This is a genomic window from Kaistella chaponensis (assembly GCF_900156725.1).
Lineage (GTDB): Bacteria > Bacteroidota > Bacteroidia > Flavobacteriales > Weeksellaceae > Kaistella > Kaistella chaponensis.
In genome coordinates this window covers 173,014-230,684 of sequence record NZ_FTOI01000005.1, presented here as the reverse complement: position 1 = coordinate 230,684, position 57,671 = coordinate 173,014, and the positions used below count along the sequence as shown (strand labels likewise).

The 57,671-nt window shown below is 36.3% G+C and carries 51 protein-coding genes (2 of these 51 only partly in view); 22 read left to right on the top strand and 29 right to left on the bottom strand.

Translation table 11 applies throughout. The features are described from left to right. From BW932_RS07395 to BW932_RS07375, 5 genes are all read right to left on the bottom strand, one after another. Positions 1 to 325 carry the beginning of a calcium:proton antiporter gene (locus BW932_RS07395; protein WP_076386839.1) on the bottom strand. The gene continues 752 nt to the left of window position 1, outside the view, so the window shows 325 of its 1,077 coding nt (coding positions 1–325); its start codon is at positions 323 to 325; its stop codon lies beyond the left edge, outside the window. A gap of 150 nt (positions 326 to 475) precedes the next feature. Then, positions 476 to 1,186 (bottom strand): DNA alkylation repair protein, encoded by a 711-nt coding sequence (locus BW932_RS07390; RefSeq protein ID WP_076386838.1) that lies wholly within the window; start codon positions 1,184 to 1,186, stop codon positions 476 to 478. A gap of 1 nt (position 1,187) precedes the next feature. After that, positions 1,188 to 2,108, bottom strand: coding sequence for a glutaminase (locus BW932_RS07385; RefSeq protein WP_076386837.1), 921 nt, complete (start codon positions 2,106 to 2,108; stop codon positions 1,188 to 1,190). 87 nt (positions 2,109 to 2,195) lie between these two features. Next, positions 2,196 to 3,428: a GTPase HflX gene (gene hflX, locus BW932_RS07380; protein ID WP_076386836.1), complete on the bottom strand. Its 1,233-nt coding sequence runs from the start codon at positions 3,426 to 3,428 to the stop codon at positions 2,196 to 2,198. A 101-nt stretch (positions 3,429 to 3,529) separates the two neighbouring features. Beyond that, positions 3,530 to 3,964: an META domain-containing protein gene (locus tag BW932_RS07375; RefSeq protein WP_076386835.1), complete on the bottom strand. Its 435-nt coding sequence runs from the start codon at positions 3,962 to 3,964 to the stop codon at positions 3,530 to 3,532. Positions 3,965 to 4,038: 74 nt separating this feature from the next. Between BW932_RS07375 and BW932_RS07370 the strand changes: the two genes are divergently transcribed. Then, complete coding sequence (locus BW932_RS07370) at positions 4,039 to 4,515, top strand: YdeI/OmpD-associated family protein (protein ID WP_076386834.1); 477 nt, start codon at positions 4,039 to 4,041, stop codon at positions 4,513 to 4,515. Continuing rightward, positions 4,515 to 5,030: a GNAT family N-acetyltransferase gene (locus tag BW932_RS07365; protein ID WP_076386833.1), complete on the top strand. Its 516-nt coding sequence runs from the start codon at positions 4,515 to 4,517 to the stop codon at positions 5,028 to 5,030. The genes BW932_RS07370 and BW932_RS07365 overlap by 1 nt, the downstream gene beginning before the upstream one ends. Positions 5,031 to 5,089: 59 nt before the next feature. On the opposite strand, the gene hemE is transcribed toward BW932_RS07365, so the two are convergent. From hemE to hemA, 4 genes are read right to left on the bottom strand one after another with little or no spacing between them, the layout of a single operon-like run. After that, positions 5,090 to 6,118 carry a uroporphyrinogen decarboxylase gene (gene hemE, locus BW932_RS07360; protein ID WP_076386869.1) on the bottom strand — a complete coding sequence of 343 codons (1,029 nt, stop codon included), beginning with the start codon at positions 6,116 to 6,118 and terminating at the stop codon, positions 5,090 to 5,092. Between the two features lie 25 nt (positions 6,119 to 6,143). After that, complete coding sequence (locus BW932_RS07355) at positions 6,144 to 6,818, bottom strand: uroporphyrinogen-III synthase (RefSeq protein WP_076386832.1); 675 nt, start codon at positions 6,816 to 6,818, stop codon at positions 6,144 to 6,146. Between the two features lie 33 nt (positions 6,819 to 6,851). Beyond that, positions 6,852 to 7,763, bottom strand: coding sequence for a hydroxymethylbilane synthase (gene hemC, locus BW932_RS07350; protein ID WP_076386868.1), 912 nt, complete (start codon positions 7,761 to 7,763; stop codon positions 6,852 to 6,854). Further along, on the bottom strand, positions 7,750 to 9,024 hold the full coding sequence (gene hemA / locus BW932_RS07345; RefSeq protein ID WP_076386831.1) for a glutamyl-tRNA reductase: 1,275 nt from the start codon (positions 9,022 to 9,024) through the stop codon (positions 7,750 to 7,752). Before hemA ends, hemC begins: the two co-directional genes overlap by 14 nt. Before the next feature lie 249 nt (positions 9,025 to 9,273). Here hemA and BW932_RS07340 point away from each other — a divergent pair, with 249 nt between their 5' ends. Genes BW932_RS07340 through rodA form a run of 5 tightly spaced genes read left to right on the top strand, consistent with a single transcriptional unit; the run spans position 9,274 to position 14,922 of the window. Beyond that, positions 9,274 to 10,299, top strand: coding sequence for a rod shape-determining protein (locus BW932_RS07340; protein WP_076386830.1), 1,026 nt, complete (start codon positions 9,274 to 9,276; stop codon positions 10,297 to 10,299). 27 nt (positions 10,300 to 10,326) lie between these two features. Further along, entirely contained in the window at positions 10,327 to 11,178 is an 852-nt protein-coding gene (gene mreC / locus BW932_RS07335) for a rod shape-determining protein MreC (protein WP_076386829.1), read from the top strand. Then, positions 11,175 to 11,681: a rod shape-determining protein MreD gene (locus tag BW932_RS07330; RefSeq protein WP_076386828.1), complete on the top strand. Its 507-nt coding sequence runs from the start codon at positions 11,175 to 11,177 to the stop codon at positions 11,679 to 11,681. The genes mreC and BW932_RS07330 overlap by 4 nt, the downstream gene beginning before the upstream one ends. Beyond that, the gene (locus BW932_RS07325; RefSeq protein ID WP_076386827.1) at positions 11,678 to 13,696 is read left to right on the top strand and encodes a penicillin-binding transpeptidase domain-containing protein; all 2,019 of its coding nucleotides are present in this window, start codon (positions 11,678 to 11,680) and stop codon (positions 13,694 to 13,696) included. Before BW932_RS07330 ends, BW932_RS07325 begins: the two co-directional genes overlap by 4 nt. Continuing rightward, entirely contained in the window at positions 13,693 to 14,922 is a 1,230-nt protein-coding gene (rodA, locus tag BW932_RS07320; RefSeq protein WP_076386826.1) for a rod shape-determining protein RodA, read from the top strand. Before BW932_RS07325 ends, rodA begins: the two co-directional genes overlap by 4 nt. A gap of 346 nt (positions 14,923 to 15,268) precedes the next feature. Here the strand turns inward: rodA and BW932_RS07310 are convergent, their stop codons facing one another. Both BW932_RS07310 and BW932_RS07305 read right to left on the bottom strand, forming a co-directional pair. Beyond that, positions 15,269 to 15,955 (bottom strand): C40 family peptidase, encoded by a 687-nt coding sequence (locus tag BW932_RS07310; RefSeq protein ID WP_076386824.1) that lies wholly within the window; start codon positions 15,953 to 15,955, stop codon positions 15,269 to 15,271. A gap of 406 nt (positions 15,956 to 16,361) precedes the next feature. Further along, positions 16,362 to 18,560, bottom strand: a complete 2,199-nt coding sequence (locus BW932_RS07305) for a glutamine synthetase III family protein (protein ID WP_076386823.1) — start codon at positions 18,558 to 18,560, stop codon at positions 16,362 to 16,364. 282 nt (positions 18,561 to 18,842) lie between these two features. Here BW932_RS07305 and BW932_RS07300 point away from each other — a divergent pair, with 282 nt between their 5' ends. From BW932_RS07300 to BW932_RS07290, 3 genes are all read left to right on the top strand, one after another. Then, complete coding sequence (locus tag BW932_RS07300) at positions 18,843 to 20,522, top strand: DUF6909 family protein (protein ID WP_076386822.1); 1,680 nt, start codon at positions 18,843 to 18,845, stop codon at positions 20,520 to 20,522. 96 nt (positions 20,523 to 20,618) lie between these two features. After that, positions 20,619 to 22,463, top strand: coding sequence for a M1 family metallopeptidase (locus tag BW932_RS07295; protein ID WP_076386867.1), 1,845 nt, complete (start codon positions 20,619 to 20,621; stop codon positions 22,461 to 22,463). 64 nt (positions 22,464 to 22,527) lie between these two features. Then, on the top strand, positions 22,528 to 23,289 hold the full coding sequence (locus BW932_RS07290; protein WP_076386821.1) for a type III pantothenate kinase: 762 nt from the start codon (positions 22,528 to 22,530) through the stop codon (positions 23,287 to 23,289). A gap of 73 nt (positions 23,290 to 23,362) precedes the next feature. Here the strand turns inward: BW932_RS07290 and BW932_RS07285 are convergent, their stop codons facing one another. The 6 genes from BW932_RS07285 to BW932_RS07260 form a co-directional block, all read right to left on the bottom strand. Beyond that, positions 23,363 to 23,794, bottom strand: coding sequence for a nucleoside deaminase (locus BW932_RS07285; protein ID WP_076386820.1), 432 nt, complete (start codon positions 23,792 to 23,794; stop codon positions 23,363 to 23,365). 68 nt (positions 23,795 to 23,862) lie between these two features. Continuing rightward, complete coding sequence (locus BW932_RS07280; protein ID WP_076386866.1) at positions 23,863 to 24,381, bottom strand: energy transducer TonB; 519 nt, start codon at positions 24,379 to 24,381, stop codon at positions 23,863 to 23,865. 378 nt (positions 24,382 to 24,759) lie between these two features. After that, positions 24,760 to 25,401, bottom strand: a complete 642-nt coding sequence (locus BW932_RS07275) for a 50S ribosomal protein L25/general stress protein Ctc (protein ID WP_076386819.1) — start codon at positions 25,399 to 25,401, stop codon at positions 24,760 to 24,762. A 134-nt stretch (positions 25,402 to 25,535) separates the two neighbouring features. Further along, positions 25,536 to 26,474, bottom strand: a complete 939-nt coding sequence (locus BW932_RS07270) for a ribose-phosphate pyrophosphokinase (protein ID WP_076386818.1) — start codon at positions 26,472 to 26,474, stop codon at positions 25,536 to 25,538. Positions 26,475 to 26,563: 89 nt separating this feature from the next. After that, positions 26,564 to 28,039, bottom strand: a complete 1,476-nt coding sequence (locus BW932_RS07265; protein ID WP_076386817.1) for an SGNH/GDSL hydrolase family protein — start codon at positions 28,037 to 28,039, stop codon at positions 26,564 to 26,566. 15 nt (positions 28,040 to 28,054) lie between these two features. After that, on the bottom strand, positions 28,055 to 29,293 hold the full coding sequence (locus tag BW932_RS07260) for an OmpP1/FadL family transporter (RefSeq protein WP_076386816.1): 1,239 nt from the start codon (positions 29,291 to 29,293) through the stop codon (positions 28,055 to 28,057). A 387-nt stretch (positions 29,294 to 29,680) separates the two neighbouring features. Between BW932_RS07260 and BW932_RS07255 the strand changes: the two genes are divergently transcribed. The 5 genes from BW932_RS07255 (at position 29,681) to BW932_RS07235 (ending at position 36,823) form a co-directional block, all read left to right on the top strand. After that, on the top strand, positions 29,681 to 31,054 hold the full coding sequence (locus tag BW932_RS07255; RefSeq protein ID WP_076386815.1) for a PSP1 domain-containing protein: 1,374 nt from the start codon (positions 29,681 to 29,683) through the stop codon (positions 31,052 to 31,054). Continuing rightward, positions 31,041 to 31,511 carry a gliding motility lipoprotein GldH gene (locus tag BW932_RS07250; RefSeq protein ID WP_076386814.1) on the top strand — a complete coding sequence of 157 codons (471 nt, stop codon included), beginning with the start codon at positions 31,041 to 31,043 and terminating at the stop codon, positions 31,509 to 31,511. The genes BW932_RS07255 and BW932_RS07250 overlap by 14 nt, the downstream gene beginning before the upstream one ends. An 8-nt stretch (positions 31,512 to 31,519) precedes the next feature. Continuing rightward, a complete protein-coding gene (locus tag BW932_RS07245; RefSeq protein WP_076386813.1) occupies positions 31,520 to 33,898 on the top strand; it encodes a penicillin-binding protein 1A in 2,379 nt (792 codons plus the stop codon). A 75-nt stretch (positions 33,899 to 33,973) separates the two neighbouring features. Next, on the top strand, positions 33,974 to 35,518 hold the full coding sequence (locus BW932_RS07240; RefSeq protein WP_076386812.1) for a protein adenylyltransferase SelO: 1,545 nt from the start codon (positions 33,974 to 33,976) through the stop codon (positions 35,516 to 35,518). Between the two features lie 12 nt (positions 35,519 to 35,530). Further along, complete coding sequence (locus BW932_RS07235) at positions 35,531 to 36,823, top strand: DUF6080 domain-containing protein (protein ID WP_245820681.1); 1,293 nt, start codon at positions 35,531 to 35,533, stop codon at positions 36,821 to 36,823. Between the two features lie 6 nt (positions 36,824 to 36,829). Here BW932_RS07235 and BW932_RS07230 read toward each other — a convergent pair whose 3' ends face one another. After that, positions 36,830 to 37,333, bottom strand: a complete 504-nt coding sequence (locus BW932_RS07230) for a superoxide dismutase family protein (protein WP_076386811.1) — start codon at positions 37,331 to 37,333, stop codon at positions 36,830 to 36,832. 151 nt (positions 37,334 to 37,484) lie between these two features. Between BW932_RS07230 and BW932_RS07225 the strand changes: the two genes are divergently transcribed. Both BW932_RS07225 and BW932_RS07220 read left to right on the top strand, forming a co-directional pair. Next, entirely contained in the window at positions 37,485 to 39,704 is a 2,220-nt protein-coding gene (locus BW932_RS07225; RefSeq protein ID WP_084566467.1) for a TonB-dependent receptor, read from the top strand. 111 nt (positions 39,705 to 39,815) lie between these two features. Further along, a complete protein-coding gene (locus tag BW932_RS07220) occupies positions 39,816 to 40,457 on the top strand; it encodes a type 2 periplasmic-binding domain-containing protein (RefSeq protein ID WP_076386810.1) in 642 nt (213 codons plus the stop codon). Positions 40,458 to 40,565: 108 nt separating this feature from the next. Here BW932_RS07220 and BW932_RS07215 read toward each other — a convergent pair whose 3' ends face one another. The 4 genes from BW932_RS07215 to BW932_RS07200 form a co-directional block, all read right to left on the bottom strand. Then, a complete protein-coding gene (locus BW932_RS07215; RefSeq protein ID WP_076386809.1) occupies positions 40,566 to 41,945 on the bottom strand; it encodes an MFS transporter in 1,380 nt (459 codons plus the stop codon). Between the two features lie 28 nt (positions 41,946 to 41,973). Continuing rightward, the gene (locus tag BW932_RS07210) at positions 41,974 to 42,615 is read right to left on the bottom strand and encodes a uridine kinase family protein (RefSeq protein WP_076386808.1); all 642 of its coding nucleotides are present in this window, start codon (positions 42,613 to 42,615) and stop codon (positions 41,974 to 41,976) included. Positions 42,616 to 42,622: 7 nt separating this feature from the next. Continuing rightward, positions 42,623 to 43,756 carry a glycoside hydrolase 100 family protein gene (locus BW932_RS07205; protein ID WP_076386807.1) on the bottom strand — a complete coding sequence of 378 codons (1,134 nt, stop codon included), beginning with the start codon at positions 43,754 to 43,756 and terminating at the stop codon, positions 42,623 to 42,625. A 74-nt stretch (positions 43,757 to 43,830) separates the two neighbouring features. After that, positions 43,831 to 46,248, bottom strand: a complete 2,418-nt coding sequence (locus tag BW932_RS07200; protein ID WP_076386806.1) for a TonB-dependent receptor — start codon at positions 46,246 to 46,248, stop codon at positions 43,831 to 43,833. A gap of 236 nt (positions 46,249 to 46,484) precedes the next feature. Between BW932_RS07200 and BW932_RS07195 the strand changes: the two genes are divergently transcribed. The 3 genes from BW932_RS07195 (at position 46,485) to BW932_RS07185 (ending at position 49,894) form a co-directional block, all read left to right on the top strand. Next, positions 46,485 to 47,447, top strand: coding sequence for a LacI family DNA-binding transcriptional regulator (locus tag BW932_RS07195; protein ID WP_076386805.1), 963 nt, complete (start codon positions 46,485 to 46,487; stop codon positions 47,445 to 47,447). 609 nt (positions 47,448 to 48,056) lie between these two features. Beyond that, positions 48,057 to 49,244 carry a tRNA 2-thiouridine(34) synthase MnmA gene (gene mnmA, locus BW932_RS07190; protein WP_076386804.1) on the top strand — a complete coding sequence of 396 codons (1,188 nt, stop codon included), beginning with the start codon at positions 48,057 to 48,059 and terminating at the stop codon, positions 49,242 to 49,244. A 104-nt stretch (positions 49,245 to 49,348) separates the two neighbouring features. Continuing rightward, positions 49,349 to 49,894: an RDD family protein gene (locus BW932_RS07185; RefSeq protein WP_076386803.1), complete on the top strand. Its 546-nt coding sequence runs from the start codon at positions 49,349 to 49,351 to the stop codon at positions 49,892 to 49,894. Between the two features lie 74 nt (positions 49,895 to 49,968). Here BW932_RS07185 and BW932_RS07180 read toward each other — a convergent pair whose 3' ends face one another. From BW932_RS07180 to BW932_RS07155, 6 genes are all read right to left on the bottom strand, one after another. Next, positions 49,969 to 50,712 (bottom strand): LytR/AlgR family response regulator transcription factor, encoded by a 744-nt coding sequence (locus BW932_RS07180; protein WP_084566466.1) that lies wholly within the window; start codon positions 50,710 to 50,712, stop codon positions 49,969 to 49,971. 182 nt (positions 50,713 to 50,894) lie between these two features. Next, the gene (locus BW932_RS07175; protein WP_084566465.1) at positions 50,895 to 51,185 is read right to left on the bottom strand and encodes a 2TM domain-containing protein; all 291 of its coding nucleotides are present in this window, start codon (positions 51,183 to 51,185) and stop codon (positions 50,895 to 50,897) included. Between the two features lie 4 nt (positions 51,186 to 51,189). Then, positions 51,190 to 51,471 carry a 2TM domain-containing protein gene (locus BW932_RS07170; RefSeq protein WP_076386801.1) on the bottom strand — a complete coding sequence of 94 codons (282 nt, stop codon included), beginning with the start codon at positions 51,469 to 51,471 and terminating at the stop codon, positions 51,190 to 51,192. Positions 51,472 to 51,478: 7 nt separating this feature from the next. Further along, a complete protein-coding gene (locus BW932_RS07165) occupies positions 51,479 to 52,804 on the bottom strand; it encodes a 2TM domain-containing protein (protein WP_143745519.1) in 1,326 nt (441 codons plus the stop codon). A 34-nt stretch (positions 52,805 to 52,838) separates the two neighbouring features. Continuing rightward, positions 52,839 to 53,129: a 2TM domain-containing protein gene (locus BW932_RS07160; protein ID WP_076386799.1), complete on the bottom strand. Its 291-nt coding sequence runs from the start codon at positions 53,127 to 53,129 to the stop codon at positions 52,839 to 52,841. Between the two features lie 168 nt (positions 53,130 to 53,297). After that, positions 53,298 to 55,418 carry a carboxy terminal-processing peptidase gene (locus BW932_RS07155; RefSeq protein WP_076386798.1) on the bottom strand — a complete coding sequence of 707 codons (2,121 nt, stop codon included), beginning with the start codon at positions 55,416 to 55,418 and terminating at the stop codon, positions 53,298 to 53,300. Positions 55,419 to 55,552: 134 nt separating this feature from the next. Here BW932_RS07155 and surE point away from each other — a divergent pair, with 134 nt between their 5' ends. Both surE and BW932_RS07145 read left to right on the top strand, forming a co-directional pair. Beyond that, positions 55,553 to 56,317 (top strand): 5'/3'-nucleotidase SurE, encoded by a 765-nt coding sequence (gene surE, locus BW932_RS07150; protein WP_076386797.1) that lies wholly within the window; start codon positions 55,553 to 55,555, stop codon positions 56,315 to 56,317. Between the two features lie 45 nt (positions 56,318 to 56,362). Then, the gene (locus BW932_RS07145; RefSeq protein ID WP_076386796.1) at positions 56,363 to 57,403 is read left to right on the top strand and encodes a GMP reductase; all 1,041 of its coding nucleotides are present in this window, start codon (positions 56,363 to 56,365) and stop codon (positions 57,401 to 57,403) included. A gap of 60 nt (positions 57,404 to 57,463) precedes the next feature. On the opposite strand, the gene BW932_RS07140 is transcribed toward BW932_RS07145, so the two are convergent. After that, a protein-coding gene (locus BW932_RS07140; protein ID WP_076386795.1) for a hypothetical protein crosses the window boundary here: on the bottom strand, positions 57,464 to 57,671 show its final stretch. Its footprint extends 1,115 nt past the window's final position; 208 of the gene's 1,323 nt are visible here — the last part of the coding sequence; the start codon falls outside the window, past its right edge; it ends in the stop codon at positions 57,464 to 57,466.

Genomic DNA, 57,671 nt, shown 5'->3' with positions numbered 1-57,671 from the left:
TTCCGTTGAGAATAATCATGACTGCAGCAAAAACCGTATCTCTTGCGTAGGTTTGTGCGCCTTCGCTGCCGGAAAGCATGAAGGAAACAATTAAGCCCACTTCTAAAACCGTGATGCAAATTGCTAAAATAATTGTTCCGTAGGGTTCACCAACTTTGTGAGCAATCACTTCTGCATGATGAACAGCTGCCAAAACGCTTGAAAACAACAACAAAGCCCCAATAATATTAGAAGCAGGTGTATTATTTAGAAACCCAAAAAGATAAAAGACAGCAGATGCAATGGGTACAATTACCGTCCAGTGAATAAGATTTTTTAATTTCATAGGGTGATTTGTCTCAATATAATGAAAAAAACGGAAAAATAAACAAGAAACCGGAAAAAATCTGAAGAATAGAACCCGTTTTTAGCGCCAAGAAATAGTAATCTGAGTCTAAAAATGTACTATTAAAGCTCATCTAAAAAATGAATCCATTTACATTCGGGACTTCAGATAATCTTGTCGAAGATCTTCATCTAATTTTTCGATGGCGTACCGAAGGGTTGTTCGCGGCATTTTTTGATAATGAAGATTGAGAAAATTCAGAAGTTCCTCTTCATCTTTCTTCCCCATTTCCCGAAGAAGCCAACCATTTGCTTTGTGCATTAAATCGTGTTCGTGATGAAGATTTTTTAGGACCAGTTCTTTCAATAAAGCAAAAGATCCTTTTTTCACATGAAACATCGTGGCGACAACAGCGATTCTCTTGCTCCACAAAATCTCTTCCTCCGAAAGGTCTTTTAAAATGCTATCATTTTGATTTTCATAACAATATCTTCCCAAAATCTTATAACAAGAAGTATCTACCAAATCCCAGTTGTTGATAAATTTCTTATTTCTCAAATAGAATTCTACGATTTCCTTTTTCTCTGTGGAATCTTTTGATTTTTCGAATTTTGAAACCAAAATCAATAATGCACAAAGCCGATATTCGTGAATTGGCGAGGATAATAGTTCCTCTAATTCCGCTAAAGAAACTTTGTTGCAAAACGCTTTCGCAATCTGTCTTTGATCGGGAACGGTGACGCCGATAAACTGATCGCCTTCTGCATATTCTCCTTTCCCCGCTTTGAAAAATTTGGGGAGAAATTCTTTCTTTTCTGAACTTGAAAGATCTTGTAGTGCAGCTTTTATTTCGTCAATCATTTTAAAAAATACTTTCGCCAGTTTGCGTTGTAAACTCTTCCAGAAATTTCATTCCGCGATAGGAATTACCTTTTTCATTGAGTTTCGGACTCCAAACTGTAATGCAATAATGTTGGGGATAAATGGCGACGATTCCGCCACCAACACCGCTTTTTCCAGGCAAACCTACCCGAAAAGAGAATTCTCCTGATTCATCATAAAATCCGCAAGTCAATAATATTGCATTAAGTCTTTTGGCTTTACTGGAAGATAAAATCTGCAAATCATTTGATGGCGTTTTACCTAAATTTGCCAAATATAAAAAACTCATGCTCAATTGTTTACAAGTCATCTCGATGGAACAAAGGTGACAATACAATTCAATTACCGCATCGGGTTGACTTTTAATATTACCAAAAGATTTCATGAAATTACACATCGCTGCATTTCTGAAACTATTCTCCAACTCACTCGCAGCGACTTTTTCATTGAAAAATATCTGCTGATCACCTGTTAAATCTCGAATAAATTGAATTAATTCCTGTTTCGGATTATTACATATTTCTAACAGGATATCACAAATAACCAAAGCTCCTGCGTTGATAAAAGGATTTCTGGGGATTCCACAATCGGCTTCTAATTGCACCAATGAATTAAACGCACTCCCTGAAGGTTCTACATCTACTCTTTTCCAAAGTTTTTCGTCTAGTTTTTCATAAACAAAAGACAAGGCAAAAACTTTCGAAATACTTTGTATGGAGAATTTTTCCTCAAAATCGCCAATTCCAAAACTGTTGTGTTTCAAATCGGTGAAGTTGATGCCAAATTTATTGTCATCGATACAGGCGAGTTCAGGAATATAGCTCGGAACTTTCCCAAAATTTTCTTTCGCAATAATATCGGTGTAAACCTTTGAAATAATATTTTGATAATCTAATTTCATTAAAAATGGGTGTGTTTAACAATCAGCTTTAAAAAAAATGCTTAAAAATTATTCAAGCATTTTTTCAAGTAGCTATCGCATTAGATCTTAATCTTCTGATTCTATTTCTTCCGCCTCATCATCATGATATTCAAACAGAAAATCGTTGTAAGGAAAACGGGCGGTATGAATTTTTAAAACCTCATCGTAGATCAATTTCTTCATCTCAGGGAAGTTTTCCTTCGTTAAAGCGGAAATGAAAACCGTTGGATATTTTGAATTCGACATCCAGGTTTTTTTCCACTCCTCCAGCGAAATATTTTTGCGCGTTTCGGGAGTGAGATCGTCTTCTTCTTTTTTCTCGTAGGCAAAAGCATCAATCTTGTTGAAAACCATAATCATCGGTTTTTGATGCGCATTGATTTCCATTAAAGTTTGATTCACAGAATTGATATGATCCTCAAAACTTTCGTGCGCAATATCCACAACATGAATCAGCAAATCTGCTTCCCGAACTTCATCTAAAGTTGATTTAAAACTTTCAACCAATTGTGTGGGTAATTTTCTAATAAATCCAACGGTATCGGTTAAGAGGAAAGGTAAATTTCCGATTACTACTTTTCGAACCGTTGTATCTAAGGTGGCAAATAATTTATTTTCTGCGAAAACATCTGATTTAGAAATCGCATTCATCAAAGTTGATTTCCCCACATTGGTATAGCCAACCAAAGCGACACGAACCATTTTTCCACGGTTTTGTCTTTGAGTTGCCATTTGCCTATCGATGGTTTTTAATTTTTCTTTGAGCAAAGTAATTCGGTCGCGAATAATCCTTCTATCGGTTTCAATTTCCGTTTCACCGGGACCACGCATTCCGATTCCTCCTTTTTGCTTATCAAGGTGAGACCACATTTTGCTCAATCGTGGTAATAAATACTGATACTGAGCAAGTTCTACTTGTGTTCTTGCATAAGAGGTTTGCGCTCTTTGGGCAAAAATATCAAGAATCAAATTTGTTCTATCCAAGATTTTAACATCCACCATTTCTTTTCCAAGATTCTTCAGTTGTGAAGGTGAAAGTTCATCATCGAAAATTACAGTTCCGATTCCATTTGATTTTACATAATCTCTTATTTCCTGTGCTTTTCCGCTTCCGATAAACGTCTTTGGATCGGGTTGCGTGAGTTTTTGAGTAAATCTTGTTTCAATTGTTGCTCCTGCTGTCAAAGCAAGAAACTCCAATTCATCCATGTATTCGATGAGTTTGGTTTCATCTTGATTTTGGGTAATTAAGCCTACTAAAACAGCTTTTTCGTATTGATGGTCTTTTTTTTCTAACATAAATTTCCTGTCGGCATTTGTACAAAGATAATAATTTGATTTTCACCATTAAAAAATCTCAGCCAAAATTATCTGAGATTTCAAATATATATGCTACATTCTTAGTCCCAATCTGCAGCTAAAAATTTCATTGCGTTTCCGTTGTTATCAGAAAGGATCAAATAGTGACCTTCCGTTTTATATTTTGTCATTGTTGGCAACGCTTTCCCGAATGCAGCTTCTAATTCCATCGCTTGGTCACAAAACATCATCGTACTGCCAACTTCTGAAAATTTCACGGTTCCGTTTTTACCAAAAATTGCAGTTCCAAACATATTATTGCAGCCCATTTTTGCAGAAAATTTGCTTGTACTTTTTACATGGGTCAAATTCATATTGGCTTTATTGGCAACCATCACCTCTTTGCTGAAATCATGAAATTCAACCAACATCCATTCTCTTTCAATCATTGTTGAAGTAGTAGTTTTTTGGGTGGAACAATTGGCAAGGATTAAAAGCGCGAATAAGGCTAGAAAGCCAGAAACTATTTTTTTCATTATATAAAATTTAACTTTCACAATCTATTTTTGTGCCACAGATTTTATTAAATTTGAATTCATAATTGTTAAAGATGACTCAAGATCACATTGCTTTCTGTGGCAAAATCGTACAGAACGGCAACATCAATGCAGCCTATATCGAATTTCCTTTTTCGACCGAGGAAGTTTATGGAAAAAAAGGGCAGGTCAAAATAAAAGTTTTGTTTGATAATCAAATTGAATATCGGGGAACTTTAGCGAAAATGAAAAGCAATTGCCATATTTTAGGAGTAACACAAGAGATTAGAACAAAACTCGGGAAATCTTTTGGTGATGAGGTTTGGGTAAAAATTTGGGAAGACAAAGAAGAACGAATTGTTGAAATACCGGAAGATGTTCAGATGGTTTTTAATGAAAATGTACAGGCAAAAGAAATGTTTGAAGCAATGAGTTATACCCACAGAAAAGAATATATCCGCTGGATTGTAGAAGCTAAAAAGACAGAAACCCGCGAAAACAGAAAGGTGAAAATGATTGAAATGATTTTGGCCGGAAAAAAAGGAATTTAATGAAAACACAAAGATTGGAAACAGAAAGATTAGTCTTAAAACCATTAACAACAGATGATTCAGGATTTATTTTTGAATTATACAATTCCCCAAAATTCATCGAATTTATTGGCGATCGAAATATAAAAACCATACAAGATGCGGAGCAATACATCACCACAAAATTTCTTCCCCAACTCGAAAAACTGGGTTATGGAAATTATTTGGTCGTAAAAAAATCGGACAACACGAAAATTGGAGCCGTGGGAATTTTCCAACGTGATGGTTTAGATGTTCACGATATTGGGTTTTCTTTTCTCCCTGAATTTGAAGGGAAAGGTTATGGTTTCGAAGCGGCATCGAAACTTTTGGAAACAGCTTTTTCAGTCTTTAATTTGAATACAATTTCAGCCATCACTACTAAAGAAAATATTGCATCTCAAAATCTGATCAAAAAATTAGGTTTACACTACCAGAAAACCGTTCAACTTCCCGATGGTGACAAGGAATTGCTGTATTATGAAATTGAAAAATAATTGTACAAAAAAAGAACGCTTCCTAGGAAACGTTCTTTACTATCTTTACCACTATAATTTTAGTTGGGTTTCCAGTTCACTACTGCCTGAATAAAAGCTTCGGCATTTTCTAAAGGAATATTCGGTAAAATTCCGTGGCCTAAATTCACGATATATCGGTCTTTTCCGAATCTATTGATCATTTCTGTAACCATTTTCTTGATGGTTTCTGGTGAAGAATACAATCTTGAAGGATCAAAATTCCCCTGAAGCGTCATCGTATGATTGGTTAACATTCTCGCATATTCTGGCCGAATCGTCCAATCAACTCCCAAAGCGGAAACTTTCGAAAGCGTCATTTCCTCTAAAGCAAACCAACATCCTTTCCCGAAAACAACAACATGAGTGAGTGGACTCAAAGCTTCAACGATCTGATTGATATAATGGTAAGAAAAAATCTGGTAATCTTCTGGTGACAACATTCCGCCCCAAGAATCAAAAACCTGAACTGCAGAAACGCCTTTTTCTACTTTTCTTTTGAGGTAAGCGATGGTGGTGTCTGTAATTTTCTGCAATAATAAATGAGCCGCTTCTGGATTTTGGAAACAGAATTTCTTTGCAACATCAAATGTTTTCGAGCCTTTTCCTTCTACGCAATAACATAAAATCGTCCAAGGTGAACCGGCAAAACCGATCAAAGGAATATCGTTATCAAGTTTTTCCAAAGTCATTTCAATCGCCTGGAAAACATAGCCTAAAGTATCATTAACATCTGGAACTGCAATATTCTGCACCTGTTCCATGGTACGAATCGGCGTGTCTAACCAAGGACCAACATCTTCTTTCATCTTGAAATCGATGCCCATTGCTTGTGGAATTACGAGGATATCTGAAAAAAGGATCGCAGCATCCAACGGATAACGGCGAATTGGCATCATTGTAATTTCCGACGCCAATTCTGGAGTTTGGCATCTGGTGAAGAAATCATATTTATCGCGCAACTCACGAAATTCCGGCAAGAATCTTCCCGCTTGTCTCATCATCCAAACCGGTGGTCTATCGACGGTTTCTCCTTTTAGCGCTTTTAAATACAGGTCGTTTTTAATCATAATTTTTGATTTTCCCTGCACAGATTTATAGGTTCTGGGCAGAAATTAATTTCAGCAAATCATCAAGATTGCTTTCTTTACTTGTTATAATTGGATTATTTGTAAATTTTTTGATCTCGCTTTCGGTGGTTTCGCCAATCGAAAAAATCTTCATGTCGCCAAATGAATTAAACCTGGCAAAACTACGAACTCCACTCGGACTAAAAAAACTGACTGCTTCGTATTTTCCTGAAATTTTGGGTTCTATTAATTTTGTTTCATACACCACGATTTTCTTATAGGAAATGTTTTGCAGCGGCAAAGCTTTATCTAAAACATCTAAAGCCAAATCCCCACAAAAATGCAGAAATTTTTCTGTCGTACTGTTTTCAATGATAAATTCTGCAAGTTCTCTGGCATTTTTAGATACTTTGAAGGTACCAAAACCGTTTTTTCGTAAGGCGAGTTTCGTCTTATACCCGACTGCGTAAATCTTATTAAAATTCTTATTGATGAAATTTTCGTTGGGGAAGAAGTTGTTGGTAAAAAAAGCATCTACCGCATTGACACTAGTAAAAATAAGAGACCTGTTTTTCAGTTCAAATGGTTGTATTTTTAAGGGCTTTACCTCAATTACTTCCACAAAATCCCAAGAAAACTGATCTCCTAATTTATTGGAAATCAAAGCTTCATTCAATTTTTTGGTGAAAAGAATCTTCATTTAATTTTTTAGTATCAAGACGCAAAGCAAGTTTTACAAGGTATTTTTAATTTCGGTCATCAAGGCTTTTCCGCCATTGCTGAGTATTTTCTCAGCGATGATTTTTCCGAAATTTTCCGTATCATTCCACTGAAATATTTCATCGGTTTCGATACAGTTTTTACCATCTAATGAACACAATCTGCCTCTAAAACGCACTTCATTATGCTCATTAATTTCGGCAAAAGCACCGATCGGCGCAGTACAACCACCTTCTAAAGTACTGAGGAAGTTTCTTTCAATTTCGATACAGATCTGGGTTTGCTTGTGATTAATGTCTGCAAAAATTTCTCTAATCTCTGCATCTTCAGTTCTTGCGCAAACTGCAACAACACCTTGTGCGGGTGCCGAAATCATCGTCGGAAGTAACTCATAATCAATATTTAAACCCATCCTTTCGATCGCAGCTAAAGAAAACATGGTAGCGTCGAAATTATTTTCTTCGAGTTTTTTTAATCTTGTTTGAACATTTCCCCGAATATCGGAAAACTGGGTGTTCGGAAACTCGCGCAACCAGAAAGCACGTCGTCGTAAACTGCTCGTCGCAATTTTTAGATCTTTCATTTCCAGCGTTGCAGCATCATTTTTTCGCACCAAAACGTCTTGCGGATAATCGCGTTCTAAAACTGCAATTATGGAAATATTTTCGGGAAGTTCTGTTGGAATGTCTTTTAAGGAATGAACGGCGATATCAACTTCTTTATTAAGGAGCGCAATGTCTAAATCTTTGGTAAAGATCCCCGTAATTCCCAACGTGTAAAGCGGTTGGGTGAGATTTTTATCGCCGGAAGAAAGAATCGGCGTGATATCGGTTTTATAATTTTTATTTTGAAGATTTCTTGCAACTTCTCTTGCCTGCCAAAGTGCAAGCGGAGAATTTCGGGTGCCTATTTTAATGCTTCTCATTGAATTCATTATTGGGTTGTTCAACTAAAATCTCGTGCATCAATTTGCTTATTTCTTCGGCTTTCCAAGGATTATCAATGATATATTTTGCAAAACGGTTGGTAATTTTCTGAATCATTTTATCAGAAAGTTTCATGTCTTCAACCTCCACATAATGATGTTTCTTGTGGATATTGTGCATTTCGTTGCGTTCCATATTTTTCAGAACTGCTTTGAAATGATGAATGTTGGGCGCCAGTTTTCGTTTCTTTTCCCACTCCAAAAAATCTTTCGTCATTTCTTTGATGATCGCTTCGGCTTTCGGAATTTCTTTCTGCCGCTGCACCATTGTTTCGCTGATATGAAGCGAGAGCTGATCCACATCAACCAAACTTACATTGGTATTTTCGGTAATGTTTTTTTCAACATTGTTTGGGATCGATAAATCGATGACCAGCGTTTCTTTTCCGTTCGGGAAATGCGTTTTGTTGATAATCGGATGCTGTGCTCCTGTTGCTACAATTAAAATATCGGTTTTGCTCAATTCTTCTTGAAACTGATCAAATTCGATGTGTGGAATTTTATATTTCTCCGCAATTTTTTCTGCTTTTGCAACACTTCTATTGGCTATTTTAACTTTAGGTTTGTAGACATGCTTTACCAAATTTTCAACTGTATTTTGTCCAATTTCTCCCACTCCCAACAATAAAATGTTTTTCTCGGAGATCTGAGTCTGGTTTTTCAAAATGTAATGAACCGCGGCGTATGAAACAGAAGCTGCTCCATTGGAAATCCCGGTTTCATTCTTGATTCTTTTGGAAATTTGAATGGCGGAATTGATCGCTCTTTCTAAAAATGGATTGGAGTTTTGCTTTTCTTTTTTGAAACGGTAGTACGCATTTTTGATTTGCCCGATAATTTCGAAATCACCGATAATCTGACTTTCTAATCCGGCTGCAACGCGGTAAAGATGATTCAAGGCTTCTTCTCTCTTCAGAATGTTTACATATTGCATAAAATCCGTAAGACTTACGCCGATGGTTTTGCAATAAAGTTCTGCAATCAGTAGATAATTGGGGGTCGTCGTATAAATTTCGGTGCGGTTGCAAGTAGAAACAACAAAAGCGTCTCCTAAATTTTGATCATGAATTTCATTGACAAAATGTTTGATGTTTTCATCAAAAAAAGAAAATTTCCCACGCGTTTCTGCATCAGCTTTTTCGAAACTGATACTGAGAACGGCAAAATTAGCAGTTTTGTGAATGTTAAAATCCTGATTCATAAACAACGGCAAATTTAAGATTTTATATTCAATATAAGATGATATTGCAATATGAAGATTATCACGAAAGTCGATCAAAAATTCTGTATTATTTGTTTTTTGTGTTGAAAATGAAATATTTCCAACTTAAAAAAGTTATAGAATCAGGTAAAAGAAATTTAATAAAACTTTAACCAAAAATAGATGGAATGTAATTTTTAGAACGGTTCTAAATTTATATCTTTGTACACTTAAAAAAAATCACGAAAAATGGGCTTATTTGATATGTTCACGCAAGATATTGCGATTGATCTAGGAACGGCGAACACACTTATCATACATAATAATAAAATTGTAATTGATCAACCTTCTATAGTGGCAATTGAGCGCTCGACCGGAAAGCCGATTGCGGTAGGTGAAAGAGCGAAACATATGCAGGGTAAAACCCATGAAGATATTAAAACAATCCGACCTCTAAAAGATGGGGTAATTGCTGATTTTCATGCATCTGAACACATGATCAAGGAATTCATCAAACAGATTCCAGGGATTAAAGGAAAGCTTTTTCAACCTTCCTTAAAAATTGTGATCTGTATTCCATCTGGAATTACAGAAGTTGAAAAAAGAGCGGTAAGAGATTCTGCACAAAAAGTAAACGCAAAAGAAGTACGCCTTATTTACGAACCAATGGCTGCGGCAATCGGTGTTGGAATAGACGTTCAGAAACCTGAAGGTAACATGATTATCGACATAGGCGGTGGTACAACAGAAATTGCAGTGGTAGCTTTGGGTGGAATTGTCTGCGATAAATCGGTAAAAATTGCAGGAGATGTTTTCACGAATGATATCGCTTATTATTTAAGAACACACCATAATCTTTATATCGGCGAAAGAACTGCGGAAAGAGTAAAAATTGAAGTAGGTTCAGCCGTAGAAGAACTGGATGTTGATATTGAAGATGTTCCGGTTCAAGGGCGTGATTTGATTACTGGTAAACCTAAAGAAATTATGGTGAACTACAAAGAAATCGCACGAGCTTTAGACAAATCCATCATCAGAATTGAAGATGCGGTAATGGAAACACTTTCTCTTACTCCGCCAGAATTAGCGGCAGATATTTACAAAACAGGGATTTATCTTGCAGGTGGTGGTGCTTTGTTAAGAGGACTTGCTGATCGACTTCACAAAAAAACGGGATTGCCTGTTTTTGTAGCAGAAGATCCATTAAGAGCAGTAGTTCGCGGTACGGGAATCGCTTTGAAAAATATGGATAAATTCAATTTCCTTATTAAATAAATTTTTAACTTTTTACGACATTAACCGATGGGATTTTTGCTGAGATTATTTTCGAAGAACGGCCTATTCGTCTTCTTTATATTTCTGCAACTCATTGCTATGGTTTTGATTTTCAGCAGAAATTCAATGCAGCAGTCATGGATCGCAGGACAAACTGCGGCTTTTAATTCTTGGGTTTCAGGCTATATTGATGAAGGTGCTTCTTACCTGAAACTGAAACAGATCAATGAACAGTTGGTCGCTCAAAACAAAAGCCTGATGAAAGAGGTTTATGGCAACAATGGATCCCTAAAACCCCAATTCAGAAAAGTTCACGATACCATTGGTGGTGGTCAAATTTATACATTTGTTGACGGCGAAATCGTTTTCAACAGCATCAACCGAAAAGACAATTACTTCACCATCAATAGAGGAAAACGCGATGGAGTGATGCCCAAAATGGGCGTTATGGCACCAAACGGAATTGCCGGGATCGTCATCAATACTACCGATTCTTATGCCTTGGTACAATCCATTTTAAGTTTAAATAAAATTAAAATTAATGCCGCGCTCAAAAAATCGGGTTATTTCGGAACTTTAACTTGGAGGGGCGAAGATTCCCGAATCATGCATCTCTCTGATGTTCCTAAATATGTTCCGCTGCAAATTGGAGATACGATCGTAACTGATGGTAAATCTGCTATTTTCCCACAAGGAATTATGGTCGGTAAAGTCGCGGGTTACGAAGTAGACAGCAAAACTGGATTTTGGGATATTTCTGTTGAACTCAGCGAAAAAATGGGGAATTTGAGCAAAATCTACGTAGTTAAAAATCTAAAAAAAGCAGAGGTTTCCAAAATTTCAGATACCTTACAAGCGACCATAAATAAAGAAAAATGATAAGCAGAACACTATTTACAGATCTTCTGATGATTGTTTTGCTTATTGCATTACAAATTTTTGTACTGAATCGCTTCATGCTTTTCGGGAAATACACGCCAGTTTTATATCCGGTTTTTGTGATGTTTTATCCCTTCTTCCGAAATAAATTTCAATTTTTAGCTTTGAGTTTTATTTTGGGATTAGGCATCGATGCATTTATGTACACTTGGGGAATCAATACTTTTGCTACGGTCATTATCGCCTATTTCAGAACATTGATTTTTCGAACATCCACAGATACTTCCACTGATTTTTTCTCCTTTCAGTCTTTGCAATGGACTCAATATTTATTTTTTATATTCTCCAGTATTTTTCTGCATCAATTTATAGTTCAATCTATTGAATTCTTTAAATTGAGCAGATTATTCGAAATCTTCATCAATATTATAGCGACGAGCGCAATTTCTTTTGTTTTTATTGTTCTCTATGCTTTAGCTTTTAAAATCAAACAAAAAGTTTGAAACCACAATATCTAAAAATCACCGCCATTTTAGGAATACTTGCATTGATATTCATTGCAAGACTTTCTTATTTACAACTTTTCACAGACCGATATGCATTAAATGCAGCGAACACGTCTATTAAAACTGAATACATCATTCCCCAAAGAGGCGTTATTTTCGACCGCAACGGTAAAATAATGGTGGGAAATCAGCCTTCTTATGAAATTTCTTTCACACAGGCGTTGATGAAACCTGATTTTGACACGTTAGATTTTTGCAATCTGATGAAAATTAACAAGGGTACTTTTATTAAAATCATCAAATCACTAAAAAGCGAAAGATATTACTCCAAACTCACGCCAATGACTTTCATGAAGAATTTGAGCAGGGAAGAAATTGCACGAATTCAGGAAATCATTTTCAAGTATCCAGCGTTTAATATTGTATCGCGACCGCAACGACAATATGAAGTTTCTACTTCAGGGAATCTTTTAGGATATACCAATGAAGTGAACGATCGAGAAATTAAAAAAGACTCTCTCTATTACTTACCCGGAGATTTCATCGGCAAAACCGGTGTGGAAAAATCGTATGAAAATGCCTTGCGTGGAACAAAGGGAGTGCAATATATTCAAAAAGATATTCGATTAAGAAATATCGGTTCTTATAAAAATGGAACTTTAGACAGGGACGTTGTAACGGGGAAAGACATTACTTTAACCATCGATTACGATTTGCAGAAAATGGCAGAAGAAATGATGGTCAACAAGCAAGGTGCAATTGTAGCGCTTGATCCGAAAACAGGAGAAATTTTAGTAATGGCAACAGGTCCGGATATTGATCCTAATCTTTTTATTGGTTCAGAAAAGACTAAAAATTTGTACCGTTTGCAAATGGATACCCTTTATAACAATAGACCGACTTTTGACCGCTCTGTTCAAGCTGCATATCCTCCAGGTTCCACGTTTAAATTGCTTACTGCAGCCGCAGGAATGCAAATGGGTGTAATGGATGAAAATACTATTTTTCCTTGTGGTGGTGGCTTTAATTATCGCGGTTTACGGGTGAAAGGTCATGGAGGAGCTGATCCTTTAATTCCTTCCATTCAGGTTTCGAGCAACTGCTATTTTTCATATGCCTTTATTGCAATCATGAATAAATATCCAGGAGACCCCACAAGAGGTGTTAACGAATGGAAAAAAATAATGAGCAGTTTTGGCCTCGGAGAATTTTTGAATAATGATTTAGCTGTAGGATCTAAAGGGAGAATCCCAAGCGGTGAATTTTACGAAAAAAGAAGTGGTGGCAAAAAAGACTGGAGTTCTGCCTACACGATGAACGGTTCAATTTTTAATGGAATGGGACAAGGTGACGTACTTCTTACACCCATGCAAATGGCGAATGCAACCGCGGCTATCGTAAACAAAGGATGGTATTATACCCCACATATTGTAAAATTGATTGATGGAAAACCTAATCCAGATGCGCGTTTTAAGGTAAAACATAAAACCTTGGTGAACCCCAAATATTTTACTCCTGTGATAAAAGGGATGGAAGCTGTAGTTTTAGGCGGAACGGCAAGAGGTTTAAAATCCAATGATTTTACGATGCTTGCAAAAACAGGAACCGCACAAGTTCCACAAGGAAAAGATAATTCAATTTTTGTTTTAGCAGCTCCAGCAGAAAATCCGAAAATAGTTATTGCAGCCGTTTTCGAACATGCAGGTTTTGGTGCAACCTGGGCGGGACCAGCTGCAACGGCGATTGCCGAAAAATATTTAACCGGAGACTTGAAGCGCGAACAACTTTATAAAAAATTAGTGAATGCTAGTTTTATGCCTGAATATAAAAGACAATGGGTTGTAGAATTAAAAAGAAAAGGGCTTTACAAGGAACCCAATAAAGATTCAGTAAAGATTCAAAATATTGAGGACAGCTTGAAATTCATTAAAAGCGAACCCATAAGATCAAAACTTATTTATAAAAGAGATTCTTTGAGATCTAAACTAAAGATAAATACACCAAGGAAATGAAGTGGACAGAAGGATTAGATAAGCTAAGCATTTTTCTCTATCTCGCCATTTCTCTTTTTGCAGTGGCGAATATTTATAGTGTTGATGAAGCTCTAGGAGAAAAACAACTGATTTTTTTCTTTGTCGCTCAATTGGTAGGTCTCATGATTTTTATGATGAGAACCAAATTTTTCGAAAACTTTTCCAGTATGATCTATGTCGCAGGTATTCTGCTCCTCATCGGATTATTTCCTTTCGGAACAGAAATTTTGGGACAGAGAAACTGGTATAAATTTGGCGGAATCACCATGCAGCCGGTAGAATTTGCAAAAATCGGGGTTTCGTTAATGCTCGCAAACTATGTATCGGGTCCTGATTTTAATTTGAAAGTTAAAAAATCTTTATGGACCTCTCTAACCATTATCGGCGTTCCCGCAGCGGTGGTTTTAGTCATCCCAGATGTTGGTTCTCTGCTCGTATTTACCGCCTATTTTATCGCACTTTTCCGTGAAGGTTTAAGTGGTTGGTTTTTCGGAGTAGGAGGAATTTTAGCGGCTGTTTTTTTGACGGCATTAGCAATCGATCCGATCTACATCATCATCGGAATTGCCTTGATTTATGGAATCATTATTTTATTTAATTCCTACAAAATTCATTGGGATATTTATGCGGTGGTCTATTCTGCAGGCTCATTTATCTTGTTGTGCGGTCTTGCTTATGGTTCGCCTAAAATTCTAGAAAAAATGCCTAAACATCAACGTGAAAGAATTGAAGTACTTTACAAAGGTGAAAAAGCATTTCGCGATACCTCTGGATATAATTTGCTGTACTCAAAAACCGCAATCGGATCTGGCGGATTTTTTGGGAAAGGATATAAGGAAGGTTCTGTAACGCAAGGAAAATTCGTTCCGGAACAGGAAACAGATTATATTTTCTGCACCGTGGGCGAAGAATGGGGATTTTTTGGAGCTTCCGTTTTGATCCTTTTTTATACAATATTTATCGGGCGCATCTACTATTTATCAGAGCAGCAGAAATCAACTTTTAATCGTGTTTTCGGTTATTGTTTTGCCTCCATTTTGCTGATGCACTTCGCAATAAATCTTGGAATGGTGATGGGACTTTTCCCAACTGTGGGAATTCCGTTGCCTTTTTTCAGCTACGGTGGATCATCTTTCTTAGCATTTTCGATCATGACTTTTATTTTCTTCAAACTCAATTACACCGATCGAAATAGTTTAGTTTAAGATGTAAATGAATCTTAATTCAAGTTTTACCCTCCTTCGAAACTAATCGACATTTGACTTGTAAAAGAATAAACTGACATTCTTTCGCCTTCACTAAATATTTGAAAGGCTCATAAAAATGCGGCTGTACCAAAAATTCTTGGCTATTAATAGTGCTTATTTTATCAAATGTTTTGGCGGGTGAAGTGGAATAAAACATGTAAGTTTCAACAATAGTCTGTGAGCTTTTTCGCTGCCAATTCTTTCTGAATTTATTATTAATAAACTTCAATCAATCAATTCATTACAACCAAAAAAAAGCTACCGTTTCTGGTAGCTTTAAAATCAATTATTTAGAATAAATCTTTTAATTATTTGCGAAATTACTGTTAAGATTATTAGGAGACAACACTCGTTTAGCAAATCTAAATTTTGGTCCCCAATAAGAATCCGCGAGTGAGGAAATCATTACTCCTTTAGAAGTTGCTGAATGGATGAAAGTCACATCGCCTTCAGCAGATACATTTTCTACAATTCCTACATGCGATATTTTGCCTTTCCCATGTGAAAAGAAAACTAAATCTCCTTTTTGTAGGTCTTCTTTATTAATTTTTTCTCCTTCTTGAGCTTGTGATGCTGCAACTCTTGGTAAGTTCATCCCAGTTACTGCACCGAATACAGAAAGTACAAATGCAGAGCAATCTATTCCACTTCTTGTCATTCCACCGTAACGGTAAGGAGTTCCTAAATAAGTTTCTGCTTCTTTTAAAATATCGTCTAATTTCTGAGTAAATCTTACTGTTCTAGAGATTTCATCATTTTTTAACGTTGCTTCTAAGGTTTTTGCCGCAGCAAATTTTTCATCCTTGAAACTGCTTAATAATTGTGCTTTCGCTGACTCTAATCTTTTATTATCTAGTGACGCAAGTTTGGCATCTGATTTGTATTCATGTACATAAGTTTGAGGCGTTGATACCACGTAGTTCGTAACACATGATTGCAAAGATAAAGTAGCAATAACACCAACTAAATAAAACATAACTCTTCTCTTCATATATATATTTTCTGTGTTAAAAAGTAATATTTGTTTTTAAATGCAAAGCAAAAGTAAGTATTCAGGCTTTAGAAAGGGTTAAATCACCCTTTTCTAAAAGTGCTTTTAACACAATTTAACATTTACTAGTCTAATGTTAATAGAAAAATAACCGCAATCCCTTTATTTAAGCGATTGCGGTTTTTATTTTTTTGTGATTTGTTAACATTTATTCAGTGCGTCTATAATGTACATCTGAATTCTCTATGAAGCAAATCTTATAAAACTACGACGAAAAGGTCTTTCTCCTTTATTTGACCAGCTGAAATTCCGCGATTTAAGCCATTAAAAGACTCTCTTTAAAAACAATAAAAAGCCGTTTCATTAAGTTATGAAACGGCTTTTTGTAGAAATATTTCGCTAATAATTATCTTGTAAACAAGAGTTCTCTGTATTTTGTCATTGGCCAAAGTTCATCATCAACCATCATTTCTAATGCATCTGAAGACGCTCTAATCTTATCAAACAATGGGATTACCTCGTTGCAGAAAATTTCTGCCATCAATTGAGAATTAGCTGCAGATTTTGCGGTTGAAATTGCGCCTAACAAACGATCAACCTCAACTTTGATGATAGAAACATGTCCAGAAATTTCCGCGATCATATTCATTTGCTCACCTGCTAATTTTTTAAACTCTTTTTCGCTAAAAATATCTTTCAAGCCTTTCACATTTTCGATCAATCGATTTTGATAATTCAATGCACAAGGAATAATATGGTTTCTCGCGATATCGCAAAGAACAGTCGCTTCAATAGAAATTACGGTAGAATATTTTTCTAATTTAATTTCGTTTCTTGCCTCAACTTCACGGTGTGTATAAATTCCCAAACTTTCATAAAGCGCAACAAACTTATCATCCATTTCCCTTTTTAAAGCTTCTGGCGTTGTTTTCAAATTGCTCAAACCTCTTTTCTCTGCTTCTAGAGCCCAATCATCAGAATAACCATCTCCTTCAAACATGATATTCTTAGAAACCTTAATATACTCTCTTAAAATATTGAAAATTGCTTCGTCTTTTTTCAATCCTTTTTCAATTAAAGCATCCACTTCAACCTTAAATTCTTGAAGTTGTTTTGCCATAATCGAATTCATTACCGTCATCACTTCCGCACAGTTTGCAGATGAACCAACCGCTCTGATTTCAAATTTATTCCCGGTAAACGCAAAAGGTGAAGTTCTGTTTCGATCGGTATTATCTAATAAAATCATTGGGATTTTACCTACGACATTTAATTTCAATTCTGTTTTTTCTTCCGGCGAAAGTTTGCCGTCGGTTACTTTTTCCAATTCTTCTAAAACACTGAAAAGTTGGGTTCCGATAAATGCCGAAATAATCGCAGGTGGGGCTTCATTTGCACCCAAACGATGATCATTGCTTGCTGATGCAATACTTGCACGCAACAAATCTGCATAATCATGAACTGCTTTCAACGTATTAACGAAGAATGTTAAAAACTGTAAATTCTTCTTAGGGTTTTTCCCTGGACTTAATAAGTTTTCACCAGTATCTGTCGCTAAACTCCAGTTGTTATGTTTTCCGCTTCCGTTTACTCCAGCAAATGGTTTTTCATGGAAAAGAATATGGAAATGATGTTTATGAGCAACTCTCGCCATAATATCCATTAATAATGAATTATGATCAACCGCTACATTCACTTCCTCAAACATTGGAGCCAACTCAAATTGATTGGGTGCAACCTCATTATGACGCGTGGTCACAGGAATTCCCAATTTCATACATTCGATTTCAAGTTCCTTCATGAAATTCATTACTCGTGTTGGAATAGAACCGAAATAATGATCATCTAATTGTTGACCCTTTGCAGGAGAATGTCCGAGCAAAGTTTTTCCCGTAATTACCAAGTCAGGTCTTGATTGATACAATGCAGAATCTACCAAGAAATACTCTTGTTCCCAACCTAAAGTCGGACTTACCTTTGTTACGTTTTTATCAAAATACGATTTACAAATATCTGTTGCAGCAGTATCGAGTGCGTGTAATGCTCTCAAAAGCGGTGCTTTATAATCTAAAGTTTCCCCGGTGTAAGAAATAAAAATAGAAGGAATACAAAGCGTAGTTCCCACAATAAAAGCAGGGGAAGTAGGATCCCATGCAGTATAACCTCTTGCTTCAAAAGTATTTCTGATTCCACCATTAGGAAAAGAAGATGCATCGGGTTCTTGTTGAATCAACATTCCACCAGAAAATCTTTCAATCGCGCGATCACTTTCAAACGGGGTAAAAAAGGAATCATGCTTTTCTGCAGTTGATCCCGTTAATGGCTGAAACCAGTGCGTATAGTGCGTTGCTCCTTTACTCAAAGCCCAATCTTTCATAGCCACTGCAATTTGATCTGCAACATCGCGCTGAATCTTGGTTCCTCTTTTTATCGCATCCTGTATCAACTTGAACGCATCCTGAGTCAAATATGATCTCATCGTTTCTTCAGAAAATACATTTTGACAGAAAAGCTCTGATAATTTCGCAGGAACTTCCACTGCATTGTCTTTTCTGTAATCTTTAAAGGAAAGCATTTCTAATGCTTTAAATCTTAAATACGCCATTTGATTTTATTTTAAAGTGCAATATTACAAAAAAAATGAACTAAAAATTATTTAACCCCTAGAAATTTTAAAGAAATATTTAAAATTAACGCAATTTAACCAATAACCCCCTTAATATTTAATAGCCCAAAATAAATAAAAAGAATAAATCAGGAATATAAAAATTAAATTTTCCTTAAAAACAGGATCTTTTCAATGACATTAAGGAATAATAATGTGCTAAAAAACACAGATATTTTTTAAAACTGTTAATATGTATTATCTTTGCCAAAAGATACACCTATGGTAAATTCACGTGCAAGAGAAACAACCGAAGCGATTGAAAGACTTTATGTTTCTATGCGACACTTATTCTATCGCGGTTTTTTCAAACCATCCGGGATTTCCGGAGAAAGCCTACGAACACTTCTAACAACCATCAATCCTGAAATTTACGGAACAATGGGCGTTCCTAATAAAATCGAACTCGACGGACTTTTATATGTTCTGGATCGACTTCCAGAAGGAATTGAGGAATGTTCATTCATTCACCTAACTTCTGATGAAGGTTTCGAAAAAGGAAGTTTTGAAGTGATCGTTCCGAAAAAAAGACGAAGAAACTGTTACAGAATCGACGAACATCAAATGAATATCGAAGTTCTTTTGGGCCGTTCTGAAATCTATGATATTCTAACTCACCTTACCTTCTTATATATAGAAGCGGATAAAATTCGAAATCTTGCCTTTATTTCTGATGAAAACGACAAACCAACAAGAGCTTGGAAGATCATCGAAGAAGTAGCAAAAGCCGAGAAAAAATTCAGCCGAAAAGAAAAAGAAGTTGCTTTAATTCACCTTTCCTCTCTTTTGGGAAGAACGTTTGATGAAACCCTAAATGCGTACAATCACTTCGGTGACGACAAAAACCCTGATCGTCTTTTCAAAATAATTTATCACCTTGGAAACGAAAGCTTCAATGATTCCAAAAAAATTCGGGAGCGCGAAGTATATTTCTCCGCAATTCTTCGAGAAAGAGTTGGACATCATTTCTTTGGCGAAAAATGGGCGAATAAAGTGAAGCAAGTTTTAGCAGAAAACAACCTGCACATGCGACCTTTGCACATTATTTCTGCAAACATGCACTCGGTGAAAAATATGTTGTATGCAAATGATGCAGTCGGGAAAAAAGCCACCAAAAACGTAGATTATAAACTATACGAAGAAATTTCTAACACAAAATCTTTGCAGGAAAAAGTGTTGAAACATTCTCAAAAAGCGGGTTTAATTTATATTGATGATCAAAGTGGAAGTAATATTGACGTTCAAATTATCGATCTTTCAAAAACTGACCTAAAAAACACGCCTTTTTCAGGAATAAAATTTTCTGGTGATGATGTGATTTTGGTTTTTGATTATGCTTTTGGAGAGCAAGCTTTTGAAGTGATGGACGAGCTTTTAAGACCTTATGATTACAACAGCGAAATTTACACCATGAAAGTAAAATCAATTTCCATCATGGGGAAAGCTGGAATTTTGATGGGTGGAAAAGGCGATATTATGATCCCAACTTCCCATGTTTTTGAAGGGACTGCAGATAATTATCCTTTTGAAAACGCTTTGAAATTAGCAGATTTCGAAGACGATGAATTGCAAGCATTTGAAGGTGGAATGGTTTCCGTTTTGGGAACTTCTCTTCAAAATAAAGATATTCTAAGATATTTTATGGATACTTCTTGGAAAGCAATCGGTCTGGAAATGGAAGGAGCGCATTACCAAAAAGCCATTCAGGTGGCTTCGAAAATTCGTCATCATATTTCGGAAGATTTATTCGTAATGTATGCTTATTACGCTTCAGATAATCCTTTGGAAACTGGTTCTACCCTATCTTCTGGCGGATTAGGATTAACCGGCGTGAAACCAACTTATCTGATTACTTTGAGAATTTTAGAGAAAATTTTAGCTTCTTCGGAGTCTAAAAAATAAATAAAAACAGAATTGATAACAAAAAGCTTTTCCTCTCGTGGAAAAGCTTTTGTTTTTTCAAAAATTCCTATCTTTCCATTTCTAAAAAATTTAAAAATGAATATGCGACTTTTTATTCTTTTCTCTTTAATCTTCTCCCTCTCTTCTGCTCAGCAAAATGCTTATTATCAACAATCCGCCAAATATAAAATGGATATTGATGTAGATGCAGAAAATTTCACTTACCAAGGAAAACAAACTTTAACCTACACCAACAATTCTCCCGATGAACTGACGGTCGTTTACTTTCATTTGTATTGGAATGCTTTTAAAGCAGGATCAATGATGGATCAAAGAGTTGGTGGACAAGGAAAAAACGGTGACTCACGATTACAGAAAGACGGAATTTCCCGATTAGCTTCGATTCCCAAAACGGAAGAAGGCGCACAAAACATTCATTGGATCAAACAAAATGGAAAAGACCTGAAATTTGAAATTCAGGAAACCATTATGAAAGTGGAATTGGCAACTCCCATCAAACCCAACTCTTCTACTACTTTTACAATGGATTGGGATGCTGTAATTCCCATGCAAATTCGACGTTCAGGCAGAAACAACCGCGAAGGAATTGATATGACCGTGACGCAATGGTACCCGAAAATTGCAGAGTATGATTACGACGGTTGGGCGACTTTTGATTATGTAGGGCGAGAATTTCATGCCCCTTTTTCAGATTTCGAGGTCAACATTAGAATAGATAAAAATTACGTGATCGGAGCCGGTGGAATTTTAGAAAATCCACTAGAAGTAAAAGGTTACGACGAAAAAGCAACCATTAAAACCGATGATAAAAATAAAGCAACCTGGAAATGGAGCGCAAAAAATATGCTCGATTTTGCGTGGGCTGCAGATAAAGATTATACCGTAGAAAATTTTACCGTTCTCGACGGACCAAAAGTGTATTATGTTTACCAAAAATCGGATAAAACAAAACTGTGGAGCGACTCTAAACCTTACATTACCCAATTTTTTCAATTGATGAACGCCACCTTCGGACGATATACTTATCCGACCTACAGTTTTATTCAAGGTGGAGACGGCGGAATGGAATACGGAATGTGTACCATGATTTTAGGAGAAGCCAATAGTTTAGAAGGCTTACTTGGTTTAATGGTTCATGAAGGTGGACATTCCTGGAACCAACAAATTATGGCCTATAACGAAAGCATGCGACCTTGGATGGATGAAGGTTTCACGAGTTATTACGAAAATTTGGTGATGCATCAAATTCTTCCGCCAAAAGTTGCGACTGCAAATCCGTTTGTTGGGACTTTGAACGCATACAGAAATTTTGTGAAAAGAGGAATCGAAGAACCTGCAGTTTGGTTTGGTGATCACCATGATAACGGAGGCGCCTATTCATTTGCAAGTTATGTGAAAGGCGAACTTTTTCTGGTACAACTCGGCTATATTATGGGCGAGCAAAATTTATCTGTAACCATGAAAGAGTTCTACAATACGTGGAAACTGAAACATCCAACTGATCGAGATTTAATGCATATCGCACAAAAAGTATCGGGAATGGATTTAAAATGGTTCCAGAATTATTGGATCAACACGACGAAAACCATTGATTATGGAATTAAAGAGGTGAAATACGACGCTAATTCTACAACGGTTACTTTGGTCAATAATGGAACTGTTCCGATGCCGATTGATTTTTCAATTTTGACGAAAGACAAAAAAGTCATCAATTACCAGATTCCATTGAACATGACGCATGTTTGGAAAAAGAAAGATATTTACGGCGATTTCACGACTTTAAATTATTGGCCATGGACGCAAAAAGAATATACTTTTACCATTCCTTACAACAAATCGCAGATTTCTACTTTAGGAATTGATTTTTCACAAAGATTGGCAGATGTGAATATGGCGGATAATATGGTGGAAATAAAGTAGGGAAAAAACGAGTAAAAAGCCAGAAAAGCCAAAATTTAGAATTTGAAAAAACTAATTATTTTACATGAATTCCATCGTTATTAACATCGGGAATACCAACATCAGATTCGGCTTGTTCGATGATGACAACTGCGATATTTCCTGGATACTCAACACCAAACCTTACAGAACGAGTGATGAATTGCAAATGCAGTTTATGATGATGTATCAAACGCATAAAATTGATCCCGAAAACATTGATAAAATCATCATCGGATCTGTAGTTCCGCAACTAACCCATGATATTACACGCGCTTTAAAAAAAATTCATCGCAAAAATCCCATCATTGTCGATCGAAATACGCCCTCGAATGTAGAGCCCAAATCGAAGCAGATGGGAACTGATATCTACGCGAATTTGGTTGCAGCACATCATCTTTATCCTGCAGACAAAAAGAAAATCATCTTTGATTTCGGTACGGCGCTTACTGCAAGCTGTTTGTCGGAATCGGGGGAAACTTTAGGCGTTATTATCGCACCTGGAATTATTACTGCATTAAATTCACTTATTCACGACACTGCGCAGCTCCCGGAAATCGAATTGATAAAGCCTAAATCTGTTCTTGGTTTAGACACGGTTTCGTGCATGCAAAGCGGAATGGTTTACGGCTATTTGGGAATGGTGGAAGGTTTTGTAGATCGGATTAATGATGAAGTTCACGATGATTGTTTCGTGATTGCAACGGGTGGAGTTTCCCATGTTTATAAGCCTTTAACAGATAAAATTCATATTGCCGACCGATTGCATACGTTGAAGGGATTGTATTATTTAGGAAAAGATCTTTGATGAGTTGACGGTAGAAAATTGTCCATTAAAGGTTTTACACCTCTTAAATAATTCGGGACTCGCAGAAATTCTGTTATCTTTTATTTTTAAAAAATTCTTTTACCATCACCGAACATTCGTGTTCCATTACTCCCAAAACAATTTCTGTTTTCGGGTGTAGTTGCAAGTTTTTATTGATAAATCCTCTTTGCTCATCTCTCGCTCCAATGACGACTTTTGAAATTTGGGACCAAGTTAGAGCGCCGCAACACATTACACAAGGCTCCATTGTAACGTATAAAGTACAATTTTGCAGGTATTTTCCGCCCAAAAAATTCGCGGCAGAAGTGATTGCCTGCATTTCTGCGTGTGCAGTAACATCATTTAAAGTTTCTGTGAGATTGTGAGATTTCGCCAAAATTCTGTTATTAGAAACGATGATGCAGCCAATCGGAACTTCATCCTGTTCAAAGGCAATTTGGGCTTCTTGAAGCGCCATTTTCATGAAATATTCGTCGGTAAACATTTGTTAGGTGCTAGATGTTGGATGTTGGATGTTGGATGTTGGGAAATTCAACTTTTCAAATTTTAGTTCTATTCAAAATTCATTGCTAAGGGAAGCCGAAATCTGTAGCGAACTGCGGTTCCGTTGATGATTGCGGGGGAAAATTTTTCGGGCAAAAGGTACATCGCGATTTCTGCTTGTCGGTTAAAAGCAAAATGATCGCCTATTGCGTGTACAGAACTAATTGTACCATCTTTTTCTACCACGAACATAACTTCGGTTCTAATAACTACTTGATCGGGTAAAATAGCTTCGGTATAGAATAAATCGGCGACTTGTTTCCGGAGGATATTAAATCCGCCTGGATATTGAGCGACCTCTTCAAGTTCCTTTATTGAGGGATTGTCAGCGAAGACTTGCCGAAAATTTTTATGCATTGTATTTGCTAAATCTTCCCGGTTTTTTACCTTGATTAAAGTCCCTATAAGCACCGTATTTTGAATACTATCTAGTTTACCCATAAATTCGGAGAAATCTTTTTTGATGTTCAGTTTTTGAAACGTGTTGTCTTCGTTATCGAATTTTTTCTTGAATTCGCTATTGAGCATAAAACGTTGGTAGTCAAAATATTTTTTAACTGAAATGAATTCTTCGTTTTGTTGAGCATGAAAAAAAGAGCTGGTGCAAAAAAGAATAATATAGAATAATTTTTTAATCACATTTGGGTTTTGAAGTAAGGTAAAAGTAGGCAAAAAAATTAATATTCTTTCTATCGAAAATCGGGTTTGGATTTTTGGTAAAAGAAAACGCATTTTGTTGATAGCCCCGATCGCAACGGCATCCTTTTTCTTTTTTTTCTCCGAAAAAAGAAAAAGATAGAGTGTAGAGCGGGACTTACCTTGGAACAGAGACGAAACCTTGTTGCTTCTAAAAAAGAAAAATCCCGCCAAAATAAATGACGGGATTTGATAATTATTTTGAGAAAATTATTCTGCGCTAGTTTCCTCTGTAGCTGGAGCTTCTCCTTCTACAACAGTTTCTTCTTCATCTTCATCGTCTTCTATTACAGCACCGCCTTTCATAGCAGTTCTAGACATCTTCACAGCAACTACTACTGCATTATCTGGATGCATAAAAGTGAAATTATTGGTTTTGATATCGCCAACATAAAGTTTGCTTCCGATTTTCAAAGGAGTAACATCAACAACGATCTCATCTGGCAAGTTACCAGGAAGGGCTTTTACTTTTAGTTTTCTGAAAGACTGTCTCATTGCACCACCGGCAACAACCCCTTTCGAACGACCTGTAAGAGCAACAGGAACTTCCATTACCACCGGTTTATCATCTGACATCTGATAGAAATCAGCGTGTAAAATTTTGTCGGTTAATGGGTGAAATTGGATGTCTTGAAGGATTGCAGGAATTGTTTTTCCGTCAACCTCAATAGATACCGTGTGTGCTTCGGGAGTATATACTAAACTTTTGAAAGATTTTTCTTCAGCAGAAAAATTTAGGGTTTCAGCACCTCCGTAAACAACACAAGGAACTAATTCAGCATCACGTAAAGCTTTAGTAGACTTTTTGCCCACGGTTTCTCTTTTTGTACCTTGAATTGTGATAGATTTCATATGTAAAAATTAATTTATTTTTTATTTGTCATATGTTATCGCCTACTTTTACTAGGCTTGTTTGTGCAAACCAAAAATGGCGATTTCATAATGTATTATAAAAATTTTAAGGGTGCAAATGTACCAATTTTTTTTTAAATAATAAATTTCTCGCTGATTGATTTATGCTCGTGCACCATTTTCATCACATCGGCAAAAAGTTCGGCGCAGGAAAGGACTTTAATTTTGGAAGATAACTCGGTTTTAATAGGAATACTGTCTGTAACAATGACTTCGGAAAGCTGCGAGTTTTCGATGTTTTCGTAAGCTTTACCTGAAAGAACACCGTGTGATGCCATTGCTCGTACACTTTTTGCTCCATTTGCGACTAAAATATCTGCCGCTTTGCAAAGAGTTCCAGCAGTATCGATCATATCATCGATGAGAATTACATTTCGATCTTTTACATCTCCGATGAGGAACATTTCATCAATTGAGTTTGCTTTTTTTCTTTCTTTATAGCAAATTACGACTTCTGCACTGAGATGGCTCGCGTAATTTTTCGCTCTTTTTGCTCCTCCCATATCTGGCGAAGCGATGGTCAAATTTTCTAGATTTAGCGATAAAATATGATCGATAAATAATGTTGAAGCATACAAATGATCCACAGGAATTTCAAAAAACCCTTGAATCTGATCGGCATGAAGATCCATCGTCATCACTCTAGTTGCACCGGCTGCAGTTAACAGATTGGCTACTAATTTGGCGCCAATAGGTGCTCTTGGCTGATCTTTCCGGTCTTGCCTCGCTAAACCATAGTATGGAAGAACTACGGTGATGCTTTTTGCTGAAGCACGTTTTGCGGCATCGATCATCAGGAGCAATTCCAGAAGATTGTCTGCTGGTGGAAAGGTGCTTGCGATTAAGAAAACTCGTCCGCCACGTACAGATTCGTCGAGGACGGGTTCGAATTCGCCATCACTAAATTCTTGTACTTTGATTTTTCCTAATTCCTGCCCATAGAAGTGGGCAATTCTTTCCGCTAAAACTTTACTGGTTCTTGTGGAAAACAAATAACTTGCTTGGTCAGCCATTTTTACTTTTTTAGATGCACAAATTTAAAAAAATAAAACCACCCGAGGAATCTCAAGTGGTTTTAAAGTAAGAATATTTTCAATACTGATTATGGGAAGGTAACTCCAGTGTAAGAATTAACATTTACCATAGGAAGAGTTGATTTATATTTTTGGTTAATAACTTTTAAGAATTCATTAGCAATTAACGCGTAACCTCTTCCGGTAAGGTGAACTCCATCAAGGGAGAAAGTTCCTCCTGTAACGAATGTTGCAGTGTATTTCACACCGTCCCACTGTAATCCTGATGCAGCAGAAAGTTGCGTCATTTTTGCATTGGCATCAACAAAAGCCAAACCTTTTGCATCTGCAATTGATTTGATGGCAACGTTGTATGCTGCTGTTGCAGTAAGAACTTTTCCTGTTTCTTTTTCTGTGAGCACATATTTATCATCCAGAGCAACTGATGTACCACCACCTGCAGTTGGATTTAGTACAGATGATGCAGGAAGCAGGATAAGGTCTCTCGTGGTAGTTTGTCTGTATGAAGGCAGTCCTAAAGCAGCAAGGTTAGTAAGATCTTTATCTTTGATCACTGCGCCATTTGCAACACCTGCGGTAAATTTAACCAATCTTACCTGATATTCTGCATCGGTGATTAGTCCTGCAGCTTTTGCCTGACCTAATCCTCCGTTGTATTGTGCGTAAGCTGTATTTAATTGGGTAACTTGGGCATCAGATAGACCTGCAATTGGTTTCGCTGGAACTCTAGTAAAATAAGGAATTGAAGTTACGTTAGGAATATTTGCAATAATTCCTTTTGCGCCACCTGCGGTTAAAGCGGTAACATAACCGTTAATTACTGAACCAACAACCGCTGGATCTGTAATGTCATTTGATCCATAAGTCGCCGGGTTATTGCCGGTTCCTGTTTGGTCAACTCCTGCTCCTCCACTTGTTGCATAAGACAATACATCGTTATTTCCGATCCAAAGTGAGAAAAAAGTAGGAGCTTGCGCTACAGCATCACCGATTACAGAAGCTGTTGTGCTGGATGCAAATCTTACAAAATAAGGATTTGCTGCCCCTGCTGATAAGGCAGCGGGATTACCATAACCTGCTAAACCTAAATGGAAAGATTTCGCTCCGGGAACACCCATATTTTGGTAAGGACCTGCGCTAAGGATATTAGCAAGCGTTGTAGTACCCATTATTTTGGTGGGATCTTCATTTCTAACTGGCAATAAAGAGCCGTTAATGACTTTCAGTTCCAGTTTGTCCAGAAATCCTACGGCTTTTATACCGCCTAAATTATCTGCCATCAAAGGTTGTTTGAAAGTTCCTCCACCAGCTAAAGCCATTTGTTTGGCCATCATGGATGGGAAAGATTCATTTTGCCCGTCAATGTATAACGCGCCATCCCTGTATCCGCTCGTTAAAGAGTTTCCTATTGAAACAAACTTGGTAAAATTTGCATCTCCTTTTGAAACTACAATACTACTAACATCGGTATCAAAGTCTGTTTTACAGCTTACTGTAAATAACAACGCCGAAACAGCGATTGTTGAAATTAATATTTTTTTCATAATTATATTTAAATCTTAAAATGGGTTGTAAGATAAGCCTAAACCAAAGTAATATGCTTTAGCTTTTGCCTGACCATAAAAACTAGTATTAGCGTTTTTAACATCTCTGCTTTTCGGAAGTGCAAGTCCACCTGCAACATCAACGCCAAGTCCTTTACCGAATTTAAACCCTAAACCTGCAGTAATTACGTTGGAATCAAAAGAAGGGGTTTCAGCTTGGAAATTTTCATCACTATAAGGTGATTCATCATAGTAATATCCGGCACGAGCAGCAATCATATCAGTAACTTGGTATTGAGTTCCAAATCTCCAAGTCTGGGTGTTTTGAAAATTCTTCGGACTTACCAAAACGGTAGGATCTGTTGGTTGATTACCAATAGGTGCGTTTGCAAAATCTAAAGTTAGACTGTTATATCGATCCCATCCACTGTAGTTGAAATCTCCTGAAACCAACCACTTCGGAGTCACTTTGTAAGTTACACCGATCGTGTACTCATCTACTAAAGGTAAAGTTGCTTTAAAAGAATCCTTACCAGAACCATCTAGACCTAAAGCAGGGTATAATGCTGGAGAAATATCAAAACTTACGGTTCCATTTTTTGCTTCCATATCAATAGGAGATCGATATGCAATGCTGACGTCTACTTTTTCACTAGGTCGGAAATAAAATCCGAAACCAAAACCGCTTCCGGTTGCTTTATCATCTTTCAAGTTAAGGGTTCCGCCTAATTGCGTAGCTGCTTTGTCCCAGTTTACACTCCCTCTTGCATAGATATAACTACCACCTAAAGAAACCCATGGTGCTAATTTAAAAGAAACCATCGGTTGGAAATAAAATGCTTGCAATTCTAGTCGTTGTACGATTTCTCTTCCAGCCCAATCAGAAGGCCACTCGATCGTGCTTCCAAATGGAGTAGAAAAATTAAAACCGACAGAAACATTATCCAACACTTTATATGCTACAGCAGCATAAAGTGGAGTTCCAAGTGGGTTATTCGTTTCGTAGGACTGCAAAGTAGATAAATTCTGATAAGTGACGATTGATTTCGCACCAAAACCACCCGCTGCTACACTTAATTTACTTGGAATAAAAGACATTCCAGCTGGATTGAAGAAAGTGACACTTGCATCTTCTGCATGTGCGCTCGTGTGAGCCATTGCCAACTGTCTTACTCCTTGCAAAGAAACCCGAAAGCCGCCTGCGTAAGATAAAACCCCTGCCAATAGTGCTGTTGTTACAACTATTTTTTTCATATATTCATTATTAATGTGCCAAATATAAAATTATTTTTTCAACAATTGTTAACAAATCATAATTCTTTTTAAACAAATATCAATTTATTGAACATGTTTAAAATTTAGACTACTGGAAATAATCAAATAAGTCTTTATTTAAAGGCGTTTTACAAATAATTGAATCAATAAAAAAAACTTAGTTTAATTTAAATAATGCAAGTAAAAGCAAAAAAGTTACCGCATTTTAAATTATATGATTTGCATAATAATATCAAATTGTTTAATTAATTCGTAAGAATAGCGCTTATTCATTGAAATTTAAAAAACTATTGTTTAAATTATATCTACATTGAATTAAACAAAATAAATTTATACTAAATTTGCAACAATTAGATATATAAAAATATGAGTTGTGGATGCAAAACATCCGGCGATTCTTCCCATTCATGCGGAACAAAATCTGCAAATGGCTGTGAAAGTGTAAATACCTGCGGGAATAGCTATAAATTAAGCGTTTTCGATTGGCTCTCTAACATCAATAATCCTTCAACATCGCAAACCGATTTTGTAGAGGTAAGATTCAAGAACGATCGTAAATTTTTTTATAAAAACGTAAACAATTTACCGCTCCATATAGGAAGCGTAATCACAGTAGAATCCAGTCCGGGTCACGATATAGGTGTAGTAAGCCTTACAGGAGAATTGGTTAAAATTCAGATGAAGAAGAAATTCGTCACTGAAGATAATCCTCTGAAAATTTACCGACTTGCCAATCAAAAAGACATCGAAGTTTGGCAAGAATCCCGCGCAAAGGAAGAACCTATAAAAATTCAGGCACGGAAAATTGCGTATGGTTTGAATATCGACATGAAAATCACCGATGTAGAATCTCAAGGAGACGGCGGAAAAGTAACATTTTACTATACTTCCGATACTAGAGTGGATTTCAGACAGTTAATCAAAGAATTTGCGGGAACTTTCCGAACAAAAATAGACATGAAGCAGATTGGTTTCCGACAGGAAGCTGCAAAAGTTGGTGGTATTGGTTCATGCGGAAGAGAGTTGTGCTGTTCAACTTGGTTAACTGACTTTCGTTCGGTGAATACGAATGCCGCCCGTTATCAACAATTAAGCATTAATCCACAGAAATTAGCAGGACAATGTGGAAAATTGAAATGTTGTTTGAATTACGAACTCGACAGTTATTTGGATGCTTTGAGCGATTTCCCTCCCTCGTCTTCCACGATTGATACGGTAAATGGAAAAGCATTTTGTATTAAAATCGACGTTTTCAAGAAGAAAATGTGGTTTGCATACGTTGAACGTTCTATGGCATGGTACGATTTGGATGTTGCGGACGTAAAAAAGATGATCGCCCAAAATAAAAATGGACAGAAAAGTGCGCCATTAGAGGATATTAAGGTTCTAGACATTCCGGTTAGATCTGTTGATTTAATTCAGGAAAATACGATTGACCGCTTCGAAAGAAAAAGTAAAAATTCAGGGAAAAATTCAACCAGAAAAAAACCGAATAATAACAATCAAAGACCCAATCAAAACCCTGATAACAAAGCCACTGCGAATCAGCCGGAGAGAAAGCCAAATAATCCTGAGAGAAAACAGCCCAATCAGAATAAACAGCCTCAGAACAAACAGCCTCAGAATCAGCAGAACCAAAAACCTGCTCAAAATCAAAAGGCCCAATCTGATCAACCTCAAACGCAACAACCGAAAAAATTTAAAAAGAAATTTCCGCCAAAACGTGATGACAATACATAAGATAGGGAACCTATTTTTCGTTTTATTTTGTCTAATGAGTTGCAATAGCTCATCGGAAAAAGTAGAAATGAAAAACCTCAACGGAATCTGGGACAAAAAAACGCAACAGAAATTTGATTTTAAGATTGATGATGCCCAAAATCCGAAAAATATTATATTCGTTGTAAGAAACAATAATGACTATCCGTACAGCAATATTCGTTTTATTGTGAATGCTACTGATGCTCAAACAAAAAAGAAAAGTGTTGATACTTTAAATTATGTTTTAGCAAAGCCAAACGGCGAATGGATCGGTAAAGGGTTTGGTGATACAAAAGAAACATTGTTTCAGTACAAATTGAATTATAAATTCCCTAAAAATGGTGATTATTCGATCGGAATTATTCAGGCAATGAGAGCCGATCAGTTAAAAGGAATTGAAGATATTGGTCTAAAAATAGAAACTGTAAAACCGTAATTTCATTTATGGAAAACAAACAAAATCCAGGAAACAAACCGAAGCAAACGTTTCCGCTTCCTCCCAAAAAAGTTAAAAGAACCGGTTGGAAAAAATGGGTCCGAATAATCTGGATCGCTCTTCTCATTTTGATTTTAGGAATCTCTTCCCTATTCTTTGGTGTTTCTCAAGGATTTTTCGGAAGCATGCCCGATGTGAAGGAGCTCGAAAATCCCGATATTTATGTAGCATCCGAAATTTATTCTTCCGATGGAAAACTCTTGGGGAAATTCGAAAAAGAAAAAACGCAACCCGTTACTTACAAACAACTTCCTCCTTATTTAATTTATGCTTTACAGGCGAAAGAAGACGAGCGTTTCAAAGAACACTCCGGTATCGATTTGCAATCTGTAGCAAGAGCAGTCGCATTCGGCGGAAAACGAGGCGGTGGTTCTACCATCACTCAACAGTTGGCAAAATTATTATTCACAGGATCCCGTTCGCAGAATAAAACCACTGCAGTTTTCCAAAAACTTAAAGAATGGGTTGTTGCGGTGAGTTTAGAAAAGAGATATACGAAAGAAGAAATCATTACGCTTTACTTTAACAAATTCGATTTCCTCTACAATGCAAACGGAATTGAAATGGCTTCCCGAGTTTATTTCAACAAAAGCACCGCTCAGTTAACGCTTCCAGAAGCAGCGATGTTTGTTGCAATGCTCGAAAATCCCGTGAAAAATAACCCGATGCGGAACGAGGAGCGAGCAAAAAAACGAAGAGATGTCGTTTTGGATCAGATGGTGAAAACAGGTTATTTAGACCAACAAAATTATCAGAAAGCGATCGAAACTCCCGTTGCATTAGATTATCATCCGATTAAATCCATTGATGATGGTTATTCTGCTTACTACAAATTTTATTTAAGAAAAGAAATTGATGGTTATTTAAAAGACTATGAAAAGAAGACGGGGAAGACCTTAAACCTTTACAAAGACGGTCTTAAAATATATGTTACCCTCGATTCAAAAATGCAAGGCTACGCAGAAGAATCCATCAAAGAACACTTAACAGATCTGCAAAAAAGATTTGATGCCGAACAAAGAAATAGAAAACAAAGACCTTTTTATTTAATTAGCGATAAGCAAATCAGCAGCATCATGCTTAGTGCCATGAAAAGAACCGGCCGCTACAAACAGCTGAAAAATGCGGGTGTTTCTGAAGATTCGATTATTCTTGATTTTAAAAAACCGATCAAAACTTCTCGCTTTACGTGGAGTGGAGAGGAAGAAGTTGAAATGTCTCCATGGGATTCTATCCGGTATCACAAACAGATTGCGCAAGCTGGTTTAATGTCGATGGTTCCTGGAACAGGCGAAATCAAAGCTTGGGTAGGAGGAATCAATTGGCAACATTTTCAATATGACCACATTAAACAAGGGAAAAGACAGGTAGGATCTACATTCAAACCCTTCGTTTATGCAACTGCCATTATGAAATTAGGAATGACCCCTTGTTCTACCGTCTCTAATGCAACCTACCGTAAAGGAACTTGGACTGTAGAAGGTTCTGGCGGAAGTTTAACCTTGCGCGACGCTTTAGCAAATTCTAAAAATCCAGTTGCTGTGCGATTAATTGAAATGACGACTCCAAAAAGCGTGATACAAACCGCACGAGATCTAGGAGTGACGGAAGAAATGCCGAACGAATATGCAATTGCTTTAGGCTCTTCGGATATTACTATTTTCGAAATGCTCGGAGCGTACAGTACTTTTGCGAACTACGGAAACTACATTAAACCTGAAATGATTTGGAGGATAGAAGATGCGAATGGTAGAGTCATCAAAGAAGTGAAACCAGTCATGAAAGAAGTAATGAATGAATTATACGCTTACACGATGATTGATTTAATGAAAGGTGTTGCAGAATATGGTACCGCTTCAGGAGAATTAGGCAGAAAGGGAATTCCAAAATCTACGGAAATTGCCGGAAAAACAGGAACCACTCAAAATAATTCCGACGGTTGGTTTATGGGAATGACGCCAAATCTAGCCACTGGTGTTTGGGTCGGCTGGGAAGATCGAGCCACCCATTTCTGGGGAACTGGTGAAGGACAAGGTGCAAAAATGGCACTCCCAATTTGGGCAATCTACATGAAAAAAGTTTGGGCCGACAAAGAATTGGGTATTTCGCCCGATGATAAATTTATCAAACCTTCCAACTGGACCGGAAACTGCTCTGATTTACAAGGTTTAGGAGGATATGGTGATGACGGCGGTTTACAAACCCTTGAAGAACTGAAAAATCCTAAAGTCGTACAACCTTCCGGACCGAAAAAATCGCAGGGTACGAAAGAAGAAAATGTAAACGAAAACATTAACACCGGAGAAGATATCGATTTTAACAAGTAACTCCGATTTATAATATTCATCGAAAACATCCTTTCAAATTTTTGGAAGGATGTTTTTTTTAACGAACTTTGAAAGATGAATTTAGACCGTATCACGCAACAATATTTAGAAATCTTTCCTGGAGATTTTTCTGAAAATCCACGCCAAAGACAAACACCAAAAATACTTTTTGCTACAACCGATATTGTACATTTCAAAAATCCCGAATTGATCGCCTTTAATGAAAATCTGTCCGAAGAAATCGGTCTCGGAAAAATTGAAGATGATCGTGATATTGCCTTTCTAAACGCAGCTTCGCTTCCGGAAAATATAAGAACATACTCCACCGCTTATGCAGGTCATCAATTCGGAAACTGGGCAGGACAATTAGGCGACGGAAGAGCGATCTACGCCGGAGAAATTCAAAATAAAAACGCAAAAAAAACCGAACTTCAATGGAAAGGAGCCGGTGCAACTCCTTACTCCCGAAATGCTGATGGAAGAGCCGTTTTGCGTTCCTCTGTGAGGGAATATTTAATGAGTGAGGCAATGCATCATCTAGGAATTCCTACGACAAGAGCACTTTCACTTTCCTTCACCGGCGAAAAAGTAATGCGCGATAAGTTGTATGACGGAAATCCCGAATATGAAAAAGGCGCAGTTATGCTTCGAACTGCCGAAAGTTTTTTGCGATTTGGTCATTTTGAACTCATTTCTGCCCAAAAAGAAATCGAAACATTACAAAAACTTACAGATTTTACCATCGAGAATTATTTTCCAGAAATCGATTCGAAAAGTGAACATAAATACGCAGATTTCTTTCAAAAAATTTCTGAAAGAACGGCAGATTTAATCGTAGAATGGTATCGCGTCGGTTTTGTTCATGGCGTGATGAATACTGATAACATGTCGATTTTAGGCTTAACAATTGATTATGGACCATTTTCCTTCCTAGATGAATACGACTTAAATTTCACACCGAATACCACCGATTTACCGGGTCGCAGATATGCATTCGGAAATCAGGGGAAAATTGCACAGTGGAATCTTTGGCAATTGGCAAATGCTCTTTTTCCCCTCATTAAAAAGGAAGCCATTTTAGAGAAAATCCTCAATGATTTCACCAAAATGTTTTGGGAAAAGCACGATATCATGATGGCGAAAAAATTTGGATTCGACCAAGTCTTAGAAAGTGACGGTCCGTTTTTCACCGATGCTCAAAAACTAATGGAAGATTTAAAAATAGATCACACGCTTTTCTTTCATCGATTGGAAAGTTGGACAGAAAATTCAAATCTAAAAACCCATTTTGAAAACGTATTTTATGATCAAATTACTGATGATCAGTTTTTAATCCTCGAAAATTTTATAAAAAATTACAAAGAAAGGCTGGAAAAAAACAAGATTTCTCGCGAAGAATCTGTCGCCTTAATGCAAAAAACCAATCCAAAATTTATCCTTCGAAATTATCTTCTATTTGAATGCATCAACGAGCTGGAAGAAGGGAAAAAAGATCTTTTCAATACAATTATTTTGGCGCTGGAAAATCCGTACCAAGAAATTTATCCGGAATTCTCTAAAAAACGACCGCCGATCTACAACAATCAGAGTGGTTGTTCGATGCTGTCTTGCAGTTCCTAAATTTTCTTATTTTTGTCGAAATTTTCTACCTTGGTTTTCAAACAAAAATTCGCAGATCTTCTCAAAACAGTTTTCCCTGCAACGAAATTCGAACTCTTGTTGTTCGCTCTTTTTCTAACGATTTATGGGTTTTTAGGAACTACAATAGCGCTGAATTATCGAATTATTTTCGATGACCGAATTCCGTGGGATGCTTATTTTAGTTTTGATAACCGCGCGATTGTAATGACAGGTGGAGGTTTTGAAAGGCATCCGCTTTCCATTTATTTTTTTAATTGGATGAGGGAATTTGCTTATTTGTTTTCAGGCGGTAAAAAAGACGAGATTTTTCGTTTGGTTTTGGCTTGGTGCAGCAACTTTGCAGTGAGTTTAAGTTTAATTCAAATTTATAAATATCTTAAAAACATTATTGCGTTACCGAAGAAAATTTCGTTGTTGATATTGTCTTTTTTCGCCTTCTTCACCACCACTATTTTATTGTCATTCACCCCAGAAACGTACACTTACACTTTACTTTTCCTTGTCCTTTTCAATTATTACGCCGCGTTGAAAGTACGCAAGGAAGAAAAAATTCCCGCTGTAGCATTAGCTTTAGCAGGAATTTCAATTGGTGGTTTAACAGTTACGAACCTTGTAAAAGTTTATATTCCGTTGCTTTTTGAAAAAAACATTTTTAAAAACTGGCGAAAATTTGGAAATGTTGCCGGTCGCGTAATCCTTTCATTAATGGCTTTCATTCTGCTTTTTCTTTATCGAATCGATTTCAAATACCTCAACTTTCTCGATAAATCGGAGCAACAGTACGAAAAATTTTCTACCGCGAAGAAAACGCCACTTTGGGACATGATTGGTTCTTGGTTTTTCGGTGGGAATATGTTGTTTTCAGATTTTGCGATCCGTGATTATCACAACAAAAAAGGCTTCTTTTACAAAGCCCTTTTTATGGAAGTTTACCATTCCTGGATTCCTTATGTTTTTGTGGTGATCGTGCTTCTTTTGGTATTTTGGAGTTATTTCAGAAATTTTAAAAATAAGTATGTCCAAATCTTGATGATTTCATTATTCGTAGATATTGTCATCCACTGCATCTTAAAATTTGGGCTGCATACTTCCTACATTTACGGCGGTCATTTCGTTTTCGTATTTCCGCTGATGATTGGTTGGCTTTTTTATTCCTATGAAAATTCCCCGAAAATACTTACACTCCTCTATTCCACAGTTGTCATTCTTTTGGTTTATCTAGCATTAAACAACATCTTCAGAATGCAAGAGTTTTTCCTTTTTCTGAATCAGTATTATATTTAAATAGAATTATTTTATTTCTACACAACCTACTCTTCCACCTGCATTTCCTGTAGGTTGGGTATGAAAGTCGTCTTCACCTGCGTGAATAATGATGGATTTCCCAACGATATTTTTACTCTCATCGCTGCATCCGATGCACCATTTATCGGTATTGAACACAATTCTTGCAGTTCCTTCTTTGTCCGCAACCAAATTTCCGATGTCGCCCATGTGAAAATGCTCTGAACCCCATTTTCCGTGATCATTTTTCGCAGGATTCCAGTGTCCTCCTGCAGAACTTCCGTCTGTAGCAGAACAATCTCCTTTTTCATGAATATGTACAGCGTGAATTCCGGGGGTTAATTTGTAAACATTCAAATCCATTTTTACATTTTTACCCTTCTGCACGAAATCGGCAGTTCCTTGGGTGTTCGTACCACTTTTGGAATTTATTTTATAATTTTTGGCGGTGGTGCAAGAAACAGCGAAAATTGCGCTGCAAGCAAGCATTGATAGTGCATTAATTTTCATAACAAAATTTTTTAATTTTAGTAAGGTATAAAGATACGCCAATTCCGTTTTCTACGAATTAAAAACAATTCAGTAGGAAATTACGACGGTTCAGTAGAAAATTATTTCAGCGAAAATCATTCCGTATTATATTTGTATCAAAATTACAATCATGCAAACCTTCATCATGCAGAAGTTACTTCTACTCATTTCATTTTTACTCAGCCTTTTTATGAGTGCACAAATCACCATTTCGGGCACCGTTCGTTTTAAAAATAAGGGAGTGAAAGACATTTCTGTCACCTTAAAAAACACGTATGATGGAGCAACAACAGATGAAAACGGAAAATATTCCTTTGAAACTTCAGAAAAAGGCAATCACATCCTCCTTTTCTCTAATCCGAAATTTGGGGAAGTGGAGAAAACCATCACCATTTCTAATGTAGCAATTGAAGCGAATGCAGATTTAAAGGAACAGATTTCCGAGATTGATGCGGTGGTAATTTCTGCTGGTTCGATCGAAGCCAGCGATAAAAAAAGAGCAACTACGCTCTTAACGCCTATTGATATTTATACGACGGCGGGAGCAAACGGACAGGTAACCGCTGCTTTGGAGACCCTTCCGGGAGTTCAGAAAATCGGGGAAACTGAAGGTTTGTTCGTTCGTGGTGGTACAGGAACAGAAACAAAATTTTTTATGGACGGAAACTTGGTCAACAATTTTTTCGGAAACTCTATACCCGGAATCAAGTCGATGGATCGTTTGAATACGTCTTTGTTTAAAGGAAATGTATTTTCAAGCGGTGGATATTCCGCTGTTTACGGTCAAGCGCTCTCTTCTGTTTTAGCTTTGGAAAGTATCGATTTTCCGGAAAGGAATTCCATTGATCTCGGAATATCTCCTATTTTTGTTAATGTGGGTTTTCAAAATGTGGATGACGAAAAAACAAAATCGTTCGGAATCTCTGCGAGTTATTCGAATCTTGGATTGATGACGAAAGTTATCAAATTCAATAATAATTTCACAAAAGCGCCGGAAAGTTTCGGTACGAATTTCAACTTTAGAATTAAAAATAAAAACGGCGGAATTTTGAAATATTACGGCAGTTTCGATACGAATAAAATTGGTTTGCAGGAAGAAAGTTTAGAACCGAATATCGATTTCGACAACACAAATTTAACGGGACAAAACACGTTTCATAACCTATCTTTCAAACAAAAATTCGGGAAGTATCTTCTTAATTTAGGAGGATCTTATACATTTAATTCAAATATCATCGATTTAAACAGCATCGAACAAAACATAGAAATTAATCCGAATACGATTCAAGTGAAAGGCAATTACTTCAATGCTAAAGCAACTTTGGAACGAAAAATTAATAAAATTTCTGCCATTAGAAGCGGAATTGAATTTAATCAAACCAATGAAACGACCGAAGTTGCACTTTCGCCAAACGCCATTGATTTTAAAGATGGAATTACTTCTGTTTTTGCAGAAACAGATTTAGGATTTAGCAATAATTTTTCTGCTAAAGTAGGTTTAAGGACTGAATATTCTACAGCTGTGAATCAATGGAACCTTGCTCCACGACTCGCAATGGCTTACCGAATTTCAAAAAACTGGACGAGTTCATTAGCGTACGGAATTTTTTATCAGAATCCTGAAAACAGATATTTTGGGTCTTCTCCTTTGAACTATCAAAAAGCAGAACATTATATTTTACAGCTTCAAAAATCGGAGGAAGGTCGCAATTTCAGGTTAGAAGCGTTCTACAAAAATTACGCAGACCTCATCAAAACTAAAGCTTTAGGTTATCGCCCAGTTGCGATCAATAATAATGGCGATGGGTTTGCAAAAGGTTTCGAAATATTCTGGCGCGACAAGAAATCAATTAAAAACATTGATTACTGGGTTTCTTACTCTTTTCTGGATTCGGAAAGAAATTTTCAGAATTATGATCAAAGTCTGTTCCCGAGTTTTGCAGCCAAACACACGCTTTCTTTTGTTGCTAAAAAATTTGTTACCGCTTGGAAAACGGGTTTTAATGTGTCGTACACCTACACTTCCGGGAGACCTTATTACAATTTCACCACAGACAATAACGGGGATTATCATTTGAACCAGCAAGGAAAATTAAAAGATTTCAATGCTTTGAATTTCAGCTTGAATTATCTTCCATCTTTAGGTAAAAAAGATGCGAAAGCATTTACAGTGCTCGTTTTGGGGATTAATAATGTGCTTGGACAAAAAAACATTTACGGTTATCAATTTTCAAATGATGGATTACGAAGCCGACCAGTTTTGCCTTCTACGGATACGTTTGTTTTCATCGGCGCTTTCATCAACTTCGGGATCGACAGAACGGAAGATGCAATCAACAATAACCTTTAATACGAGTCAGAAAACAAAATCAACCGTTCGGAAAGAAATTATTCCATCCGCAAATTTTTTAAAATATCTTTGAATCATCAAAAACAAAATAACAATTAAAAATTTAAAACAATGAAAAAATTATTTTTAGCAGCGTTGCTTGCTATTTCAGTAAGCACCTTCGCACAAACTTCTTACGAAAAAGCGATGATTGATAAAATTGCACAAGTAGAACAACAAAGAAAATCTGACGAGTTTACTGCCTTAACAAATGATTTTACAAGAATAGGAGACAAAGAAAAAAACCAATGGTTGCCTTATTATTATGCGGCATTTACAAACATTCAAAAAGGAAGAATTGCAATGAGAGAAGGAAAAATGACAGAATTAGACGCAATTGCTGCTGAAGCGCAAAAACCTCTGGATTTAGCGATGGGCTTAAGTAAAGACAATGCCGAGCTTTTAATTTTACAGAAAATGATTCACGGTTTGAAAATGATGGTTGATCCACAATCTCGATTCATGAGTGAAGGAATGTTGGCTGCAGATGCGCTCTCAAAGGCAGAAAAATTAGATTCCGAAAATCCGCGCATCACTTTGCTAAAAGCTGAAGATACCTATTACACGCCGGAACAATTTGGTGGCAGCAAGACGAAAGGTCTGGAATTGTTTCAAAAATCACTGGATCAGTTCAAAGTTTACAAACCCAAAACTGCATTGGATCCCAATTGGGGAAAAGCAGAAGCAGAATATTTTTTGGTGAACAAACCTTAATGTAAATCTATTGAATAAGCAAAAATCTCCTGAATTTCGGGAGATTTTATGTTTAAATGGAGAAAGACTTTATTTGATAACAAAAGATTTTTTTCTTCGGGTAATGATTTAAACCGTTTCCGATGGTTGATGTTTTTTCACAAATAAGGTGCAAATTCCGCCGAGAATCAGGAAAACACCGGCTAATTGTAATTCGTGAATTTTGTTGTTTCCCAGAAAATTTTCCATCACGAAATCCATTGTCAAGGTTTGTATAAGCATCGGCAAAACGATAAACATATTGAAAATTCCCATATAAATTCCAATTCTATTAGAAGGCAATGCCGAAGACAACATAGAATAAGGCATAGAAAGCATTGAAGCCCAACCAATTCCTAATCCCAATGAAATTAAATAAATTTGTGAAACAGGAATTACGCCTCCGGAAAAAATATTGGGTATCGAGAATAAAATCGCATCATTGCTGTAACTGCTCATAAAAAAAATAGCAATTCCAGCAAGCGTTAAACTAATAAAATGCGTCACGCCGGCTCCTAATTTTCTGGCAACAGGTACCAGAAAAAAGGCAGAAAGAAAGCAAATAATATTGTACGTTCCGTTCACATTTCCCGTTAAAACTCCGGCTTGTTTGTACAATTCAGAATGCACATCTTTCGTATTAAAAAGGCTCAAAGCCAAACCATCGGTGATCGATTGCCAATAGCAAAACATGGCAAACCAAGTGAAAAATTTTACGGGAATAAGTTGGATCATTACTTTTGGCATTTCTGCAAAAGCCAATTTCATTTCAGAAAAAACAAGTGCGAATATGGAACGTCCTTCTTTTTTGGCTACAATATGTGCCAATTCTTCGTCTGTTGGTGGAATTTCTTTGGTGGTAAACATTGAAAATAAAATGGAAGCAATCGTTACGACCGCCCCAATAGAAAATGCCCAATAAACCGTTTTCGGAATTCCGTTGGCTTCTATTTCATTAATTCCTACCAAACCTAAAGTAATGAGAATTGCGGGCGTAAAATTTGCCAATGTAGAACCCAATCCAGTGAAAAAACTTTGGGTAATGAAACCAAGAGAATGTTGCTTGGTGGGTAATTTGTCTGCTACAAAAGCACGATACGGTTCCATGGTAATGTTATTGGCTGCATCTAAAATCCAAAGCAACGAAACCGCCATCCAAAGTGCAGAAGATTGTGGCATAAGGAAAAGTGCAATGCTTGCAATGATGGCTCCGAAAAGAAAAAATGGTTTTCTACGTCCCCAATTTTTCGACCAAGTGTGATCGCTCCACGCTCCGATGATTGGTTGTATGATCAAACCGGTAATTGGTCCGGCTAACCAAAGTATCGCATTGTTTTCATCAGCTCCCAAATACCGATAAATGGGACTCATATTGGTTTGTTGCAAGGCAAAACTAAATTGTAAACCCAAAAATCCAAAATTCATATTAAAAATTTGGAATATATTGAGTGTGGGTTTTTTGATGTTCATCAGAGTATTTTTATTTGGAAATTACACGTTATGGATGATAAATTTTATACTGGTCATCTACAATTATATCTGCTTCTCCTTTGTATTTTTTAATGATTTCATGTTCTATTGATAATACTTTTTCTACAAATTCATCTTGGTGATCTCTATTTCTCGCCATTCGGTTTTTCTTGGTTTGAAGGAAATTTCGGTCGATAAAAATCTTGCAGTTTATTTGGTGTAAACCTAAGACATAAGTACCTTCCAGAATTAAAATTTCTACCTCTTCGAAATTAATACTTTCTTCGATAAAGCTATTTTTTTTATAATCAACAAGGGGTTTTATAATTGATGAAACTCCGTTTTTGAAAGACGCAGTATGTTCTTGCATTAAATCGAGATGGACTTCATTTTTACCAACCGCGTTTATATCTTGTAATCTGGCATTGTGATTGGTTTCTGGAGGGAGTTTAAAGTAGTCGTCTTGGTGAAGCACCGCTGCGTTTTTGTTTCTTTCCTCTCCTGTTATTTTTAGAGCAGATGCTAAAATTGTTTTTCCACTTCCGCTTTCACCACCAATTGCAATGACCAGTTGCGCAGCTTTGGCATCTATTTTCTTTTCTATTTGATCCCACACTTCTTTAGCTAAAATCAAATATTCTTTTTTTATATCAGTTTGATCTCCTATCATCTTTTTATTAAATTTTCATTAAAAGATATCCTATTGCAGAAAAACACAATTTCTGGGTTCCCTCTGCTTTTAAGTCATTAGTAGCGTAATATTCGTGAAATTGAAAGTCGTTTTCTTGCAATAATTTTTCATATTGATCTGTAATTTTATTACTTATTTCAGTCTTCTTTTTCTTATTGAGCGCCAAACAAAGCCAACCTAAAAATACTGGCCAAGAACCACCATTGTGAAAATGAAAGGGCTTGTTTTTAAAATCATAGCTGTAGTTATTTTCCAGCAGTTTCCAGGAGGGATCTTCTTCTTTGATAATGGGATAGAAAACCGGTAACATCCAATGCTTAAATTCTTGATGCAAACTCTTCAAAAAGTTTTCAAAGGCATCCTCATCAAAATTAAAATCCAAATAAAGAGCTAAAGCGTTTCCAGCCATATCAAATAATGTTTCATAACCGTTTGCAGAAAAATGGGAGAAATAGTAAGGCTTTTCCGGTGTTTTTTGATAAGCGGTTTGATGGTATTTTTCTTCAGGAAGGTTGTCTTTTTTAAAGTTGGTTTCTATTAATGATTTCAACTGTTGGGATTGTTTTTCCCAATCCTTGTTTTCATAAACTTCTGCTGCCAATTGCAGTGCCCAAAATCGCAAAATATTGTCATACAGTGTATAACCTGTTGTAATATATTCATCGGCCCAATTTCCGCCAAGCGGCGTGTAGAGCAAACCTCGGTTGTTGTATTCCCAATTTTTAAGGCAGGAAAAAGATTTTTCTATTTGTGGTAAAAGCTGGGTCTTCAGTTGCTGATTTTTTTCATTTTTGATGAGCATACAAGCACCGATGATCCACCAAGTGGTTGCATCTACTCTACCAACCAACTTTCCGTAGCTTACTTCTGCCGATTTCCCATTAAAGGAAACATTTGAAGGAATTTGTCCGTTTTCTGATTGATATTTTGCCAACGTTATCACCGAATGTTGATGGGCTGCAATTATTTTTTCATCTTGCATAAGCAATCCTACAATCCCGGTCATCATTGAATCTCTGGACCAGACTTTGGCATAGTTGTCCTTCTGTATTGAGGACGCGAGAATTCCGTTTGGAGTAATCGCTTGATAAATAGTTTGTAACGCTTTCTCTGTATACATTCTTTTTAGGATAAAAAAGTGGAGCAGAAACTCGCTCCACTTTCATGAAAAAATCAACTTATTTAAAAATCTAATTATAAATGATCTTTCAAATCAAGTTTAATACTCATACTGATGGAACGTCCCTGTATTGGTCTGGCTCTAACAATATTATTTGCTGGAATCGAACCTTCTTCTGCTTCTGTAATTCCCAGTGCATCGAAGACGTTATTTCCGTTCAAACTTAGATTGATGTTGCTGGTTAAACGGTAAGACAAATACGGATTTACAACGGTGTAGCCATTCATTACCAACTTATTATTGTCTTGGCTATAAGATTTGGTCACGCCAACAAGGTAAAATCCGGCAGAAAATTTATTGTAATTTACGTTGGGATTGAAGGAATACATGAATTGAGGTGTTCTTCTCGGAGTATTATCAATCGTCGTTTCGTCTTTCGCATTGGTGATTTTAGCATTCGTGTAAGTGAACCCACCTTTGAAATCGATGTAATCATTTAATTTGTAGAAACCATCTAATTCTAAACCGAATGATCTGTATTTATTTTTGGTTTCAATTTGGGTGGTCGCTTCGTAATTGGATTCTTCTGTTCCTGCATAAAACAAAGTGGTGTTAACAAAAAAGTTGGTGCTTCTTAGTTTGTATCCACCTTCAACTTGGGTTACTTTGTTTACTTTCACCGCTTCTAAACCTGGATCACTGCTATTGGTATAGTTATAACTGGAGAATAAAATACGATCTGCAGCGGCACTTCCACCTTGGCTTCCTCTGATGAATAGAGCGTTTTTACTATTAATTGCATAGTTTGCGCCTAAAGTCCAAGAGAAAATATCGTATTCATATTTCACTGGAGTTATGCTTGATCCGAGAGCGTAAACGTTTTGTTCATTCAAAGAAATGGTTCCATCTTGGTTCATATCTTTGGTGATGGATCCGCTTCCGCCTGCAAAAGATCCACTTACTTTCCCGAGGTCATATCTTACACCACCATCAATGGAAATATTCTCTGTTGCTTTAAATTCTATTTGTGCAAATGGCGCTGTAATATCATATTTTGTATCGTAATTTCTGTTTAGATTTCCCCAAGCAGGAGTTCCGTATGCCAAAAGACCGTTAGTTGTCAATAAATTTCCGGCAGGATTTCTTACATCTACTAATCTGGCGTTGTATCCATTTACTTCTTGCAAATAGGTATTCCACTGCCAAGACATGTTTACATTTTGCAAGGCTTTATATAAACCTACATTTGCTTTTACACCACCAAATTTTTTAGATAGATTAAAATTATTGGTGAAATTATTGAAGTCGTTCAGTTTGGTATTAAACAGGTGCATTCTCATGTAAATGGCGTTCTGATCAATTGCGGTGTTTGTTCCGGCATACGTTGCACTGCTGTACGGCGCTCCCAAAACTTCGGCAAATGTTCCTACTGTTGCAGGGAACGGAGCCAAAAACTGACCGCTATTTGCAGAATATCTTATTTTGTTATCTATTTTCCAACCGCCGTCGAAGTTATAAGAAAACTCTGCACCGATGCTTTTAGAAAGCGATCGCATTCCATCAGATAAATTAGATTCTAAGATGTTTCCATCACTACCAATGGCTCTGTCTTTTTGTAGGTTAATGGTTTGCATTGCACCAGTAAGTGCATCGTAATTTGGTAAAGATTTGTAAACAGGATCCTCGTTTGTTCCTGTAACGCCGATCGGCATCGGCATATAAGCTGCGGTTCGGTCATCGAGTAATTTGGTATAAACACGGAAATAACCGTTCTCAAATTTTTTCATGAACGACATTCGGAATTGTCCGCCAACATTGCTGTTAAAGCCGGTTTTTCTTGTTCCATCTCCTGCGCGGAAAAAGCCACCTACACTCACGAAAGTATCATCATTAATTGGAGTTCCGTAATTAAAATCGGTTCGGTAATTTCTATAATCTACTCCTAATTCTTGGGAAATACTCCCTCCTCTTTTCTCACCTGTATTGGTAATAAAGTTGATGATTCCAGCCGGAGAATTACTTGCAAACACCGACGCAGATCCTCCTCTAACTGCTTCTATACGAGAAACGAAGGAATCGAATCGCGTAAATTGATCTTGAGTTGCAAAAGCCATATCCCCAAATTGAAGCACCGGTAAACCATCTTCCTGGATAAGCAAATATCTGGATCCACCTGCAGAAACAGGAACACCACGAACGGTGATATTACTATTTCCTTCACCACCAGAAGATTCTGCACGAATTCCTGGAATGGTTCGAAATATTTCTGCAGTAGTTCTAGGAGCAGCTTGTTCAATATCCTTCGGTTTTAGGGTAGAAATAGAAATACTTGTTTTAATAGATGCTTTTGGATTGGCGTTTCCGGTCACTACCACATCATCAATCGATGCTGTTTTCACGGTGTCTGTTTCGGTGTTTTGCGCAAACATAAACGCTCCAATACTTAACGTTCCCACTAAGAAAATTTTTCTTTGATTTAGGCGACTTTTCATAATAATAATTTTTGTTTTGGTAAATCTATATTTTTAGGACTTACCAAAACCCCTTTTGGAAACAGTACTCATTGTGCAAAACAACTCAAACGATTGTGCAAACGGTTGCGGTTGGTAACTTCTTGAAAAATTAACAAAATTTAACACTTAAAGACCTAAATTTAATATAAGATTAACCGTAGATTTAAAAAGATATCTCTAATATACTTCTCCAAAAACTGCAGTAAAACCTCGAAATGAAACGAACAACCATCAAAGACTTGGCAAAAATGCTTCAAGTGAGTACTTCCACTGTCTCGCGGGCTTTAAGTAATCATCCGGATATTAGTGATTCTGTAAAAGTACGGGTACGAGAGGTTGCAGAATTGCTCAATTACCATCCAAGCGATTTTGCCATCAACTTTCGGCGCAATTCTACCAAAGTGATTGGTTTGATCGTTCCAAAAATATCGATGTTTTTTATTCCTGCTATTTTAGATGGTATTTCAACCAAATTAAAAAAAGAAGGCTACAACTTTTTTATTCTTTCTTCCGAAGAGAGTGTGGCTATTGAAGGTGAAAATATTTTAACCTGTTCTAATTCTAGAGTGGATGGTATTTTAATTTCCCTGTGTGCAGAAACCGAAAATCTCGATCACTTCAAGATTGCCCAAGATTTGGAGGTTCCTATTGTCGTTTTCGATAAAAGTATTGATCAGAATGATTATGATGAAGTGGTTTTCAATAATGAGGAAAGTGCCGAAAAATGTGCACTCCGATTAATTGACATGGATTGTAAAAACATTTTGGCTGTTTTTGGCAGCGCCAACTTAAGCATCACCGAAAAGCGGAAAGCTGGATTTATGAAAATCATGACAGAAAACAAAAGCACAAATTGTCATTCGATCTTTGCCGACTCCTCAGATCAAGCACGGGAATTGGTAGAAAACTTATTGAAAACAGAAAAATATGATGCGATTTTTGCAATGAGCGATGAAGTTTTAGCAGGAATTCATATTGCCTTAATGAACTCTAAATCTGATCTAAATCTGATTAAAGTAGTGGCAATTAGCGAAGGCATTCTTCCGAAATACTTAAATTCTAATTATGAATTTGAGAAAAATGATGGTTTGAAAATGGGATTAAAGGCGGCAGAAATCTTGGTCCAAAAAATTCAGAATAAGGAAAAAGCGACAGATTCCAATCGATATTTTATTTAAAATTTTTTTAAAGTCGCCATTTTCAATTTGTTCAATATATCATTTCGATCTAAAAAGGTGAAACCTGTTTTTAAATTGGAAGGTTTACCTTTTAAAAAGGTCAAAAAACAACCGTTTCTGAAAAAAAATGGTGATTTGACAAACTGTTTTTATCTCTTGTCTTTCTGAAAAATCTTCTACTATTTGGTCTAAATCTATCATCCAAATCAGATTACTCCTTATTATAACGAAAACAGGAATAGAATTCCAATTTGAGACTGCAGAGAAAAATCGACACTCTATAAAGATAGAAATTTGAATTTTCACAAAGCATCTTTTGAAGCTTTTAAATAAGCGTTTTTAGGTGATCGACCATTTATAGAATCAACTTTACGTTACTATTTTTACGGTATTGCGTCTTTTGAAAGAAGACCGAAACTATATTTTAGCCCCGATTGGAACGGCATCCTTTTTCTTTTTTTTCAAGAAAAAAGAAAAAGATACAGTGGAAAGCGGGACTGGTCTTCGATAGATTTAGACTCTTGTTGCTCCTGAGTGAATCTATAATTATTGTCGTAAATTTGCATCCTCAATAAAGAGCATCCTTGAAATGCTTTATAAAATGAACATATGAAAATTGTAGTAGGACTTTCTGGAGGTGTAGATTCCAGTGTTGCAGCGTATTTGCTGAAAAAACAAGGTCATGAAGTAGTCGCGCTTTTTATGCGGAACTGGAATGATGCATCGGTCACTTTGGAAGATGAATGTCCGTGGATCGAAGACAGCAATGATGCTTTGATGGTCGCGCAAAAACTCGGAATTCCGTATCAAGTCATTGATATGAGCGAATTGTACAAGGAAAAGATCGTCGATTATATGTTCGACGAATATAAAAAAGGAAGAACGCCGAATCCTGATGTTTTGTGTAACCGCGAAGTGAAGTTCGATGTGTTTATGAAAACAGCCTTATCGCTTGGTGCTGAGAAAGTTGCAACGGGACATTACGCACAAGTGAACTCCACCTTTGATGAAAATGGGAACGAAATTTTTCATCTTTTAGCAGGAGCTGACAACAATAAAGACCAGTCTTATTTTTTGTGTCAATTGAATCAGGATCAACTATCGAAATCATTGTTTCCGATTGGAAATTTGACGAAACCGGAAGTTCGGGAAATCGCGCGGGAAATGGGTTTGGTTACGGCAGATAAAAAAGATTCGCAAGGATTATGTTTCATCGGGAAAGTGAGTTTGCCGACTTTTCTGCAACAACAACTGGAGCCAAAAGAAGGAGAAATTGTAGAGATTTTTAAAGATTTCGAAGCATTTCACCAAGAAACACCTGATTTTTCTTCAAAATTAGAAGAATTGGAATTTCTGTCTAAAAAATTTCATTATGAAAAATCTGACGGAAAAGTAATTGGCAAACATCAAGGTGCGCATTATTTCACGGTCGGACAAAGTAAAGGTTTGGGAATTGGCGGACATGCAGAATCCTGCTTTTTGATTTCCAGAGATATCGACAAGAATATCGTTTTTGTAGGGGAAGGAAGAAATTTCCCGGGATTGTTCAGAAGTGCTTTGAAAATAGAAAACTCCGAGGTTCATTGGGTTCGTGAAGATCTGCGTTTGCAAAATGGCGAATCGATGAAGGTAAAAGCCAGAATTCGGTACCGACAACCTTTGGAAGAAGCAACGCTTTACCAATTTGAAGAAGGACTGTATATCGAATTCAAAAATCCCCAATCTGCGATTGCAGAAGGACAGTTTGCTGCGTGGTATTTAGAGGATGAGTTGGTTGGAAGTGGGGTGATTGCTTGAATTAAATTTTACTAATTTGGATTTTTGTAAATTTCTAAAAAATTCAAATTAAAAAAATCGCATCTTTTAGAAATATAACTCATTTTTTTTAGCAATACTCAATAATGAAGATTTCCGAAATTAAAGAAAGAAAAATTATTCATCAACCCACTCAAAATTTTGACGAATTTGGAAAAAGAATTTATCAAGAATTTGAATACGATTTTGATTTTGATACTCAAACTGAGGATAATTATGCTTATCGATTATTTGCAAAAATTTTAGATCTAATTCCAGTGTATGTTATTCTTTGCTTTTTATTACATCTCAACCCATTATCAAGTTTTTTTTATTCAATCTTAATCATAATTTCTTTAAATTCATTTTTAGAATGGAAATTTGGCGACTCAATTGGAAAAAGAATTTTCAATTTAAAAGTTGTAGACGATTTTGGAAATTTTCCCACACTAGGAAAATCGTTTAAAAGGAATATATTATCTATAGTAAATTTATTTCCAGAATTCTATGATTTCCAAGATCAAGCAGGAGTTTGGGGTACAAGAATGAAATTTAGTATGGATTTAAATAGTAGGTTTAGCAAAACTTATGTAATAAAACAAAAAATTTATGACAAAATAAGAAAAATTTTGGGAAAGAAAACTGTCATCTAAAATATTAGAGTTTTTTATTTGCGAATTATCAAAGCATATAAGTATTGGCGTTTCATTTATAGATTTTTATCTCCTTACCTCACCAACCAATCCTTAAAATCCTTTACCCGATCGCGACTTACCGTAATTTCTTCTTCCGGCTGAAACTCCATTTCTACTTTGTAATACGGTGAAGTATGAATGTTTTTAATGAAATTGGAATTGATCATAAACTGTCGGTTTACCCGAAAGAATTTCTTTTCATCCAAAAGTTCCTGAAGCTCGTCTAAGGTAAAATCAGTCGGATAATTTCTTTCTTTCGTTTGAAGATACACGATTTTATTTTCGCTGTAAAAGCACGAAACCTCATCCGTTTGAACGATCTTTAAATTATATCCGATTTTTACTAAAATTCGGGATAATTTTTGCCTATCTTCTTTAATTAAAGATTTGATTTCCAAGGAATTATTAGCCGATTCTGAAGGTAAGAAACTTTTGAATTTATTGATGGCTTTTTCGAGGTCTTCTTCCATAATAGGTTTCAAAAGATAATCGATAGAATTCAACTTAAAAGCTTTCAAAGTATATTGATCAAAAGCCGTAGTATAAATCATAAAACTCCTGGTCGGAATTTTTTCAAAAATATCAAAAGACAAACCGTCTCCTAACACAATGTCTGAAAATATCAGATCCGGATGTTGATTATTAGCAAACCACTCAATTCCTTCTTCTACAGAATTTAAGGTTGCAACTAATTCTAAATCAGCAAACAAACCAATTAATCGTTCGAGTTTTCTTGCTGCTGGTTTTTCATCTTCAATGATGACCGTTTTTATCATGTCTTAAAAATAATAAATAAAAGTGATTTGTATCTAATCGATCTTCTGAACGTTGATAAATTTTTTTTCTCAACTTCCGGTTTACCTATTTTTTGATAAAATAAATCGATAAACGCGGGAAGAAAAGCGCAATTGTAGCCATCTAATTGTATAGACGATTACTCTCTGTTGCGTTCTTTATCTTATTTGTCTTTATCCATTAACTCCCGAATTTTTTTCTCTTCCCAATCTTTTCCCATGACCAAATTAGGCAAGAAAACGCTGATTCCATGTCCCAGCAAACCAATCCCCCAAAATATTGCAGTCCAGTAATTATTGAGGTTTGCAATCGATTCCCCCGATTCTACATTTTGCGCAAGGATAAAAAGATTGACCAAAACATAAACAATGGCATGAATGTAAAATCCTTTCAACTTTTTTACCCGATTTTGAGCTTCTAAGTATTTGATATTATTTTCGTTAAAGTTTTCCATGGTTTTATTTATTAAGTTCTTTATTCATCATTTTCCGTTCCCAGCTTTGGTTGAGGATGAAGAGTTTAAATGCTTTTAGGGCTAAAATAAATCCCCAAATCCAAAAAATTGCCGAGAAATTATTAAAATCTAAAAATGCAATTTCTCCCGTTTTATAATATTTTCTTGCCGCATAAATCGCAAACACAAGGATAAATAATGCTAAACTGGTGTAGAATTTTTTCATCTGATTTACCCTTTCTTTTGCGATTGCGTAATCGACTTCTTTGGGAGTTAAATTTTCCATGATGTTGCTATTTTGATTGTTCTTTGTCTAAAATTTTTCGAATTTGTTTTTCTTCCCAAGCTCTTCCGACACCGTAAACTTTTAAAGCATGCGACGCTAAACCTATTCCCCAACCTAACATGGGCCAAACAAACCATAAATATTGCGGTGAAGTGTAAAGGTTTACAAAAATTAAAAAAGGAATGACGAGACAGTACGAAATAAGATTGCCATAAAATCCCTTCAGTTCCTGAACTCTTTTCGCGGCTCTTTGATAAGCCATTGATTCTTGGCTGGGTTGTGAACTCATGGCTGAAACTTTCTGAGTTAACATAGGTATTTTTACCCTGAAAAAATCATCTGACTTTTCGATAAATACATTGAGTTTCGTGAGTAAAGAGTAGCGCTGCACGATATTCGAAAGTCCGATTCCAGCGCTCTCTTTTACCTGTTCTCTTTGTTGCAAGTTATTCTCTATCAAAAGAAATCCGTTTTCCGTAAAAATTTTGATATGCAAAGGTTTGCTTGATGTTGCAAAATTATGTTTGATGCAATTTTCTAAAAGCAGTTGTAACGAAAGTGGAACTACATAAGATTTTAAAGCGGCTTCATTGACCATAAAATCAAAACTCACACTATCTTCAAAACGCGTTTTCAGCAGCTCACAATACGTTTTTGCAAATTCAATTTCTTCTTCTACGGTGACGAGTTCTTTATCTTTCTGCTCCAAAACGTAGCGGTAAATTTTCGACATCGAGGCAGTAAATCTTTGCGCCTGATTAGGGTTTTCATCAATCAAAGCACTTAAAACATTCAAGGAATTAAAAAGAAAATGGGGATCGAGTTGATTTTTTAAACTTTCGAATTGCGCGTTCGCAGATTTGGCAATCAATTTCTGTTCTACCACTTCTTTCCTGGAGGATTTTTTCCATTCTTCCATGAACCCTTTTGCGTGCATGATTGCAGAGATCAAAAGAGCAATGTTGATGATGAGCCAGTTTACAAACCCCAACTGACCGCTAAAAAAATGATCTGGATTGTTTTTTTGTAAAACAATGAAATTTAAATAATTACATACAATCACCAAAATCACGTTGACCAAAACGGTTGATAAAATACCCAAAATGATCCGTCTTTTGGTATTATCGATCCAGGAATATTTTTTGTTCAGATAGCTGTTGGAATAATAATTACCAAATACCAAAACAAAAGAGTAAAGCGATGAAACTAAGAAACAAATTAAAAAATTATGAAAGTTCTTGTCCTTGGTAAAAATGGTAAAAAAGAAAATTCCTGTAAAAAACGAGATCCAAAGAGAAATGTTCAGCTGCCTTTTAATATCTTTAGTATCCATCTTGTAAATTTAAATATTTAATGAAAAGTTTAAATTATTTATTTAAAAATTTCTGAATTTCTTTTTGCTCCCAATTGGTGCCGAATAAAAAGTTCTGCCCAAAAACTGCCATTCCGTGTGCAGCCAAACCAATTCCCCAAAACAAAGCGGTCATATATGGCTCAGATGTTTTTAAATTATTTAAATCATCAACCGCACATCCTGCAATAATAAACGCATTCACAAATACGTAAACCATCGCGTGAATGTAACACCCTTTTATGCATTTCACTCTTTTTTGAGCCTGAACTAATTTTTGATCTTGATTAAAGCCGTATGTTTCCATGGTGTTAAAATTTAATTGTTGGTGTTATTTGATGGTGTAAAGGTATTCTGTGAGAACGCACATATCAAGTAATTTCCACCGAACCGTAGATTTTGAAGACTGAAAGGTATTCAACACAAAAAACCACCGGAATTCCGATGGTTCATATCTAATTGGATGTTCAATCCTTTATTTCATTTGTGCGACAACGTTTACGGCTTCTTGCAGATATAAATCACGCTGAAGATTTTTCGTCCAGTTTTCCGTTTTCTTTGTGAAAGGTTCATCGGTTTTTTCTCGAATCGCTTCATCTGGATTAAGCGTAAATTTCAATCCGTTGTTAAATTTATCTAACCCTTTGAATTTTTTAATCTGGGCTTTTCTTGCTTGCATTACTGCATTAAATTTGCTTTGTTCTAAAGAAATCGTCTCTTCTTTATCTAATTTTTCCTTCCATTGCGCAGATTCCTGAATCAATTGGTAGTTTTTGTTATTTTGAAGACGTGCTTCGATCCCTTTTTGTAAAGCTTGAACAGAAAAATAATTGACAGCTTGATAAGGTGCTGCCGGAATTTTATCCCAAGCTAGAGCATAATCATCATATCGTTCTCCAATTTCAGCGTAGGTATAGAAATCCTTCATTTTGATATCGGACTCGATTCCTTTTCTTTGGGTAGATTCGCCCGTAATTCTATAAAATTTCTGAATGGTCAACTTCAAAGATCCGAAATCATCATTTGTATTTAAAAATCTGTTCAGATCTACAAATGTTTGCACGGTTCCTTTCCCAAAAGACTGCGGAGAACCGATCGTCACAGCTCTGCCATAATCCTGCATCGCACCTGCCAAAATCTCTGACGCCGATGCAGAAAGTTCGTTTTGCATGATAATTAATGGTCCGGTCCAAAGCGGCGCGTTGGTTTTATTTTTCAAAGTTTGCACTTTTCCGTTGCCATCTTTTACCTGAACATAAGGACCTGCATTCATAAATAATCCCATGATATCGCCGACTTCGGTTAAACTTCCGCCACCATTATTTCGTAAATCAAGGATGATTCCGTCAACATTTTGAGGTTTCAGTTTAAGCAACTCGTTTTTAATATCATCAGAAGCGTTTCTTCCTTTTGCATTTTCAAAATCAGCATTGAAACTTGGCAAATTGATCAAACCGTATTTTTTGCCATCTGCAGAATTAATGATTATGCTTCTTGCAAACGTATCTTCAATGGCAACTTCTTCACGGATCATTGTCACCTCCTTGATCGATTTATCTTTTTTCTCAACGGTTAAAGTTACTTTCGTTCCTTTTTCACCACGAATGAGTCGCACCGCTTCATCAGATAACATTCCAACCACATTTACCGCATCTAAATTCGGTTTCGATCTTACTTTCAAAATTTTATCACCTTCTGAAAGTTGTTTGGATTTCCAGGCAGGAGCACCAATTGTGAGTGCGCCTAAGTAAAGATATCCTCTTTTTTCCTGAATTATTGCGCCAATTCCGATTACTTTTCCGGTGAATTGCGTATCGAAATCTTCTTTATTTTTTGGGGAGTAATAATTGGTATGCGGATCGAAAACTTCAGTATAAGCATTCATGTAAACTGTAAACCAGTCCATTTTATTTCTTTTCTTAAATCTTCTGAAAGTGTCTGTTACCAAGTCTTTCACCTCTGCAGTGGCTTTAATTCGCTTTGCTTCCGGCGTTAAGATTTCTAGTTTAATGGTGTCTTTCAAATTAAATTTCTGTACAGAATCTTTTTTCTCTTTCTGCAGTTCTTCTTTTGCGGTCAACGATTCCATTTCCTGCAAAATATTATACTTGATATACTTTTTCCATTCCTGCGAAAGTTCCGCTTGGTTCTTCGCATTTTTCTTAATCTTCGGTTCTAAAATCAGCGTTTCATCTTCATTCAAATTGATAGGTTTGCTCAGAATATCCTGAGTAATTTTATCAATCTGATCCACTCTTTGGTAAAGCCGATCTACCGTCAGTTTATAAAAGGTAAGATCTCCTTGATTCAGATAATCATCTAACTTGGTTTCGTGTTTTGCAAATTCATCCATATCAGATTGCAAAAAATATCGTTTGGAGGAATCTACCATTTCAAAATAATGCTTGTAAACATCCTTGGAATAAGCATCATTAATAGTTTTTGGGGAATAATGTAAATAGCTGAGCGTATTTTTTACACTCACCATTATTGTTGACATTTTTTCATCGTCATTTTGCGGAGAATTAAAGCAAAACACCAAACTTGTGAGCGGAATGAAAAGCAATAATGTATTGAGTTTTAAGTTTTTGAACATATATTTAATTAATATCTAATTTGTTAAGAATTTCCCCTATTTGTTACAGGATTTTACAAAGTATCAAAATTAATACCTTATTTATATTTGCACACTATTATTTTGAGTAAATTTGTGAAAACCCTATAAAATATATGCAAAAACCTTTGATTTTAGTCACCAATGATGACGGAATTACGGCACCAGGAATCAGAAATTTGGTAAATTTCATGAACGAAATCGGTGATGTAGTTGTAGTAGCGCCGGATTCGCCACAATCTGGAAAAGGTCATGCAATTACCATTAATCAAACTTTAACTTTTGAAGAAATCAGTTTGGATGGACCACAGAAAGATTACTCCTTGAGTGGAACACCGGTTGATTGTGTGAAATTTGCTTTGGATAAAATTCTGCCGAGAAAACCAGATCTGGTCGTTTCGGGAATTAATCATGGTGCTAATTCTTCAATCAACGTCATTTACTCTGGAACCATGAGTGCCGCGGTAGAAGCCGGTGTAGAAGGATTGCAAGCGATCGGATTTTCCTTACTCGATTTTTCCTGGGATGCTGATTTTTCGCAGGCCAAAGAATACATTCAAAATATCGCGAAAAAAGTGCTAGAAAACCCTCTACCAAAAGGCGTGGTTCTCAACGTGAATATCCCGAAATTGTTGAAAGACGAAATCAAAGGAGTGAAAGTTTGTCGACAAGCTCATGCAAAATGGGAAGAAAATTTTGACGAAAGAATTAATCCTCACGGCAAAAAATACTATTGGTTAACTGGATATTTCAATAATATGGATACCGGTGATGATGCTGATGAAACCGCTTTGGCAAATGGCTATATTTCAATTGTTCCGGTTAAATTCGATTTGACGGCCCATGAAGAGCTAGAACACCTTCGCAAAATGATGGAATAGGATATAACTTCCTATTTTAAATTAATAAAATTTACTCTCAAAAAGATGCGCATAGAAAACGAACTCAAATTAGGATTTAAGGACGTGATGATCCGACCGAAACGCTCCACCTTGAAATCTCGTTCACAGGTAAGTTTAGAACGGAATTTCAATTTTGTCAATTCCAAAAAACAATGGAGCGGAGTTCCAATTATCGCCGCAAACATGGATACCGTGGGAACTTTTGAAATGGCAATTGCGCTTTCGAAAGATAAAATTATTACGGCGGTTCATAAACATTATACTTTAGAAGAGTGGACTGCCTTTTTAGCCAATCAACCTTATTCCATCTACGATTATATTGCTTTAAGCACCGGAATTGGAATCGGTGATGAAGAAAAAATTCAGCAGATTGTCAATGCACATCCAAAAATTAATTTTTTGTGTATTGATGTTGCCAATGGATATTCCGAACATTTTGTAGATTTTGTTAAAAAAATGCGAGGTTTTTTTCCTGACAAAACAATCATCGCCGGAAATGTTGTAACAGGCGAAATGGTAGAAGAACTTATTTTAGCCGGCGCAGATGTTATCAAGGTCGGAATTGGACCAGGTTCGGTTTGTACGACAAGAATTAAAACCGGAGTGGGTTATCCGCAGCTTTCGGCCATCATCGAATGTGCAGATGCTGCTCACGGACTTGGCGGACATATTATTTCCGATGGTGGGTGCAAAATTCCGGGCGACATCGCGAAAGCTTTTGGTGGTGGTGCAGATTTCGTAATGTTGGGCGGAATGTTTGCCGGTCACGACGAAAGTGGGGGCGAAATTGTAGAAGAGAACGGAAAAAAATACCGTCTTTTTTACGGCATGAGTTCTCAAACAGCGATGGATAAACACTCCGGAGGAATTGCAGAATACCGCGCATCAGAAGGAAAAACGGTAAAGGTTTCTTATAAAGGCGCAGTCGCAGAAACAGTGAAAGATATTTTGGGCGGAGTGCGCTCTACTTGCACGTATGTGGGTGCTGCTCAATTGCGCGAACTCTCAAAAAGAACAACTTTTATACGGGTTTCGGAACAGGAAAATCAAATTTTTGGCGGTTAAAAATAACTGAAATTCATTTCAGCTTTTTATTTAAAAAATTATTCAATGCCCTCGAATAATTTACTCCTCTATGCGAATAGATTTTTTATCAAAATATTTTTGAAGTTGGTCATTCACATAATTCCCTTCTTCTTTTATCATTGGCAACTCCTCGAAATATAATACTTTCGGAAGGTGGTGGATCTTCGGTAAAATCAAAGAATCTTGCTTTGAGTTTTCAATTGTTTCTATTCTTTCTCTGATTTCTGTATGATATGCATGCAAATTT

What these genes read in the sequence shown, in the direction of transcription:
- BW932_RS07250 (WP_076386814.1), top strand. Translation starts at nt 31,041, where the DNA reads ATGACAATACATAAGATAGGGAACCTATTTTTCGTTTTATTTTGTCTA.
- BW932_RS07220 (WP_076386810.1), top strand. Translation starts at nt 39,816, where the DNA reads ATGAAAAAATTATTTTTAGCAGCGTTGCTTGCTATTTCAGTAAGCACC.
- BW932_RS07385 (WP_076386837.1), bottom strand. Translation starts at nt 2,108, where the DNA reads ATGAAATTAGATTATCAAAATATTATTTCAAAGGTTTACACCGATATT.
- BW932_RS07370 (WP_076386834.1), top strand. Translation starts at nt 4,039, where the DNA reads ATGACTCAAGATCACATTGCTTTCTGTGGCAAAATCGTACAGAACGGC.
- BW932_RS07230 (WP_076386811.1), bottom strand. Translation starts at nt 37,333, where the DNA reads ATGAAAATTAATGCACTATCAATGCTTGCTTGCAGCGCAATTTTCGCT.
- BW932_RS07200 (WP_076386806.1), bottom strand. Translation starts at nt 46,248, where the DNA reads ATGAAAAGTCGCCTAAATCAAAGAAAAATTTTCTTAGTGGGAACGTTA.
- BW932_RS07365 (WP_076386833.1), top strand. Translation starts at nt 4,515, where the DNA reads ATGAAAACACAAAGATTGGAAACAGAAAGATTAGTCTTAAAACCATTA.
- mnmA (WP_076386804.1), top strand. Translation starts at nt 48,057, where the DNA reads ATGAAAATTGTAGTAGGACTTTCTGGAGGTGTAGATTCCAGTGTTGCA.
- BW932_RS07205 (WP_076386807.1), bottom strand. Translation starts at nt 43,756, where the DNA reads ATGTATACAGAGAAAGCGTTACAAACTATTTATCAAGCGATTACTCCA.
- BW932_RS07295 (WP_076386867.1), top strand. Translation starts at nt 20,619, where the DNA reads ATGAATATGCGACTTTTTATTCTTTTCTCTTTAATCTTCTCCCTCTCT.
- BW932_RS07300 (WP_076386822.1), top strand. Translation starts at nt 18,843, where the DNA reads ATGGTAAATTCACGTGCAAGAGAAACAACCGAAGCGATTGAAAGACTT.
- BW932_RS07340 (WP_076386830.1), top strand. Translation starts at nt 9,274, where the DNA reads ATGGGCTTATTTGATATGTTCACGCAAGATATTGCGATTGATCTAGGA.
- hemC (WP_076386868.1), bottom strand. Translation starts at nt 7,763, where the DNA reads ATGAGAAGCATTAAAATAGGCACCCGAAATTCTCCGCTTGCACTTTGG.
- BW932_RS07390 (WP_076386838.1), bottom strand. Translation starts at nt 1,186, where the DNA reads ATGATTGACGAAATAAAAGCTGCACTACAAGATCTTTCAAGTTCAGAA.
- BW932_RS07330 (WP_076386828.1), top strand. Translation starts at nt 11,175, where the DNA reads ATGATAAGCAGAACACTATTTACAGATCTTCTGATGATTGTTTTGCTT.
- BW932_RS07175 (WP_084566465.1), bottom strand. Translation starts at nt 51,185, where the DNA reads ATGGAAAACTTTAACGAAAATAATATCAAATACTTAGAAGCTCAAAAT.
- hemA (WP_076386831.1), bottom strand. Translation starts at nt 9,024, where the DNA reads ATGAATCAGGATTTTAACATTCACAAAACTGCTAATTTTGCCGTTCTC.
- BW932_RS07240 (WP_076386812.1), top strand. Translation starts at nt 33,974, where the DNA reads ATGAATTTAGACCGTATCACGCAACAATATTTAGAAATCTTTCCTGGA.
- BW932_RS07290 (WP_076386821.1), top strand. Translation starts at nt 22,528, where the DNA reads ATGAATTCCATCGTTATTAACATCGGGAATACCAACATCAGATTCGGC.
- BW932_RS07275 (WP_076386819.1), bottom strand. Translation starts at nt 25,401, where the DNA reads ATGAAATCTATCACAATTCAAGGTACAAAAAGAGAAACCGTGGGCAAA.
- rodA (WP_076386826.1), top strand. Translation starts at nt 13,693, where the DNA reads ATGAAGTGGACAGAAGGATTAGATAAGCTAAGCATTTTTCTCTATCTC.
- surE (WP_076386797.1), top strand. Translation starts at nt 55,553, where the DNA reads ATGCAAAAACCTTTGATTTTAGTCACCAATGATGACGGAATTACGGCA.
- mreC (WP_076386829.1), top strand. Translation starts at nt 10,327, where the DNA reads ATGGGATTTTTGCTGAGATTATTTTCGAAGAACGGCCTATTCGTCTTC.
- BW932_RS07215 (WP_076386809.1), bottom strand. Translation starts at nt 41,945, where the DNA reads ATGAACATCAAAAAACCCACACTCAATATATTCCAAATTTTTAATATG.
- BW932_RS07160 (WP_076386799.1), bottom strand. Translation starts at nt 53,129, where the DNA reads ATGGAAACATACGGCTTTAATCAAGATCAAAAATTAGTTCAGGCTCAA.
- BW932_RS07285 (WP_076386820.1), bottom strand. Translation starts at nt 23,794, where the DNA reads ATGTTTACCGACGAATATTTCATGAAAATGGCGCTTCAAGAAGCCCAA.
- BW932_RS07305 (WP_076386823.1), bottom strand. Translation starts at nt 18,560, where the DNA reads ATGGCGTATTTAAGATTTAAAGCATTAGAAATGCTTTCCTTTAAAGAT.
- BW932_RS07260 (WP_076386816.1), bottom strand. Translation starts at nt 29,293, where the DNA reads ATGAAAAAAATAGTTGTAACAACAGCACTATTGGCAGGGGTTTTATCT.
- BW932_RS07210 (WP_076386808.1), bottom strand. Translation starts at nt 42,615, where the DNA reads ATGATAGGAGATCAAACTGATATAAAAAAAGAATATTTGATTTTAGCT.
- BW932_RS07195 (WP_076386805.1), top strand. Translation starts at nt 46,485, where the DNA reads ATGAAACGAACAACCATCAAAGACTTGGCAAAAATGCTTCAAGTGAGT.
- hemE (WP_076386869.1), bottom strand. Translation starts at nt 6,118, where the DNA reads ATGATTAAAAACGACCTGTATTTAAAAGCGCTAAAAGGAGAAACCGTC.
- BW932_RS07245 (WP_076386813.1), top strand. Translation starts at nt 31,520, where the DNA reads ATGGAAAACAAACAAAATCCAGGAAACAAACCGAAGCAAACGTTTCCG.
- BW932_RS07165 (WP_143745519.1), bottom strand. Translation starts at nt 52,804, where the DNA reads ATGGATACTAAAGATATTAAAAGGCAGCTGAACATTTCTCTTTGGATC.
- BW932_RS07180 (WP_084566466.1), bottom strand. Translation starts at nt 50,712, where the DNA reads ATGATAAAAACGGTCATCATTGAAGATGAAAAACCAGCAGCAAGAAAA.
- BW932_RS07270 (WP_076386818.1), bottom strand. Translation starts at nt 26,474, where the DNA reads ATGGCTGACCAAGCAAGTTATTTGTTTTCCACAAGAACCAGTAAAGTT.
- BW932_RS07355 (WP_076386832.1), bottom strand. Translation starts at nt 6,818, where the DNA reads ATGAAGATTCTTTTCACCAAAAAATTGAATGAAGCTTTGATTTCCAAT.
- BW932_RS07310 (WP_076386824.1), bottom strand. Translation starts at nt 15,955, where the DNA reads ATGAAGAGAAGAGTTATGTTTTATTTAGTTGGTGTTATTGCTACTTTA.
- BW932_RS07225 (WP_084566467.1), top strand. Translation starts at nt 37,485, where the DNA reads ATGCAAACCTTCATCATGCAGAAGTTACTTCTACTCATTTCATTTTTA.
- BW932_RS07185 (WP_076386803.1), top strand. Translation starts at nt 49,349, where the DNA reads ATGAAGATTTCCGAAATTAAAGAAAGAAAAATTATTCATCAACCCACT.
- BW932_RS07375 (WP_076386835.1), bottom strand. Translation starts at nt 3,964, where the DNA reads ATGAAAAAAATAGTTTCTGGCTTTCTAGCCTTATTCGCGCTTTTAATC.
- BW932_RS07145 (WP_076386796.1), top strand. Translation starts at nt 56,363, where the DNA reads ATGCGCATAGAAAACGAACTCAAATTAGGATTTAAGGACGTGATGATC.
- BW932_RS07170 (WP_076386801.1), bottom strand. Translation starts at nt 51,471, where the DNA reads ATGGAAAATTTAACTCCCAAAGAAGTCGATTACGCAATCGCAAAAGAA.
- BW932_RS07255 (WP_076386815.1), top strand. Translation starts at nt 29,681, where the DNA reads ATGAGTTGTGGATGCAAAACATCCGGCGATTCTTCCCATTCATGCGGA.
- BW932_RS07265 (WP_076386817.1), bottom strand. Translation starts at nt 28,039, where the DNA reads ATGAAAAAAATATTAATTTCAACAATCGCTGTTTCGGCGTTGTTATTT.
- BW932_RS07155 (WP_076386798.1), bottom strand. Translation starts at nt 55,418, where the DNA reads ATGTTCAAAAACTTAAAACTCAATACATTATTGCTTTTCATTCCGCTC.
- BW932_RS07280 (WP_076386866.1), bottom strand. Translation starts at nt 24,381, where the DNA reads ATGCTCAATAGCGAATTCAAGAAAAAATTCGATAACGAAGACAACACG.
- hflX (WP_076386836.1), bottom strand. Translation starts at nt 3,428, where the DNA reads ATGTTAGAAAAAAAAGACCATCAATACGAAAAAGCTGTTTTAGTAGGC.